Consider the following 57,671-nt stretch of genomic DNA (forward strand, 5'->3'; position numbering starts at 1 on the left):
TTGTAGAAAAAGGTCTAGCTACTATCACAAAAAATCTAGCTCGCCAAGTAGAAAAGGAAAAGATTACTGCAGAATTGCGAGATGCGACTTTATCAAGATTAACGCCATCAACTGATCTGCAAAATGCAGCAAATGTTGATTTAGTTATTGAAGCAGCTGTGGAAAATATGGAAATTAAGTCAAAGTTGTTTGCGGAGTTAGATCAAATTGCTCCAGAACATGCTATTTTAGCAACGAATACATCATCATTACCAATTACAGAGATTGCAGCTGTAACAAAGCGTCCAACTCAAGTGATTGGCATGCATTTTATGAATCCAGTTCCAGTTATGAAGTTGGTAGAGATTATTCGCGGGCTGGCAACTGCTGATGAAGTATATGTGGCGATTGAAGAAATGGCTAAATCATTAGGGAAGACTCCGGTGGAAGTAAATGATGCTCCTGGATTTATATCGAACCGTATTTTGCTGCCAATGATTAATGAAGCGATTTATGCCTTATATGAAGGAGTAGCGACAAAAGAAGCTATTGATGATGTCATGAAACTTGGGATGAATCATCCAATGGGGCCGTTAACGCTTGCTGATTTTATTGGCTTAGATACATGTCTATACATTATGGAAACATTGCACGAAGGTTTCGGTGATGATAAATATCGCCCATGTCCACTGCTGCGCAAATATGTAAAAGCAGGTTGGTATGGCAAGAAATCAGGACGTGGCTTTTACGAGTATAACTAAGTCTTGCATTTGATTTTCAGTGGGAGGAATATTCATGAAACTGCAATTTACGGAAGAGCAGCAAATGATGCGGAATATGGTCCGTGATTTTGCTAGAGAACATATTTCTCCATTTATAGCAAACATGGAAAATGGTGAATTTCCGCGCGAGGTTTTGTACAAAATGGGGGAGCTTGGTTTGATGGGTATTCCCATCCCGGAGAAATACGGCGGGGCTGAAATGGATTTCATGTCCTATATTATTGCGATTCATGAGATTTCAAAAGTAAGCCCAACAATCGGCGTTATTCTCTCTGTACATACGTCAGTTGGTACAAATCCAATTGTTTATTTTGGTACGGAAGAGCAAAAGCAACACTATGTACCGAAGCTTGCTTCAGGTGAATGGCTTGGCGCTTTTTGTTTAACCGAACCGAGTGCAGGCTCAGATGCTGCAAGTTTGAAAACGAAAGCGGTAAAGGAGGGGGATTTTTACCGCATTAATGGTTCGAAAGTGTTTATCACAAACGGCGGAGAGGCTGATGTATACATTGTTTTTGCTTCGACTGATCCGGCCAAGGGCAGCAAGGGGATTTCGGCCTTTATTGTGGAAAAAGGGACACCTGGTCTAGTCTTTGGTAAAGATGAACACAAGATGGGACTTCATGGTTCAAGAACGCTGCAACTATCGTTTGAGGATATGCGAATTCCTAAAGCGAATTTACTTGGTCAAGAAGGAGAAGGGTTCAAAATTGCCATGGCGAACCTTGATGTCGGGCGAATTGGGATTGCTGCTCAGGCGCTTGGGATTGCTGAAGGAGCCTATCAACACGCTGTGCAATATGCAAAAGAGCGCATTCAATTTGGAAAACCAATTGCTATGCAGCAGGGCATTGGCTTTAAGCTAGCTGATATGGCGACAGCAATCGAAGCATCTAGACTACTAATCTATCAAGCTGCATCTCTGCGCGCACAAGGGCTGCCATGCAGCAAGCAAGCTTCGATGGCAAAGCTGTTTGCTTCTAAAACAGCGGTGGAAGTGACAACTGAAGCTATTCAAGTGTTTGGTGGTTATGGATATACGAAAGAATATCCTGTGGAACGTTATTTCCGTGATGCAAAAGTAACAGAGATTTATGAAGGAACAAGTGAAATTCAACGAATAGTTATTAGTAAACATCTATAAAAAATCACATTTATTGGGGGAAAAGATTATGCAATTTAAATTAACAGAAGAACATGAAATGATTAGAAAAATGGTTCGCGATTTTGCGTTAAATGAAGTAGCTCCAACAGCAGCTGAGCGTGATGAAGAAGAGCGTTTTGATCGTGAAATTTTTGATAAAATGGCGGAGCTTGGTTTAACAGGTATTCCTTGGCCAGAACAGTACGGCGGTATCGGCAGCGATTATTTAGCATACTGTATTGCAATTGAAGAACTATCAAGAGTATGTGCTTCTACAGGTGTTACACTATCTGCACATACATCACTTGCAGGTTGGCCGATTTATAAATTTGGCTCTGAAGAACAAAAACAAAAATATTTACGTCCAATGGCGCAAGGTGAAAAAATTGGTGGGTACGGTTTAACAGAACCAGGTTCAGGTTCAGATGCAGGCGGCATGAGAACAACAGCTAAACTAGTTGGCGATGAATATATTTTAAATGGCTCTAAAATCTTTATCACAAATGGTGGTATTGCAGATACATATGTAGTGTTTGCACTAACAGATCCAGAATCTAAACAAAAAGGAACAAGTGCATTTATCGTTGAAAAAGACTTCCCAGGCTTCAGCGTAGGGAAAAAAGAACAAAAATTAGGTATTCGTTCGTCTCCAACAACAGAAATCATTTTTGAAGATTGTCGTGTACCAAAAGAAAACTTACTAGGGCAAGAAGGAGAAGGGTTCAAAATTGCGATGATGACACTTGATGGCGGTCGTAATGGAATTGCTGCTCAAGCAGTTGGAATCGCACAAGGAGCAATGGATGCTGCAACGGATTACGCGAAAGAGCGTGTTCAATTTGGAAAGCCAATTGCTCTTCAACAAGGAATTGGTTTCAAATTAGCAGAGATGGCAACAAACATTGAAGCAGCTAGACTATTAACATACCAAGCTGCATGGTTAGAATCTGAAGGTCTACCATACGGGAAAGAATCTGCGATGTCTAAACTGTTTGCAGGTGACACAGCAATGAAAGTAACAACAGAGGCTGTTCAAGTATTCGGCGGCTATGGTTATACAAAAGATTATCCAGTAGAGCGCTATATGCGTGATGCGAAAATCACTCAAATTTATGAAGGAACACAAGAAATTCAAAAGCTTGTTATCTCTAGAATGGTTACAAAATAAATAGAATAAGTGAGCAGTTATCCGGCTTTAAGCATAGCGCCGGGTAACTCCCTTTATAAAGGAGAGGGAGGATGGAGAAGAGAGAGGTTCATGCATCTGTTAAGGATGAGCAGCTTGTCGAGAAGCGGCGGAAGCAAATGATTAAGGGTGCTGTAACTCTTTTTCGCGAAAAGGGCTTCCATCGAACAACTACTCGAGAAATTGCTAAAGCGGCTGGGTTTAGTATTGGCACTCTTTATGAATATATTCGCTCAAAGGAAGATGTCCTATATCTCGTGTGCGATTATATTTATGAACAATTTCAAGAAAATTTACAAGAAGAATTTCATAAAAGTGACGGCACACTTGAAGGGTTAAAGCGATCGATTGCTTACTTCTATCAATCTATTGATGAAAGACAGGATGAAGTGCTTGTCATGTATCAAGAAGTGAAAGCACTGACAAAAGATGCTTTATCCTATGTATTAAAGAAGGAGCTCGAAATGGTCTCCATATTTGAGCAACTGATTCAACAATGTGTCGACAAAGGTGAAATTGAATTAAATGAAAAAGAAGTATATCTCATGGCTCATAACATTTTTGTACATGGGCAAATGTGGAGTTTTCGCAGATGGGCATTGAATAAAACGTACTCTTTAAAAGAGTATATTGAGCTTCAGACGGAATTAATGTTAAAAGGTATATCGAACAAGGAAAGTATCGAATCTAAAACATTTTAATGAGGGGGAGTCCCATGAGTGAGATAGAAGTATATAAACCAAAGCACCATATTCGTTTTGTTACAGCATCTAGTTTATTTGATGGTCATGATGCATCGATTAATATTATGAGACGTATTTTACAATCGAGCGGAGTAGAAGTTATTCATCTAGGTCATAACCGTTCTGTTGAGGAAGTAGTCAATGCGGCAATTCAAGAGGATGTACAAGGAATTGCGATGTCCTCTTACCAAGGCGGACATGTTGAGTATTTTAAATATATGTATGATTTGTTGAAGGAAAAGGGAGCATCGCATATTCGGATTTATGCGGGTGGCGGAGGCGTTATTATCCCTCGTGAAATTAAAGAACTGCATGACTATGGAATTGCAAGAATTTTTTCTCCTGATGATGGGCGAGATTACGGCCTTCAAGGGATGATTAATTTAATGCTTCAGGAATGTGATTATTCAACAGTTCAATCGTCATTGCAAAATCGTTTTGATCAGCTTTTGGCTGGCGATGTAAAAGCAGTTGCGCAATTTATTACCTTTGCTGAGAATAAGCTGGATGCGGTTTGCGAATCAGCGGCTACAACAGAAAGCCTCCTTGAACAAATTAAGACATCTGAGCAAGCGGTTCCAGTTCTCGGTATTACAGGAACAGGCGGTGCAGGAAAAAGCTCCTTAACAGATGAATTAATTCGTCGTTTCCTTAATGAAGTACCTGATCGACAAGTTGCTGTTCTTTCGGTTGACCCGACAAAGCAAAAAACAGGCGGGGCTTTACTTGGTGACCGAATTCGAATGAATGCCATTTTCTCAGATCGCGTTTATATGAGAAGTTTAGCTACGCGAAACTCCAGAACAGAGCTTTCCTTAGCTATTAAGGATGCCATTTCAGTTACAAAGGCAGCTGGCTTTGACTTAATCGTTGTAGAAACGAGCGGTATTGGTCAAGGTGATGCTGAAATTGCAGAGATTTGTGATGTAGCAATGTATGTGATGACGAGCGAATTTGGAGCCCCTTCACAGTTAGAGAAAATTGATATGATTGATTATGCTGATTTAATTGTTATTAACAAGTTCGAGCGCAAAGGTTCAGAGGATGCGCGCAACCAAGTTCGTAAGCAATATCAAAGAAGCCGTCAGGAGTTTGACCGTGATTTAGCTGATATGCCTGTCTATGGTACAATTGCCTCTCAATTTAATGATGAAGGAACAAATGCCTTATTCGCTGCATTAATTGAAAAATTAAATGAGAAAACAGGTGTACAATGGAGCACTCGCTTTACAAAGAAAGCGGAAGTTCATAAGCAAGACGTGATTATTCCAACAGATCGTCGTTACTATTTACGAGAAATTAGTGAAACGGTTCGTTCATATCATAATCAATCAGAAGAGCAAGCTAGAATTGCCCGAAAAGTATTCCAACTAGAAGGTGCAATAGCAGCTGTTCAAGACCGTGAGAACAATGAAGGGGTAATCGCAGCTCTTGAAGCATTAAAAGAAGAAGCGGTCTCTCAATTAACTAACGAATCTAGGAAAATTTTAGCGGGTTGGCAAGCGCTTAAAGAACAGTATGCAGGCGAGAAATTAATCACGAAGGTCCGTGATAAAGAAATTGTTACACAATTGCAAACGAAAAGTCTTTCAGGTCTGTCCATTCCAAAGGTTTCGCTTCCAAAGTATGAAGATTATGGTGAAATCTTGCGCTGGGTTTATCGTGAAAATGTACCAGGTGCTTTCCCTTATACGGCTGGGGTTTTCCCGTTCAAACGTGAAGGGGAAGATCCGAAGCGTCAATTTGCTGGAGAAGGGCCGCCTGAACGAACAAATCGCCGTTTCCATTACTTATCGAAGGATGATGATGCGAAGCGATTGAGTACGGCTTTTGACTCCGTGACTCTTTATGGCGAAGATCCAGATTATCGTCCGGATATCTTTGGGAAAATCGGGGAAAGCGGTGTTAACGTTTGTACGTTAGATGATATGAAAAAATTGTATGATGGCTTTGATCTTTGTCACCCGTCTACATCCGTGTCGATGACAATTAACGGGCCTGCACCAATTATTTTAGCGCTATACATGAATACAGCCATTCACCAACAAGTAGAGAAAAAGGAGCAAGAACTAGGTCGTAAGTTGACGGAGCAAGAATATGCAGAAGTAAAGGCATATACATTGCAAACGGTGCGTGGAACGGTTCAAGCGGATATTCTAAAAGAAGATCAAGGACAAAACACATGTATCTTCTCTACAGAGTTTGCATTGAAATTGATGGGTGATATTCAAGAGTACTTTATTAATAATAAAGTGAGAAATTACTACTCTGTATCCATTTCTGGGTATCATATTGCAGAAGCTGGAGCGAATCCAATTTCTCAGCTTGCATTCACGCTTGCGAACGGTTTGACATATGTCGAGTATTACTTGAGCAGAGGCATGAATATTGATGACTTTGCACCAAACTTATCGTTCTTCTTCTCTAACGGGCTTGATCCGGAGTATACAGTAATTGGGCGTGTGGCACGCCGAATTTGGGCAACGGTAATGCGCAATAAGTATGGAGCAAATGAACGAAGCCAAAAGCTGAAGTACCATGTTCAAACGTCTGGTCGCTCACTGCATGCTCAAGAAATTGACTTCAATGACATTCGAACGACTTTACAAGCGTTAATGGCTCTTCAAGACAACTGTAACTCATTGCATACAAATGCCTATGATGAAGCGATTACAACGCCAACGGAAGAATCCGTTAGACGTGCTATGGCTATTCAAATGATTATTACGAAAGAACATGGTCTTTCTAAAAATGAAAATCCGCTGCAAGGAGCATTTATTGTAGATGAATTAACGGACCTAGTGGAAGAGGCTGTTCTTCAGGAGTTCGATCGAATTAACGATCGTGGTGGTGTGCTAGGAGCAATGGAAACACAGTATCAACGTGGGAAAATTCAAGAAGAGTCAATGACCTATGAAATGAAAAAACATAGTGGAGAGTTACCAATCATTGGCGTTAATACGTATTTAAACCCAAATCCTCCTTCTCTTGAAGAAATTGACAGCATGGAGATTGCTCGAGCAACGTACGAAGAAAAAGAAGGTCAAATCTTAAACCTTCGAGCTTTCCAAGAAAGAAATCAACCTCTATACGATGAGGCAATCAACCGTCTAAAAGTAGCAGCGTTAAATGGAGAAAATCTTTTCGCAGAGCTTATGGAAACGGTTAAAGTTGCAAGCCTTGGCCAAATTACTCATGCTTTATATGAAGTTGGCGGAAAATATAGAAGAAATACGTAAAAGGGAAGAAGGTTGTCGAATATGTTCGACAACCTTCTTTATTGTTGATTCATCAATCCTGTCCATCACATGGTCTTAAGAAAAGGCGTGTGAAACCGCGGTTTCGTACGAAATGAGCCAAAAATCAACAGCGCTCTATAACAAAGTAAAGAAAAGAACAAGATGGTGTTTCACTATATATCATTTGTTTTGCAGCCTTTTCGATTATAATAGAGGATAAAATAGGGAATACCCCATTTGGGAGTTGAGAGATGTAATGAGACTGCTTATGATGATCATCGGCTGTGTGTTTACTTTGGTTGTTTGTATCACATTATATGAACATCAATTAGGAGCAATTGCCTTTCTAATTTTATCGATTATTTGTTTTGCAGCAGCTTATCGTCAAAGGAAAGTAAAGTAAGAGGAGTAAAATAGGGAAAAACTGTGAAAGTATTTAGATTGAACTAGCATAAACCTCTGCAATTTGTTTATAATGGTTTATATGTTTAGCTGGAGCTGTGCCTATCAAGTTCTAGTTAAATAGTTGATTAAAAGGCTAATTAATACTATTATTCAAAAGGCAACAATGTCATATAACAGAGCCTATCAAAAATAGAATGGTTAAGTGAAGCTGTTTAAATAGAGAAGGGAAGTGTGTCATTTGAGTTTACAACAATGCTCAAAAGAACAATTAGCAGAAATGTCGTTAATTGAATTAGCATACGATTTATTAGTAGAGAAAAATGAGCCAATCTTTTTTAATGATTTAGTGGCAGAAATGGCTGCATTAAAAGGTGTATCAAAAGAAGAACTTGCGGCTAAAATTGCTCAGTTCTATACAGATTTGAATGTAGATGGTCGCTTTACTTCACTTGGGGAGAATCGTTGGGGATTAAAAATCTGGTATCCAGTGGATCAAGTGGAAGAAGAAGTTGTACATACAGATAAACCGAAAAAGAAAAAGAAATCGAAGAAGGCTGCAGCTGCTGTGGTTGACGGTTTCGATGAATTGGATGATGAAGATTTAGAATTTGATGAAGATCTTGAGGATTTAGCAGAAGATCTTGATGATAGTGAAGATGACGATCTTCTTGATGATGATGATGATGACTTAGATGATGATCTTCTTGATGACGTAGACGAAGAAGAAGATTTGGATGAAGATTTATTAAAAGATGAAGAATTTGAGTTGGACGAAGAAGACGAAGAAGAGGAAGAAGAAGAATTATTTGAAGATGAGGAAGATAAAAAGTAAAATAATCGGACTTGACTTTTGATGACGAAATTTGTAGAATCATTTTTGGGCTCCTTAAAAAGGACACAATGATGAATGATATCGCTCCCTTACAATAGTAGGTGGAGCGTTTTTATTTTTGGGTGTATTTTTTATGAGACTTTCGTTTGTTATGCCTTTTCACTAAATGAAATAGGTTAAAAAATGAATGGCGCTATATAACACAGTGTAATTGTCTTGTACTGCTTGGCTTGTAATGGGCTGAGTAAGTTAGTATAGGTAAAACAAGAGCTGCTAGTATATGTACAGCTTTTAATCGGTAATGGACTACAGATGATGGAATGAACAATGACATCATTTTTTTATTTTTTCAAATGAATTTTTTAAAGAAGTAGAAACTAGGTAGGAAGCCGAGTGGAAGTTGTAGGATGAACAGAGGATGTGCGCGTTGCTGGGTAAGCATCTGAGCAGTAATTAAATCAACAGCATTGGTTGATAACTTTAAGAGGAGGACATATCATGACCAAATATATTTTTGTAACAGGTGGAGTAGTTTCTTCCCTAGGTAAAGGGATTACAGCTTCTTCTTTAGGGAGACTTTTAAAAAATAGAGGATTAAATGTAACTATTCAAAAATTTGATCCATACATTAACTTGGATCCAGGTACTATGAGTCCGTATCAGCACGGAGAAGTATTCGTAACAGATGATGGAGCAGAAACAGATTTAGACTTAGGCCACTATGAGCGTTTTATCGATATTAACCTAGGTAAACATAGTAACGTAACAACAGGTAAAATTTACTCAACTGTGTTGAAAAAGGAACGTCGCGGTGATTATTTAGGTGGAACAGTTCAAGTTATTCCACATATTACAAATGAAATTAAAGATCGTGTTTTCCGTTCTGGAAAAGAAACGAATGCTGATGTTGTTATTACAGAAATTGGAGGAACTGTAGGGGATATCGAGTCTCTTCCATTCCTAGAAGCGATCCGTCAAATTAAGAGTGATATTGGTCGTGATAATGTAATGTACATTCACTGTACGCTTGTTCCATATATCAAAGCAGCGGGTGAATTAAAAACAAAACCAACTCAGCATAGTGTAAAAGAACTTCGTAGTTTAGGTATTCAACCAAACATTATTGTTGTGCGTACCGAGCAACCTATTTCACAAGATATGAAAGATAAATTAGCGTTATTCTGTGATATTGACAAAGATTCTGTTATTGAATGTCAAGATGCAGATACGCTATACTCGATTCCACTTTCATTGCAAGAACAAAACATGGACCAAATCGTCTGTGACCATTTGAAATTAGATTGTGGTCAAGCGGATATGGAAGATTGGAAAGAGCTTGTAGCAAAAGTAACATCTCTTACAAAGAAAACAAAAATTGCTCTTGTTGGGAAATATGTTGAATTACAAGATGCTTACCTTTCTGTTGTAGAAGCATTAAAACATGCCGGCTATTCTTTCGATGCGGATATTGAAATCGATTGGATTAACTCTGAACATGTTACGAAAGAAAATGCGGCAGAATTGCTTCAAAGTGCAGATGGTATTCTTGTTCCAGGTGGCTTCGGTGACCGTGGAATTGAAGGGAAAATTGTGGCGATTGAATATGCACGTGTCAATAAAGTTCCGTTCCTTGGCATTTGCTTAGGTATGCAGCTAGCATCTATTGAGTATGCGCGCAACGTATTAAACTTACCGGATGCACATTCAGCGGAAATTAAGCCAGAGACAAAAAATCCAATTATCGACTTGCTTCCTGAACAAAAAGATGTGGAAGATTTAGGTGGAACGCTTCGTCTTGGATTATACCCATGTAAATTGACAGAAGGAACAAAAGCGTTTGAAGCATATAAAGAAGCTGTTGTTTACGAACGTCACCGTCATCGCTATGAATTCAATAATGAATATCGTCCACAGATGGAGAAAGCTGGTTTTGTCTTCTCTGGTACAAGCCCAGACGGACGTCTAGTAGAAATCGTAGAGTTGACAGATCATCCTTGGTTCGTAGCATCACAATTCCATCCAGAGTTTATTTCACGTCCAAATCGCCCGCAGCCGCTATTCCGTGACTTTGTTGGCACGGCATTACAACGCAGCGAAAACGCGTAAAAAAATAACAAGAGGCTGTCCAATTGGACAGCCTCTTTATCTGTTTGTTCTCAGGAGGAATTCCGTCAATTCACTGATACTCCTGTAAAATTTCCTCTATGGTGAATTTAATGCCATAGTAAGCGAATAAAGCGATTAATAAAGTAGGGTAGCCGACTCGATTGCCTAATTCATCTGGAATTAATCCTCGTTGTACGCGTAAATCAATATGCACATCAGCGAGTGTAGCGAGAGAATCGCCTTCTGCTTCAACAACGGTCGATACAGCAACAAAAGGGATGTCCGCTTGTTGTAATCGTTGTGCTAATCGAATGGCTTCCGGGTCGTTAGAGAATCGACTGAACAATAAGAAACGATCTTCAGAGCCGAGTGTTAGTGCTTCATCAAGATGATAGACCTTTGCTGCAGGTAAAGGTTCAACGCCACTTAAGGCCTCCCTCGTTACACCGTCCATTTCTTCAAATCCATATATATAAATGGATCCCTCACCGATAACGGCTTGAGCTAGGAGCCGAGCGGCATCTTCTATATTAAATTCTTCATGGTCCATCATTTTTTTAAATAACCCATTAATTTGAGTAGAAAATATTTTCAACATGGAGTATATAAGCTTCCTTTCATTTTTTCTTTTCATACTATCAGAAATTGCAGTTTTTCACGAATTGAATGATTTTGTCTGTACATTATGGAGAAAAAGGATAAAATAGTGATAAATGTTAATGTATATTACTAATGTGCTAATGCAGGAATTTTATTATTATTAGCGAATTATGAAGCGAGAGAATAGTTTGTACGAAAAATCAGGAGATAAAGAAGAGGTGGTAGTATGGCGGCGAAAATCTTAATTGTCGACGATCAATTTGGAATTAGGATTTTGTTAAATGAAGTTATGGTTCGAGAAGGGTATGAAACTTATCAAGCAGCAAACGGTGTACAGGCACTCGAAATCGTTCACCAACATGATCCTGATTTAGTTTTATTAGATATGAAAATTCCAGGTATGGATGGCATTGAAATTTTAAAACGAGTAAAGAAAATTAAACCTGAGATTCGAGTGATTATTATGACAGCTTATGGAGAACTCGATATGATTCAGGAAGCGAAAGAATTAGGAGCCATTACTCATTTTGCTAAACCATTTGATATTGATGATATAAGAAAAGCTGTCCGGGATTATTTACCAATTCAATCTAATTAATTCGACAATGTTCAATAAGTGTTTCCCATGAGGATGAAACGGTATATGGACATGCTTTTAGCTCTTTCTAACCATAACAACACGGCTGTCCTTATGAAAAAGAACAGCCGTGTTGCTATGAAAAGCAGTTTCTCACGTCTTTCAAGATGCCGGAGCGAGAATAAGCAATAATAAAATATAGCCTAAAAGTAAGTAAATAAACATGGGGTATTTGTTGCTGTTTTTTTCATGTATTGATATGCTAAAAGAGAAAAAACATGAACTCTAAGCGATTGACCAGAGTCATTTAAGGGTATAGCTAGAGATTGGATACATGTTGTAAAAAACACTTAGATTTTTATTTACATAGGAGGAACAAACATGCCTTTAGTTTCAATGAAAGAAATGTTGAACAAAGCACTTGCAGAAAAATATGCAGTGGGGCAATTCAACATTAATAATTTAGAATGGACACAAGCCATTTTAGCTGCGGCAGAAGAAGAAAAGTCCCCGGTTATTCTAGGAGTATCTGAGGGAGCTGCCCGCTACATGGGTGGATTTAAAACGACTGTAATGCTTGTTAAAGGTTTACTAGAAGATATGAATATTACAGTTCCTGTTGCGATTCATTTAGATCATGGATCAAGCTTTGAGAAGTGTAAAGAAGCAATCGATGCTGGTTTCACATCTGTCATGATTGATGCGTCTCATCATCCGATTGAAGAAAATATTAGTACAACAAAGCAAGTGGTGGAATATGCACATGCACGTAACGTATCTGTAGAAGCGGAAGTAGGAACAGTTGGCGGACAAGAAGATGACGTTGTGGCTGAAGGTGTTATTTATGCCGATCCAAAAGAGTGTGAACAATTAGTAAAAGAAACAAATGTAGACTGCTTTGCTCCAGCACTTGGGTCTGTTCACGGCCCTTATAAAGGTGAACCAAACCTTGGATATAAAGAAATGGAAGAGGTTCGTGATTTAACGAAAATTCCATTAGTGCTGCACGGTGGTACGGGCATTCCTACGAAAGATATCCAAAAAGCAATCTCACTTGGAACATCTAAGATCAATGTAAATACAGAAAATCAAATCGTCTTTACGAAAGTAGTTCGTGATATTTTGAATAAGGATGCAAAAGTATACGATCCTCGTAAATTTATCGGACCTGGACGTGAAGCGATTAAAGAAACTGTTATTGGAAAGATTCGTGAATTTGGTTCAAACGGAAAAGCGTAATCTTTTTTAATAACCTATCTTATGTCCTTTCATGCAGGAGTTACGTTCATTTAGCATGAAAGGACTTTGTTATCAATTACTTACTTATTGGAGGCTTACTCATGAAATTTTTTATTGATACAGCAAATATTGAAGAAATTCGTGAAGCACATGCTTTAGGGGTTTTAGCAGGTGTAACAACGAATCCATCACTAGTAGCAAAGGAAAAAGGCGTTTCGTTTCATGATCGTTTAAAAGAAATTACAAGCTTAGTGAAAGATTCTGTATCTGCAGAGGTTATTGCTCTTGATTTTGAAGGAATGATGAAGGAAGCAGAAGAGCTAACGGCCATCGCTCCAAATATCACGATTAAAGTGCCGATGACTCCAGATGGTTTAAAAACGGTAGCGGCTCTTTCGAAAAAAGGAGTTAAGACAAATGTTACGCTTATTTTCAGTGCCAACCAAGCGCTGTTAGCGGCTAGAGCAGGGGCTACTTATGTGTCACCATTCCTTGGTCGTTTAGATGATATCGGGCAAAATGGCTTACAACTCATTTCAGATATTGCAGATATTTTTGCTATTCATGATATTCAAACGGAAATTATCGCAGCATCTATTCGTCATCCAATGCATATTACAGAAGCTGCTTTAAAAGGTGCGCATATTGCAACAGTTCCTTATAAAGTTATTCTACAATTATTCAATCACCCATTAACCGACAAAGGGATTGAAGCATTTCTTAAGGACTGGAGCTCACGTACAGAACAATAAGAATCTTTCTCGCTAAGCCATGGTATTTTGTGCGATTTTTATATAATCGTATAGAAGTCATTTTGACGTAGTCGCTTAGTTTAGGAAATCGTATACGGGCAACTACGCTTCAGGTTACCTAAAAGCGAGCCAATCGACGAGTTTTCTTTTTATTTTTTCTTAATTTCTTACATGAATTTGCCATTTTTGTGCACACTAATAAAATGAAAAAATAAATTTGTCGATTTTTGCACATGTCAATTGGAAAAAATAACTATTTAAAATATCTTCTTCAGTGCTTAGCGTAGAAGGGAGTTTAATATGGAAAAATTAAAAATAGCTGGCGGTTATCCTTTGAAAGGAAGCATTCGTGTAAGCGGTGCTAAAAACAGCGCAGTTGCTCTAATACCTGCAACTATTTTAGCGGATTCTCCTGTGACGATTGAAGGGTTACCAGATATTTCGGATGTGCAAACATTACAAGCGTTAATGGAAGAAATCGGTGGACAAGTTCGTTTTGAAGATGGAGAAATGACGGTAGATCCTAGACAGATGGTTTCTATGCCATTACCAAACGGGCGTGTGAAAAAGCTTCGTGCCTCTTACTATTTAATGGGGGCTATGCTTGGGAAATTTAAAAAGGCTGTTATCGGTCTCCCTGGCGGCTGTCATTTAGGTCCTCGCCCAATCGATCAGCACATTAAGGGATTTGAAGCACTAGGGGCTAAAGTAACAAATGAACAAGGTGCCATTTATTTGCGAGCAGATGAATTACAAGGAGCTCGTATTTACCTTGATGTCGTAAGTGTTGGGGCTACGATTAATATTATGTTGGCTGCTGTTTTGGCAAAAGGAAGAACCGTGATTGAAAATGCAGCAAAAGAGCCGGAAATCATTGATGTTGCTACGTTACTAACGAACATGGGTGCCAAAATTAAAGGAGCGGGAACGGATATTATTCGCATTGACGGAGTAGAGCATCTGCATGGTTGCCGCCATACGATTATTCCAGACCGAATTGAAGCGGGGACGTTTATGATTTTGGCAGCAGCCGTAGGGGAAGGGATTTTAATCGATAATGTGATTCCGCAGCATCTCGAATCTGTTACAGCTAAACTTCGTGAAGCAGGTGTTCAGATTGAAGTGGCAGATGATCAAATGTTTGTTTCACGAGGAGAGGGATTGAAAGCTGTTGATATTAAGACGCTTGTATATCCTGGTTTTCCAACGGACTTACAGCAGCCATTTACCTCTTTATTAACGAGGGCTAACGGTTCAAGCATTGTCACAGATACGATTTATGGTGCTCGCTTTAAGCATATTGATGAACTTCGTCGAATGAATGGAAAGATTAAAGTCGAAGGAAGATCCGCGATTATTGACGGTTCTGTTCAGTTGCAAGGTGCGAAGGTCAAAGCGAGCGATTTACGAGCAGGTGCTGCTCTTGTTATTGCAGGTCTTATGGCCGAAGGGGTGACTGAAGTAACAGGACTTGAGCATATTGATCGTGGATATAGTCATTTAGTAGAGAAGCTTTCGGGACTTGGGGCGACTATTTGGCGTGAAAAAATGACGCAAGAAGAAGTAGAACAGCTAAAAAGCTGAATTCTTCTCTTATTGTGTTATCGTATATGATATAATGTGTTATACTATTGTTGGTATAGAAATATAAAAAGTCATATATGTTAGTGAACACTGAGGAGGAACCAGTAATGGAAAGAAGCTTATCAATGGAGCTTGTTCGCGTTACAGAAGCAGCAGCTTTATCTTCTGCACGTTGGATGGGACGCGGAAAGAAAAACGAAGCAGATGATGCTGCCACTACAGCAATGCGTGATGTATTTAATACGATTCCTATGCAAGGAACGGTCGTTATCGGAGAAGGTGAAATGGACGAAGCTCCTATGTTATATATCGGCGAGAAATTAGGGACGGGAATTGGCCCTTTAGTTGATATAGCTGTAGATCCTTTAGAAGGAACGAATATCGTTGCATCTGGTAGTTGGAATGCATTAGCCGTGCTAGCTGTCGCTGATCAAGGCAATCTTCTTCATGCTCCTGATATGTATATGGATAAAATCGCTGTTGGGCCGGAAGCGGTTGGGCAGATTGATATAAATGCATCTGTTTTGGATAACTTGAAAGCTGTTGCCAAAGCAAAAAATAAAGACATTCAAGATGTAGTAGCGACTGTTTTAAATCGCGATCGTCATGCTAAAATTATTCATGAACTGCGCGAAGCGGGAGCGCGGATTAAGCTCATTAATGATGGTGATGTAGCTGCGGCGATTAATACAGCTTTTGATCAAACAGGTGTCGATATTTTATTCGGTTCAGGCGGAGCTCCAGAAGGTGTTATTTCTGCCGTTGCATTAAAATGCTTAGGTGGAGAACTCCAAGGGAAATTACTTCCGCAGAGTGATGAAGAATTAATTCGTTGCGGGAAAATGGGCCTTGATGTAAATAAAGTTCTCCGTATGGAAGATCTTGTTCGCGGTGATGATGCTATTTTCGCAGCAACAGGGGTAACGGATGGAGAATTGTTACGCGGTGTTCAATTTAAAGGACATTACGGTTCAACTCATTCAGTTGTTATGCGTGCAAAATCAGGTACTGTTCGTTTTGTTGAAGGACGTCACAGCATTGCGATTAAACCAAACGGTTTTGTGGGATAATTGAATCATTAAAATATTTGCATGTTATTTATGAAAAAGCGGGCGATGATGATCGCTCGCTTTCCCTATAAAAATTTTTTAAGTTGAATATTTAATTTAAAGGAAGTACAATAAAACTTAATTTCCTATGATATAAAAAAATATTCTACCTTTAACTCCTAACTTCAAGAAGCCTTCCATTTATTTCTTCATTAAAGTGAGAGTGTATCATCCTTTCTAAAAGAGAAAAGCCGATTCAGGTACAAGATTGTGGTTTTTCTTTCTATCCATTAATCATTTCTTTTTTCAGTATGGGTGAAATATGTCTAATTAACTAAAGTGTGGTGTCAGAATGAATTTAACTATTTCTAATTTAGAAAACATGAAACTAAAAGATCTATATGAGCACGCACGTCAGTATAAAGTGTCTTATTACAGCAAGCTCTCGAAGAAGGAACTGATTTTTGCTATTTTGAAGGCTCAAGCTGAACAAGACGGACTGCTGTTTATGGAGGGTGTATTAGAAATTATTCCTTCAGAGGGATTTGGCTTCTTACGTCCGATTAATTATTCTCCTAGTTCGGAAGATATTTATATTTCTGCGTCGCAAATTCGTAGATTTGATTTACGTAATGGGGATAAAGTATCGGGAAAAGTACGTCCACCGAAGGAAAACGAGCGTTATTATGGGCTCTTGCACGTGGAGGCGGTTAATGGAGATAATCCGGAGTCCGCTAAAGAGCGTGTGCATTTCCCTGGCTTAACGCCGTTATATCCAAATCGTCAAATTAAGTTGGAAACGACTCCTAGAAACTTATCAACAAGAATTATGGATGTGTTAGCTCCTGTTGGATTTGGTCAACGTGGTTTAATTGTTGCCCCCCCAAAAGCAGGGAAAACGATGCTCATTAAAGAAATTGCTAATTCCATTACAACGAACCATCCTGATGCGGAATTGATTGTTTTACTTATTGATGAGCGTCCGGAAGAGGTAACGGATATTGAGCGTTCAGTAGCGGGCGATGTTGTAAGTTCAACGTTTGATGAAGTGCCTGAAAATCATATTAAAGTAGCTGAACTTGTGCTGGAACGTGCGATGCGTTTAGTGGAGCATAAACGCGATGTTATTATTTTAATGGATAGTATTACGCGTTTGGCTCGTGCCTATAACCTTGTGATTCCACCAAGTGGCCGTACATTGTCCGGAGGGATTGATCCAGCAGCTTTCCATCGACCAAAACGATTCTTTGGTGCTGCGCGTAATATTGAAGAGGGCGGCAGTCTAACGATTTTAGCTACGGCATTAGTCGATACAGGTTCGCGTATGGATGATGTTATTTATGAAGAATTTAAAGGGACAGGTAACATGGAGCTTCATCTAGATCGTTCATTGGCAGAAAGACGTATTTTCCCAGCGATTGATATTAGACGTTCTGGAACAAGGAAGGAAGAGCTTCTGATTCCGAAAGAACATTTAGACAAGCTGTGGGCTATCCGTAAAACGATGTCTGATTCGCCTGATTTTGCTGAGAAGTTCTTGCGTCGCTTAAGACAAACGAAGAGCAATGAAGAATTTTTTAGCAAGTTAGATGAAGAAATGAAAAAGGGAGTTGCGAGTGCAAAACGCTCTTAGTCGAGAGCATTCATGAAACTACTTGCACAACGCCCATAGACTTGTTATAATAGATTCATGTGTTTTTACAATAAATGTGTGGTTATTGCAATCACATCTTGGTTAATATAACTCTGTTTCGCAAGATTCAGGGCAGAAGGAGCTGAAAAGAATGAAAGCTGGAATCCATCCAAATTATAAAGCTGCAAAAGTTATTTGCTCTTGTGGTAACACATTTGAAACAGGTTCAGTAAAAGAAGAGATCCGAGTTGAGACTTGTTCTGAATGTCATCCATTCTACACTGGACGTCAAAAATTCGCTGAAGCTGGCGGACGTGTTGACCGTTTCAACAAAAAATACGGCCTTAAATCATAAGGTGAAGTTAAAAAACAGGCAAGTGCATTATCTTGCCTGTTTTTTTATGGCCTTAAACGGATAAATGAAAAGGGATTTTTGTATTTGGCTCGGTAAAATGGATAGAAAGCGAATAATTCGGTATGCTGTGAAGTAAGTGAGCAAGGAGGATTCGAATGGCACAATTATTTTTTAAATACGGGGCTATGAACAGCGGGAAGTCTATTGAAATTTTAAAAGTAGCGTACAATTATGAAGAACAAAATAAGCCGGTCTTAATGTTTACTTCTGGTATTGATACAAGGGATGAAGTAGGGCATGTTTCGAGTAGAATAGGACTAAAAAGAAAAGCGATTCCTATTTTTGATGAAACGAATATTGTTAATATCGTTAAAGAGCATGCTGAAAAGCCGTATTGTGTATTAGTAGATGAGGTGCAGTTCTTAAAAAAAGAGCATGTTCTGCAATTAACAGAAATCGTCGATGAGTTAGATATTCCTGTTATGGGATTTGGTCTTAAAAATGATTTCCAAAATGAGTTATTTGAAGGAAGTCGCTATTTATTGATATACGCTGATAAAATTGAAGAAATGAAAACCATATGCTGGTTCTGCCATAGAAAAGCTATTATGAATTTAAGAGTAGACGAACAAGGAAAACCGGTTTACGTAGGGGACCAAATACAAATTGGCGGGAATGATACCTATTATCCAGTTTGTAGGAAGTGTCATGCTAATCCACCGCTATAACTTTGAAAATAAGCGAGAAATAAAGAATATTCCACGATAAAGCTGATTTTTCCTGCGCTAAGGGAGATCAGCTTTTTATATATGGGAAGGACATGTTCTGGATGCTCGTTTCGTTTTTCAGGATTGTTTGCAGTTCATTTGAATCTCTTTGACGTTCATTATTTGCATATACTATAATGAAAGAAGTGTGATTACAAAGTCGAGTTCTTGGTGTATGGCAGAGAACATAATGAGGTGAATAAGCGTGTTTGATCGATTACAAGCAGTGGAAGATAGATATGAACGGTTAAATGAATTATTAAGTGATCCGGAAGTGATTAATGATTCGAAAAAACTTCGTGAATATTCGAAAGAGCAATCAGATATTCAAGAAACGGTTATGACATATAAAGAATATAAATCAGTAAAAGAACAAATCCAAGATGCGAAGGCGATGCTTGAAGAGAAGCTGGATGCAGATATGCGAGACATGGTAAAGGAAGAGCTTAGTGAGCTAGAGGAAGCAGAAGAACAGCTTCAAGGGAAATTGAAAATCTTGCTGATTCCAAAAGACCCAAATGATGATAAAAACGTTATTATGGAAATTCGCGGTGCAGCTGGTGGGGATGAGGCTGCTTTATTCGCTGGGAACTTATACCGCATGTACAGCCGTTATGCCGAAATGCAAGGTTGGAAAACGGAAGTCATTGAGACGAATGCAACAGGTTTAGGCGGCTTTAAGGAAATTATCTTTATGATTAATGGTCAAGGGGCATACTCGAAGCTGAAGTTTGAAAATGGCGCTCATCGAGTTCAACGTGTTCCTGAAACAGAGTCAGGCGGCCGTATTCATACGTCTACCGCAACAGTAGTCGTTTTACCTGAAACAGAAGAAGTAGAAATTGAAATTCATGATAAAGATATCCGTTTTGATACATATGCATCTTCTGGTGCAGGTGGTCAAAGCGTTAATACGACGATGTCAGCTGTTCGGTTAACCCACATTCCTACAGGCGTCGTTGTTACGTGTCAAGATGAAAAATCGCAGCATAAAAACAGAGAGAAAGCGATGAAAGTATTGCGTGCTCGTGTGTATGATAAGTTTCAAAGAGAAGCTCAAGCGGAATACGATCAAAATCGAAAGCTCGCGGTTGGTACCGGAGATCGTTCGGAACGTATTCGTACGTACAATTTCCCGCAAAATCGCGTAACCGACCATCGTATTGGTTTAACGATTCAAAAGTTAGATCAAATTATGGAAGGGAAACTAGATGAAGTGATTGACGCATTAATTTTAGAAGATCAATCTTCGAAATTGGAGCAAGCTAATGAGTAGTTCCGTGCGTAAAGTATACGAAGCCCTCAATTGGGCTTCTTCTTTTTTAAAGGAATACAGTCGTGATGCAAATGCTGGGGAGTTGTTATTGCAGCATATTTTACAAATGAGTCGCTCGCAGCTATTTGCAAGCTTGCGTGATGAATTATCGGGCGATGCATTCACTGCTTTTGAAAAAGCTGTCAAACAACATGCAGAAGGAATGCCGATTCAATATATTATAGGAAGCGAAGAGTTTTATGGACGAACGTTTTTGGTTAATGAAGAGGTACTCATTCCAAGGCCGGAAACAGAAGAGTTAGTGTATCATACGCTGCGCAAAATTCAATCGATGTTCCCTAAAGATAAAGAGGTACATGTAGTGGATGTAGGTACTGGCAGCGGAGCGATTGCCATTACCATGAAGCTTGAAGAACCGCGTCTACGAGTCACAGCAACGGATATCGCTAGTCCTTCCCTGCAAGTAGCGAAGCAGAATGCTCAAGCTTTAGAAGCGGATGTCCAGTTCGTTCAGGGAGATTTATTGCAGCCCTTTATAGAAGCAGGTCAAAAATTTGATGTGTTATTGTCCAACCCGCCTTATATTCCAGATGCTGATAGGATGGAGATGTCTGAAGTGGTGACGGAGCATGAACCGCATCGTGCGCTATTTGCAGGTGTGGATGGCCTCGATTTTTATCGACGGTTTATGGAAGAACTGCCGTCTGTAATGCGTATCCCTGGATTAATTGGCTTTGAGGTTGGTGCGGGTCAAGGCGAACGTGTAGCCGAGCTTTTACGCGGTGCGTTTAGCCAGGCTGAAGTATCGGTGGAATATGATATAAACGGAAAAGATCGTATGGTATTTGCGAGGCTGGTCTAGACTCCTTAGGCAGCCTTTTTTATCCTGCACTGTAAGACCCTGCTGACGTAAGTTTCATTTTATGAGAGAGCCTCTTTGAACTAAGCTGTCTACACAGCCGGTCTATATGAGGAAGTTTTTCAAGCCCCTTTCCCATCTCGCCATTTAGAAAATATATTAATTTACTAGTTTAAGATATGGAAAAATTGGTGAGACTGTGGGTACAAGGGGGCGAGAGGAATGAAGAAACGAAACTTAGCTATTATATATCTATTAATCTTAACAATAGGAACAATTATTAGTTTATATATACCGAAGCAGGAAACGGCACAAGCGGATACGATGGTTATTCCGGATGAGGCGATTCGTTTAAGAATACTAGCTAATAGTGATCGGGAAGCAGATCAGGCTGTTAAACGCTTAATTCGGGATGAAGTGAATAAAGATATTACAGAATGGGTGGCGGAATTAACGTCATTAGAGGAAGCAAGGAAAGTGATCACGTCACATTTAGATGATATTCAGGCAACGGCTGAGCGTGTAGTGGCTGAGGAAGGATTGAATCAATCGGTACAAGTAGATTTTGGCCAAGCAGAATTTCCAACAAAACTGTATGGTCAATATCTATATCCAGCAGGTGATTATGAGGCTGTTATTATTACATTAGGTGAAGGGGACGGAGCGAATTGGTGGTGCGTGTTATTTCCACCGTTATGTTTTCTTGATTTTTCAAATGGGACAGCAGTAAGTCAAACTCCATTTGAAGAGGAAGAAGTACCTGCTGAATCTGTGTCTGTGCAACCGACTGAGACAGAAAATAGTCAAGTGGAAGAAAATAAGACCGATGCCAATGTTGAGGAAATTGTTGAAGAGCAAGAAGAACAACAGCAAATCGCGCCAAAAACGGCTGCCGAAAGTCAACCTGTACACGATCAGGAAGAACCACAACAAGAAGAACCAGCACAAAAAGTGGTTACGGCTAATCAACCTGTATATGATGAGGAAGAACCACAACAAAAAGAACCGGCACAAAAAGTAGTGGCCGCCAGTCAATCTGTATATGATGGAGAAGAAGAGCCAAAAATCGTAGAAAAGTCGTTATTTGCAGAAATCTTTTCTAAAGTGTTTTAAGTGATTTATACACAAATTTATCCACAGTATATACACAGCTGTTAAAGTCACTGTGACATATTTATCCACAGTATATACACAGTTTGTGGATAATATTTGTATTATAGGGTGTATTCTTCTATACTTTCTAAGTGTATGAGCGGATAATTGTTGATAATTTATGTCGATATTTGTTGTTTTGATAACAATTTGAAGTAAGATGAAATGTGAAGATGAAATGAAGGTGTTAGTTGTGGAAACAAAGCTTTGGATAGTGGATAAAACTGTGGATAATACACAGCCTTATCCACAGATAATAGAAGCTGCTCATTTATTAACTAAAAATGAAGTAGTGGCCTTTCCGACAGAGACGGTATATGGATTGGGAGCAAATGCGAGAAGTGAAGAAGCTGTCAAAAAAGTGTTTGAGGCAAAAGGGCGCCCGAGTGATAATCCGTTAATTGTCCACATTGCATCTCAATCTCAGCTTGAAGAGATTGTCGTGGATATTCCGCCTGTTGCGAAACAATTAATGGCTGCATTTTGGCCGGGGCCTTTAACGCTTATTTTGAAGCAAAAGCCTGGAACACTAGCTGCAGCGGTTACAGCTGGACTAGATACAGTAGCTGTTCGTATGCCTGATCATGCTGTAGCTCATCAATTAATTGAGGCAAGTGGTCTTCCTATTGCTGCCCCAAGCGCTAATACATCTGGAAAGCCTAGTCCTACTTTAGCGAAACATGTTCAAGATGATTTATATGGTCGTATAGCCGGTATTGTGGATGGTGGTCCGACGGGAGTAGGCGTGGAATCGACGGTATTAGATTGTACAGAAGATATTCCAATCATTCTTCGTCCGGGTGGTGTGACGAAAGAACAATTAGAAACGATTATCGGGCAGGTAAAAGAAGACCGAGCGTTCGTAAAAAAAGACGAGGCTCCAAAGGCACCGGGGATGAAATATACTCACTATGCCCCAAAGGCACCACTTACATTAGTAAAAGGTGAGCGTGCTTTTATACAGCAATTGATTAATGAGAAACGAGCAGAGGGAATGAAAGTAGGTCTACTTGCGGCTAGCGAGCATCAAGCGTTGTATGAAGCAGACTATATTGTAGCTCCAGGATCTTTAGCAGAGTTATCCACAGTTGCGAGTGGTCTATATGATGCACTGCGGCAATTTGATGATGTACATGTGGATATTATTTATAGTGAAGTGTTCCCGCAGGCAGGCATTGGTCAAGCGATTATGAATCGTTTGTTTAAAGCGGCAGGGCAACAAGTTATTGAGCAATAATCGGTTTTATTTTAAAGTGAAGCGCCCATCATTAGCTGGGTGCTTCACTTTTTTATGGTTTCATTTTTAATTCTAACTTTTCTCCAGTGTACATAGCTTGTATAAGTACAAGCATATTCGAGGAGGAATCGTATGCAGCCTGTTATGAGTGAACTGATTACATTAATCATTATGGCATTTGCGTTAGGGATGGATGCCTTTTCTATAGGATTAGGTATGGGGATGTTTAAATTACGTCTAAAACAAATATTCAAGATTGGGCTGACAGTTGGGTTCTTTCATATCTGGATGCCCCTGTTAGGTATGATATGCGGTCGGTTTTTATCGGAACAATTTGGTACATTTGCTGCTTATGCGGGGGGGATACTGCTTATTCTTCTTGGAATTCAGATGTTGTTTTCGGGGATAAAAGGCGGGGAAAGTGCTACGCTTGCACCGGTCGGCAAAGGGTTGCTAGTATTTGCTTTAAGTGTGAGTTTAGATAGCTTTTCCGTTGGTCTAACACTCGGAATTTATGGAGCGAGGACCATTTTAGCACTTACATGCTTTGGTTTGGCGGCGATGATTTTAACATGGAGCGGGCTATTAATTGGAAGGAAGATTCAAGGTCTTTTAGGGTTATACAGTGAAATATTAGGTGGAAGTATTCTTTGTGCCTTCGGACTAAAATTGTTACTGTTTAACTAAAACGATGAATGAAAGTTGTAAAAAAGTTCATAAAAATTTAATAGTGCGTGAATTGTTTCTGCTCTTGATATACGTTACGATTAAAGGTGTAGGTAATTATCCCTATGAAACCAAGCTTTTGATGTAGTTGTCCCAATCGCTGATGCAATAGTAGAGCGATATACATAAAGAAACCTCATAAGCTCTGGGATTTTGAAGTTTGTTGAATAAAGGGTTATGTCGGAAATGTGAAATTACTGTAAAAATTACAGGGTAAATCTAGTTTTTTACAGTAATAATATGTTACATTTTAATAATAAGTAGGTCAAAAGTATCGATAACACTCATAGGGCTGTCATGTATAATTATAAAAATAAAGGAGGTCCAACAAAATGATTAAAATACTTTTCGTTTGTACAGGGAATACATGTAGAAGTCCTATGGCAGAAGCGATTTTAAAAGGCAAGAATATTCCGGGAGTTAAGGTGAAATCAGCAGGTGTATATGCAGCTGCAGGTCAAGGAGCCTCCGTATATGCCGAAAAAACATTACGTGAGCATAATATTATACATCATCATTCCTCTATGTCGTTGTCAGAAGAAGAATTGGAGTGGGCTACTCATATTCTTACGATGACAGAAGGACATAAATCCACCATTATTAATTCTTTCCCAAAAACTTTGGATAAGGTTTTCACTTTAAAAGAGTATGTAAATGACGATATAACCAATATGGATGTTATGGATCCCTATGGTGGTTCGCAAGATGTATATCGAGAAACATTTAGGGAGCTTGAGTCCTTAATTACTAAACTAATTAAGAAGTTAGGAGTATAGGCGCGTGTACAAGGGGGAAAAGCAATGGCAGAGAGAAAGCATTTTAAGTTCGGCTTACGAAAACAAATGGCCATTTTTATTACATTGGTAGCCTTAGTTACTTATACAACGTCAGGTTTGTTTATTTTTGTTCTACAACCATTATTTTTTCCAGAATGGAATTTAGTTGCTTTTATTATTATTACATTATCATTAGGGATTATTTGGTCAGGTATACTTGCCTTTTTTGCAGCAGGCGTGATTATCAATCCATTGCGCAAATTAGAGGCAGTAGCATTAGATGCGGCGAATGGAAATATTACAGAAGAAGTGGAATTAGCGAAGGCCGATGATGAAATTCGTTCTCTAGGTGTTGCTTTCAATCATATGCTGTTTAACTTAAGAGAAATGGTTCAAAGCATTGAGGAGAATTTTCAAGAAACGAATCGTAAAGTCATCCATATTTCAGAGGAAGCGAAGAAGGCTTCTCAGCAAGCGGAAACTATTGCAGCTACAATTGATGATATTTCAAAAGGTGCGGATACTTCAGCTGTCTCTATTATGAGTACGGCTCAGTCTATGGAAGATGTCACCATGATTGCACATCAAGTACAAAGTAAGGCGAAAGCATCCGTTGCTTCTTCAAGTGAAATGATGAATGAACTGATGAAGAGTAAAGAAGTGATTGCTTCCCTCGTACAAGGAATTGAGAGTTTAGCCGAAGAAAATCGAGCATCATTAAATTCGGTCAAGCGTTTAGAGGAAAATGCAAATAAGATTGGCCAAATTATCGAGCTTGTTGGCGATATTGCAGCACAGACGAATTTGCTTGCTTTAAATGCCTCCATTGAAGCTGCTCGTGCTGGAGAGCATGGGAGAGGCTTTGCGGTCGTAGCGGAGGAAGTTCGTTTATTAGCTGACGAAAGTGCGAAAGCGGTTCAGGGCATCACTGGCTTTATTCAAAATATTCAGCATGAAGTTCAAGTTGTTGTTAGACAAATTACAGAGCAAGTGGCAGCTGCCAATGAAGGTGCGCAAAAAGGGGCCGAAACCGATGTGGTCATTGCAGATATGACGAAAAAGGTTCACAATGTGGTAGCGGAAGTTCAAGACATTACTGAGCTTGTCGATCGTCAAATGGAGAGCATTGAGCATACGTCTCAGCAAACGGAGGAAGTGGCAGCTATTGCAGAAGAAACGTCAGCAGGAGCAGAGGAAGTAACGACAACTACACATGATCAAGCTTTAATTATGGAGAATGTAGATGGTTTAGCTTCAGATTTAAAAGAGCAAGCAGAGAAATTGAAGCAAACTATTACTCGATTTCGGATTTAATAGTTGAGCAAGAAATCATGATAAGATTTCTTGCTTTTCTTTATCTTTTTATACTTTTGTGACACAATACATATATCAAATATCTAGGGGGATAAGGATGAAAGTAGCAATTGCATCAGATCATGGAGGAATTAAAATCCGTGAAGAAATTAAACAATTAATGGATGAATTACAAATTCCATATGAAGATTTTGGCTGTGAATGTTCAACATCAGTGGACTATCCAGATTATGCACTGCCGGTTGCCGAGAAGGTAGCTCAAGGAGAATTTGACCGTGGTATTCTTATTTGCGGCACAGGGATTGGAATGAGTATTGCTGCGAATAAAGTAAAGGGTGTTCGCTGTGCGCTTGTGCATGATGTGTATAGTGCAAAACTAACACGTCAGCATAATGACAGCAATGTATTAGCTATGGGAGAGCGTGTTATTGGACCTGGATTAGCGCGTGAAATTGCACAAGCTTGGCTGACAAATGAATTTGAAGGCGGGCGCCATGCAAATCGTATCGGTAAGATTGCTGATTATGAAGGGAAATAATTAAGTAAGCATTTTTGAAAGGATGCGCATGTTAGATGATGGATGAGGCTTCTTTTTCAATAGAATTGAACAAGTGGAGAGAGCAACTTCGTACGATTTTAACAGAATTTCAAAACGCTGCTCATTTAAATGACAAGCATTTGTTTGTGATTGGATGCAGTACAAGTGAAGTCATCGGTAAGCGAATTGGCACAGAGGGAACACTTGCCGTAGCTGAAATGGTTTACAGTGAGTTGCAGGCCTTTCAACTACAAGCGGGGGTTGGGCTTGCGTTTCAATGTTGTGAACATTTGAACCGTGCGCTCGTTTTACCGCGTGAAATCGCTGAGCAGCGGGGATATGAAGAAGTATCTGTCGTTCCTGTTCGTAAAGCGGGCGGCTCCATGGCTACGTATGCTTATCAGCAGTTAAATAATCCTGTTGTTGTAGAGCATATTACAGCCGAAGCGGGTATCGATATTGGGGATACATTTATTGGAATGCATGTAAAACATGTTGCTGTTCCAATTCGAACATCGATCAAAGAGGTTGGACACGCTCATGTAACGCTCGCTAAAACGCGTCCGAAACTAATTGGCGGCGAAAGAGCGGTTTATACGAATGATGTCATGAATACTAGTTGTTAAATAAAGCTGAGGCAAGGGGTTGTAGCAGACAATCGTTTGCATCAGCTTTTTTCTGTTTTATTTTATCAGCTTTGTTAAACAATATTATTGACCATACGATTTTTGGCTCGTTTGTCTTTACGTAAATGAGCAGAAGTCAACAACGCCCCATTTTTATAATTCACGTTGTAAAATAACGGTATAAGGAAGGATTATAACGGTGGAAGATGGAAAAAACGAACGATTTTTTCTTGTTAAATTTAAATGTTCGCAAAAAAGAGACTATCGTTTCCAAAAAAGACGTGTTAAAATGGAGTAGAATTTTCGAAATAATTAAGCAGTAGGCTTTTTCATGCCTATTTTGAGGGCATGTTGTCCATAAATAAAAAAGCGAAGATACCCGCAACAATAACTTAGGAGGCTTTACGTAATGAGTATTTTAGAAAAACAAGATGAACAAGTGTTTAAGGCGATTCAACTTGAATTAGGTCGTCAAAGAAGTAAAATCGAGCTAATCGCTTCTGAGAACTTCGTAAGCGAAGCGGTAATGGAAGCACAAGGATCTGTATTAACAAATAAATATGCAGAAGGCTATCCTGGTAAACGTTATTATGGTGGCTGTGAGTATGTTGATATCGTGGAAGATTTAGCTCGCGACCGTGCGAAACAAATCTTTGGAGCGGAGTATGTAAACGTACAACCTCACTCTGGAGCACAAGCGAATATGGCGGTTTACTTTACAGTTCTTAAAACGGGAGATACAGTTCTTGGAATGAACCTTTCTCATGGTGGTCACTTAACGCACGGAAGCCATGTAAACTTCAGTGGTGTAAACTACAACTTTGTTGAGTATGGTGTAGATGAAAAAGATCACCGCATTGACTATAACGATGTATTAGAAAAAGCACGTGAACATAAACCAAAATTAATCGTAGCTGGTGCAAGTGCTTACCCACGTCAAATCGATTTCAAGCGTTTCCGTGAAATCGCGGATGAAGTAGGTGCGTACTTAATGGTTGATATGGCGCATATCGCAGGTCTTGTTGCAACAGGCTTACATCCAAGTCCAGTGCCGCATGCACATTTCGTAACAACAACAACGCACAAAACACTTCGTGGACCACGTGGTGGAATGATTCTTTGTAAAGAAGAGTTTGGTAAGCAAATTGATAAATCAGTTTTCCCTGGTATTCAAGGTGGTCCATTAATGCACGTTATCTCTGCGAAAGCTGTAGCATTTGGTGAAACACTTCAAGACGATTTTAAAGAGTACGGAAAACAAATTATTGCAAATGCAAAACGTCTTGGCGAAGGCTTGAAAAAAGAAGGCTTTACACTTGTTTCTGACGGAACAGATAACCACCTTCTTCTAGTAGATGTTCGTTCGGTTAACTTAACAGGTAAAGTAGCTGAGATTGTGTTGGATGAAGTAGGGGTTACGGTTAATAAAAATGCGATTCCATTTGATCCGGAAAAACCATTCGTTACAAGCGGAATTCGTATCGGTACAGCTGCGGTTACTTCTCGTGGCTTTGTAGAAGAAGATATGGACGAAATTGCGTCTATCATTGGTCTTGTATTGAAAAACCATGAAGATGAAGCGAAACTAGAAGAAGCAAGACAACGTGTAGCAGCTCTTTCTGGTAAATATCAATTATATCCATCACTTTAATCAAATAAGAGAGTGACGTAAAGGGACTAGCTTCCACAACATGATCATATCAACATGGTCTTGTGGAGGCTGGTCCTTTTTCTTTTTGAAAAATCAGACTTTTAAACCTTTATTGAAGATTGATAGGTTTTTCTGTACAATGAGTTGATGTGAATATTAGAAGTGAAAAACATACGTCCATATTTTATCAATATTTAATATTTGCTTAGTAAAATGTTAATAATGGAGTAGTAACATAAATGAAGGAGAGATGCAAAATGGGAAAAGTATATGTATTTGATCACCCGTTAATCCAACATAAATTAGCTTACATACGCGATGTAAATACAGGAACAAAGGAATTTCGCGAACTTGTTGATGAAGTAGCCTCTTTAATGGCTTTTGAAATTACAAGAGATATGCCGTTAGAAGAAGTAGAAATTCAAACACCTGTTAGTAAAGCAAAAGTAAAAATGCTTTCAGGAAAAAAATTAGGCATTGTTCCGATTTTGCGTGCAGGTATTGGAATGGTTGACGGGATTATTAAGCTCATTCCAGCTGCAAAAGTAGGTCATGTTGGTTTATACCGCGATCCACAAACATTAAAGCCGGTTGAATATTATGTGAAAATGCCAAGTGATTTAGAAGAAAGAGAATGCATCGTTGTAGACCCAATGCTTGCAACAGGCGGATCAGCGATTGAAGCCATTCATTCTATTAAAAAACGCGGTGCGGTCAATATTAAATTCATGTGCTTAATTGCAGCTCCAGAAGGCGTAGATGCACTGAAAGAAGCGCATCCAGATGTTGATATTTATATCGCAGGTCTTGATGAGAAATTAAATGACCATGGCTATATTGTACCGGGACTTGGTGATGCCGGAGATCGTTTGTTTGGTACAAAATAAGCTGAGCGAAGAAAGCGACTGTACATTTTAAACAGTTGTTATTTTGTTTGACTATATGAAAAATGGGGTGTTTGATGTGATAAAACCAATTAAGGTTATGACCATTTTTGGGACAAGGCCAGAGGCTATTAAAATGGCACCGCTTGTTCTTGAATTTCAAAAGCACCCAGAATTTTTTACACCAATTGTGGCGGTAACGGCCCAACATAGACAAATGCTCGACCAAGTGCTTGATTTATTTTCTATCCAGCCTGATTATGACTTAAATATTATGAAAGACCGTCAAACACTGGCGGATATTACAACAAAAGCGCTGTCTGGCTTAGACCGTGTGATGAAAGAAGCTGAGCCGGATATTGTCCTTGTACATGGAGATACGACGACGACATTTGCGGCAAGTCTTGCTGCCTACTATAACCAAATTATTATTGGTCACGTTGAAGCTGGTTTACGAACGTGGAATAAATACTCTCCATATCCTGAAGAGATGAATCGCCAGTTAACGGGTACGCTGGCTGATCTTCATTTCGCTCCAACGCTCCAAGCCGAACAAAATTTAGTTCAAGAACATAAAACGAACCATATTTTTGTTACAGGTAATACCGCAACCGATGCGTTAAAAACAACCGTTCAAGCTGCCTATTCTCATCCAGTTTTATCGGCACTTGGAGAGGATCGTCTCGTTTTATTAACGGCACATCGTCGTGAGAACTTAGGGGAGCCGATGCGAAATATTTTTCGTGCGGTAAAGCGGATTGTGATGGAGCAAGAAGATGTTCAAGTCGTATACCCGGTTCATCTGAATCCAGCTGTTCGGGAATTGGCGGAGGAGATACTAGGTAATGATCCGCGCATTCATTTAATTGAACCATTAGATGTGTTAGATTTTCATAACTTTGCAGCAAGAGCGTATTTGATTTTGACAGACTCGGGCGGTATACAAGAAGAAGCCCCTTCACTTGGGGTACCGGTGCTTGTTTTGCGAGATACGACAGAGCGTCCAGAGGGGATTGCGGCTGGTACGTTACGCTTAGCTGGAACGGATGAGGAAACGGTTTATAAACTAACGCATGAATTGCTGACGAATCGTGATGAGCATGACAAGATGTCAAAAGCTTCGAATCCATATGGAGATGGACATGCTTCAGAGCGGATAGCAAAAGCCATTCGTTATTATTTTAAACAAATTGATATGCCGCCAAATCGATTTGAATCTGAGAAAGAGGTTGTCTAGCTTTAGACAGCTTCTTTTTTATGTGTATTATTTGGAAGTATCTTGATGAAATCTCGCTAATTATGAAGGAAATCCCGCCAAATTCTTCATAATCCCGCCAACTTTCTACGTATACTCTCTCTTTGTTGTGAAATTATAACCCTAAAGGGGGGAGGCGACTGCATGTGAAAAGGCTGATTTGGTTAATAAGCTTCTTGTTAGTTTTGGGAAGTAGTAGTGGATTTGCGGCGATTCATGTACCGCCATTACCAAAGGTTTCAGAATTAACACGTACAACAGCGGTTGTAATTCTTAAGGACACGATGAAGAAAGAGCAAATTGAGCAGGTGTTAAAAAAATATCCCTCACTAAAGCTAAGAACTATATATAAACATGCGATTACAGGCTTTTCTGTATCAGGGGAAAAGCGTGATGTAGCCAAATTACAACAAGAATCGTTTATTCAAGCGGTAACGGAAATAGCAGTTTATCATGCTGCGTTAGATGAGAGTGTCCCCTTTATTGGAGGCGACCAAGTAAGAGGGGTATATGATTCAAGGAAACAACGAATAACAGGAAAAGGAATTAAAGTGGGGGTTATTGATACAGGGATTGATTATACGCATCCGGACTTAAAGCATGCTTATAAAGGAGGCAAAGATCTTGTCGACCATGATAATGACCCAATGGAAACGAGGGGAAACCCTGAGTTGGCAACTATTCATGGGACACATGTTGCTGGAATTATTGCAGCAAACGGAAAGGTGAAAGGAGTTGCCCCTGAAGCTGAAATTTATGCTTACCGTGCTTTAGGACCAGGAGGATCGGGGGATACAGAGCAAGTGTTGTTAGCGATTGATGCCGCTATTGAAGATGGGGTCGATGTGTTAAATTTGTCACTTGGCAATGAAGTGAATGGTCCGGATTTACCAATATCTTTGGCTCTGAATAAAGCCGTAGATCAAGGTATTGTTGCGGTTACTTCAAACGGCAATTCAGGCCCAGCCGTTTGGACAGTCGGTTCTCCGGGAACATCAGAAAAGGCGATATCTGTTGGAGCCTCTACACCACCGATGAAAGTTCCATACCTTATATATGGGCTCGGAACAGAGAAACAAGAAGTAAGTCTGCTGCCTGTACAAGGGGCAAAAGAGTGGTCTATCGCTTCCTCAGAAAACATAGTAGATGGTGGACTTGGCGAACGAAAAGAATTAAAAGGTGTTCAAGGGAAAATTGTTCTTATTCAACGAGGGAAATTAAGTTTTTTGGATAAAGTGAAAAATGCAAAAAAAGCAGGAGCTAAGGCTGTCATTATTTTTAATAATACAAAAGGGTCTTTTACAGCTGGGTTAGGGAAAGATGTCAACTTTCCTGCAGCAACGATTCCAAAAAAGGATGGAGAGCGCATCAAAAGGATGATTTCTAATAAAGAAGGCCAGACCGTCCGCTTTGTTTATCGAAAGGAACAAGATAGACTAGCTGATTTTAGCTCAAGGGGGCCAGTGACCGTAAGCTGGGATATTAAACCTGATATTCTCGCTCCAGGTGTCGGGATTTATAGTACGATTCCTAATGGATATACGGAACTTGCTGGAACAAGTATGTCAGCTCCCCATGTTGCTGGAGCTTGTGCTCTATTGCTGCAAGCTCACCCTAATTGGACACCAAACCAAATTAAATCAGCTTTGATGACAACAGCCAAGCCTTTAAAGAATAAGAGTCGAGACTGGTATCATACGTTTGAACAAGGGGCAGGCCGGTTGCAGATTGCGGAAGCTCTTAAGGCAGATACTTTGTTGTATCCGAGTTCTCTTTCGTTTGGGATGTATACACGAAAAGAAGGGATTGACGAACATCAAGAAGAAATTGTGGTAGAAAATACGGGGCCTGCAGAGCAGCATTATTCGTTTCGTATGCCGTTAAAAGAACCAGGTATTACTTGGGATTTGCCAACGATCTTTACCGTTCAGCCGGGTGAAAAGAAAAAGTTGATGGTTGGATTACAAATAAACCCATCTGAAATGAAGAAAGGGGTCTATGACGGATATCTTATTTTAATGGAAGGAACTAGGAAAATCAACTTGCCATTCTTGTATGTAAAAGAAGAACCGGATTACCCTAGAATTATGGGATTTGAATTTGGTCAAGGAGATAAAATAGGCACGTATCGCTATGAAATGTATTTACCTCGTGGAGCAGATGAATTTGGCATTGCCCTGTATGATGCAGATAGCTTAGCCTTTGTTGGGTTTATGGACTGGAAAAAAACGGTCCCGCCAGGACTTATTAAACGAGAAGTAAAAGGAAAGAAACTACCGCCATCTGGGATATATAAAGCAATTATTTTTGCCAAAAGAGGCACAAGGGAAGATCGAATTGAAACGATGATACACATCGATTAAAAAGGTTGTCAAGTCAAAATTCGACAAAAGATGTGAACAATTCGTTAAAACTTACGAATCTGTGACAAATTTCACTAACCACTCATTGACATTGATTCTAGCCTATTGTATGCTAACTAAGGATATGAAATGAGAGGGTTTTCAAGTGCGAAAAATGTCGTTTGAATACCACTTTCTTCCTTGATTTATCCATCACCAAATTCAACCACGAGGATGCGATTATGAGTCAGAACAAGCGCCACCCATTTAAGGCCATGGCATTGATTTCAGTGATTCTTTCACAATTAGTCGGTCCAATCTTGATAGGTATTTTCTTTGGAAAATGGCTTGATAGCACATTTAATACCGAACCGCTGCTTTTAGTGGTAGGCCTTCTAATAGGACTTGCTACCGGCATTATTGCAATGCTCAGCACAGTTCGACAATATTTCTAGGGAGATTATATGACAACATGCCAGAATTAGATACTATGTTCATTAGGCAACGAAAGTACATTTTGTATTTATTGAGTATTTACATACTAGGAGCAGCATTTACTCCGTATGATACAATTTTCCAAGGACTTATGCTTGGAACAACGTGTAGCCTAATTAATTTCTGGTCAATGGTCAAAAAAAACAGAAAATTCACTGAGGCAGCAGCAGCAGGCAGAAAGATGAAGTCCCTTGGCAGCGTGACAAGAATGTCAGTAGGAGCCCTAGCTGCGGTGATCGCTTTACAGTATCCTGACAAGTTTCAAATAGCAAGTGTGGTTATGGGATTAATGACAGCCTATTTTGTCATTATGATAGATTATTTTATACAAATTTTACGTCGCTAGTAAAGAAGAGAGGTGAATACTGTTGAATCATGAAGCTCCTTTGTGGGAACTTATGGATACCGGGATATATTTTAATTTGGCCAACGTCCTTATGATTACTGTCGCAAGTCTTATAGTCTTTATTATCGCTGTAGCGGCAACTCGTCAACTTGCGATGAAGCCAACGGGAATCCAAAACTTCATTGAGTGGGTTATGGATTTTGTTAAAAATATCATCAACAGCAATATGGATTGGCGTACAGGTGGTCGTTTCCTTATGTTAGGGATGACATTAATCATGTACATCTTTGTATCCAATATGTTGGGGTTACCGTTTGCGGTTGTAGTCGGGCATGAATTATGGTGGAAATCACCTACAGCCGATCCAGCGATTACGTTAACATTAGCCGTAATGGTAATGGGATTAACTCATTATTATGGTATTAAAATGCGAGGCGGAAAAGCTTACGCGAAAACTTATGTTCAGCCAATGGGATTCTTATTCCCGTTAAAAGTAATTGAAGAGTTCTCTAACACGTTAACGTTAGGTCTGCGTCTTTACGGGAATATCTATGCGGGTGAGTTGCTATTAAGCTTACTTGTAGGATTAGGAACAAGTAGTGTGTTTGGTGCACTTGGTGCTGTTTTACCAATGTTAGCTTGGCAAGGATTCAGTGTCTTTGTCGGTTCCATTCAAGCGTTTATCTTCACTATGTTAACGATGGTTTATCTTTCTCATAAAGTAAGTGACGACCATTAATTATAAACTTTGTTCAATATTTGAACATTCTATTTAAAAACTAATAAACATTTTCAAGGAGGAAATTTATCATGACAGGTTCTTTAGGTCTTATCGCTGCTGCAATCGCAGTTGGTTTAGGTGCATTAGGTGCTGGTATTGGTAACGGTCTTATCGTTGGTCGTACAATCGAAGGGATGGCTCGTCAGCCAGAAGCTCGTGGTATGCTTCAAACTACAATGTTCGTTGGGGTTGCGTTAGTTGAGGCCCTTCCAATCATCGCGGTAGTTATCGCATTCATCGTTATGGGTCAATAAGATAATTTTAAGAAGTTTAATAATGGCGAAGAGCATTCCAGGAGAACCTTCGCCATTGCTTTATGTTAACTTGAAACTTTTCTAGAATGTTATTGTGAAATAGAAACTTAAAGCTTCAATAGTGAATCTCATGAAGGGAGTGAATCGAGCGTGTTAACAAGCAATTTTGTACTTGGTGCAGCAGCAGCGCACTTTAATGGTGGAGATATCATTTATCAGCTTGTCGTGTTTATTGTTTTGTTAGCTTTGCTTAAAAAGTTTGCGTGGGGTCCTTTAATGGGCATCATGAAAGAACGTGAACAGCATGTTGCTAATGAAATCGAAGCAGCAGAAGCTAGCAGAAAAGAAGCGCTTCAATATTTAGAAGAGCAACGTGAAATCGTGAAGCAATCACGCACGGAAGCAACTCAACTGATCGAAAACGCGAAGAAACAAGGCGAGGCACAACGCGAAGATATTATTAATCAAGCTCGTGCAGAAGCTGAGCGTGTGAAAGAATCAGCAAAACGTGAAATCGTACAAGAGAAGGAAAAAGCAGTTGCAGCGTTACGTGAGCAAGTGGCATCCTTATCTGTTATGATTGCGTCGAAAGTGATTGAAAAAGAACTTTCAGTAGCGGATCAAGAGAAATTAATTAATGAATACATTCAAGAGGTAGGAGAAGAGCGATGAGCGATTTAGCAGTAGCCAAACGTTATGCTGTAGCTCTTTTCCAAATTGCGAAAGAGCAAAATCTTCTTGACCAAATTGAAGAAGAGCTTCGCACCGTTAAAGAAGTATTCTCAAATGATACGGACTTATTAGGCTTTTTAACGCATCCAAAATTAACAAGTGATGCAAAAAGAGACATTATCTCTAGTGCTTTTTCTAGTCTGTCAACATATGTTCAAAACACATTAAAGCTAATGGTTGAGCGTCATCGTTCTGATATGATTGCGCCAATGGCAGATGAGTTTGTTGAATTAGCAAATGAAGAAAAATCAGTAGCGGATGCAACTGTATATACAGTACGCCCACTAACTGAAGCAGAAACAGAAGCGGTTTCAACTTCATTCGCAAAGAAAATCGGTAAGAAAACTTTACGTATTACGAACATTACAGATAGCAATCTGTTAGGCGGAATCAAGCTGCAAATTGGCAACCGTATTTATGACGGTTCAGTGAGCGGAAAGCTTGATCGTTTAAGCAAACAACTATTAGGTTAGTATTCACAAGATAGGGGTGAAATTCATGAGCATCAAAGCTGAAGAAATCAGTGCACTGATTAAAAAACAGATTGAAAATTATCAATCTGAAATTAAAGTGAGCGATGTTGGTACGGTAATCTCTGTTGGTGACGGTATCGCACGTGTTCACGGTTTAGATAATGCGATGGCGGGAGAGCTTCTTGAATTTTCAAATGGTACAATGGGTCTAGCGCAAAACCTTGAGGAAAATAACGTAGGTATCGTTATTCTTGGACCATTCAGAGACATTCAAGAGGGCAGCGAAGTACGTCGTACAGGTAAAATCATGGAAGTACCAGTTGGGGAAGAATTAATTGGTCGTGTTGTAAACCCACTTGGACAACCATTAGATGGTCTTGGCCCAATTAATACAACAAAAACTCGTCCAATTGAGAGCCTTGCAACAGGTGTTATGGATCGTAAATCTGTTCATGAGCCACTACAAACAGGAATTAAAGCGATCGATGCTCTTGTACCAATCGGACGCGGACAACGTGAGTTAATCATCGGGGACCGTCAAACAGGTAAAACATCTGTCGCAATCGATACAATCCTTAACCAAGCAGACCAAGATATGATCTGTATCTATGTTGCTATTGGTCAAAAAGAATCAACAGTTCGTGGAACAGTTGAAACTTTACGTAAAAATGGTGCATTAGATTACACAATCGTTGTATCTGCATCTGCATCACAACCATCTCCAATGTTATACTTAGCTCCTTATGCTGGTGTATCAATGGCTGAGGAATTCATGTTCAGCGGTAAGCACGTTTTAATCGTATATGATGATCTTTCTAAACAAGCATCTGCATACCGTGAACTTTCCCTACTACTTCGTCGTCCTCCAGGTCGTGAAGCATTCCCAGGGGATGTATTCTACTTGCACTCACGCCTACTTGAGCGTGCTGCGAAATTGAACGATACATTAGGTGCTGGTTCAATCACAGCTCTTCCATTTGTTGAAACACAAGCAGGCGATATCTCTGCTTACATTCCAACAAACGTAATCTCCATCACAGATGGACAAATCTTCTTACAATCTGATTTGTTCTTCTCAGGTGTACGTCCTGCGATTAACGCTGGTCTTTCTGTATCACGTGTTGGTGGTTCAGCTCAAATCAAAGCAATGAAAAAAGTTGCTGGTACATTACGTCTTGACTTGGCTGCTTTCCGTGAGTTGGAAGCATTCGCTCAATTCGGTTCAGATCTTGATAAAGCGACAAAAGCGAAACTAGATCGCGGTGTTCGTACAGTTGAGGTTCTGAAACAAGACTTGAACAAGCCAATTAAAGTAGAGAAGCAAGTTATGATTCTTTTCGCTTTAACAAAAGGTCACTTAGATGATATTCCAGTAGCAGACATTCGTCGCTTTGAAGAAGAGTACTATGTATTCTTGGATAAAAATCATCCTGAATTATTAGATCATATTCGCACGACAAAAGGTCTTCCTGAAGATGCTGATATCGTAGCTGCGATTAACGAATTCAAAAAATCATTCGTAATCTCTGAATAATGAACTTTAAATAATTGAAAAGGGTGGTGAGAATCAATGGCCTCTTTGCGCGATATAAAGACTCGAATTAATTCGACTAAAAAGACAAGTCAAATTACGAAGGCGATGCAAATGGTATCTGCTTCGAAAATGAACCGTGCTGAAGCAAATGCAAAAGCATTTGTACCATACATGGAGAAAATTCAAGAAGTAGTAGCTAGTATCGCAAGCGGTAGTAATAATTCGTCGCACCCAATGTTAGTATCCCGTCCTGTAAAGAAAACTGGTTACCTTGTTATTACATCGGACCGTGGATTGGCAGGGGCATACAACAGTAGTGTGCTACGTCATGTGTATAAAACCATTCAAGAACGTCATACATCGAGTAATGAGTATGTCATTATCGCAATTGGAAGAATGGGTCGCGATTTCTTCGTCAACCGTGGTATCAATGTAGAGCTTGAAGTAACGGGAGTACCGGATCAGCCAAGTTTTGCTGATATCAACTCTTTAACGAAATCAACAGTGAATTTATACTTAAATGAACTGTGTGATGAGCTGTACATGTATTACAACCATTATGTCAGCCCAATCCAACAGGATGTAACGGAGAAGAAAGTTCTTCCGTTATCTGACATTAATTCTTCTGGCGGCAAATTGACTTCTTATGAGTTTGAACCGGATGAGGAAGCAATTCTTAAAGTATTACTGCCTCAATACGCGGAAAGCTTAATTTATGGTGCGTTGTTAGATGGTAAAGCAAGTGAGCACTCTGCACGTATGACAGCTATGAAAAATGCAACTGATAATGCGAAAGAGTTAATCTCAGCATTAGACTTGCAATATAACCGTGCTCGTCAAGCAGCAATTACGCAAGAAATTACGGAAATTGTTGGCGGAGCCGCTGCTTTAGAATAGAACATTTAGAAGGGACGGGTAGCTTCCGACGATTTGCTGCTCGTTCCATAATCTTGAATAGTCGTCACAGTAACGATAGGAGGGAAAACGATGAATTTAGGACGCGTTACCCAAATTATGGGTCCAGTTGTTGACGTTAAATTTGAAGATGGTCAACTTCCTAAGATCTATAACGCTTTAAGAATCGAAAAAACAGCGTCTGGCGAAGGTTTAACTCTTGAAGTAGCCCTTCAACTAGGTGATAATACTGTGCGTACAGTCGCAATGGCTTCTACTGACGGTCTAACTCGCGGTCAAGAAGTTGTAGATACAGGAGCCCCAATTTCTGTACCTGTAGGTGAAGTGACTCTAGGACGTGTATTCAACGTACTTGGAGAAGAAATTGACCTTGCAGAAGCAATCCCTGCTGATGCTCGTCGTGATCCAATTCACAGACAAGCTCCAGCATTTGATAAATTAACAACACAAGTTGAAATTCTTGAAACAGGTATTAAAGTAGTAGACCTTCTTGCTCCATATATCAAAGGTGGTAAAATCGGTCTATTCGGTGGTGCCGGTGTAGGTAAAACCGTACTAATCCAAGAATTAATCAACAATATCGCACAAGAACACGGCGGTATCTCTGTATTCGCCGGTGTTGGTGAGCGTACTCGTGAAGGAAATGACCTTTTCCACGAGATGAGCGATTCTGGCGTTATTAAGAAAACAGCGATGGTATTCGGTCAAATGAATGAGCCGCCTGGTGCACGTATGCGTGTTGCTTTATCTGGTCTAACAATGGCTGAATATTTCCGTGATGAACAAGGACAAGACGTTCTTTTCTTTATCGATAACATCTTCCGTTTCACACAAGCAGGTTCTGAGGTTTCAGCCCTTTTAGGTCGTATGCCTTCTGCGGTAGGTTACCAACCAACACTTGCTACTGAAATGGGTCAATTACAAGAACGTATTACATCTACTAGCGTTGGTTCTGTTACATCAATCCAAGCGATTTATGTACCAGCCGATGACTATACGGATCCAGCTCCAGCGACTACTTTTGCTCACTTGGATGCGACAACAAACCTTGAACGTAAATTATCTGAGATGGGTATTTACCCTGCGGTTGATCCATTAGCATCTTCTTCTCGCGCTCTTAGCCCTGAAGTTGTAGGTGCTGAGCACTATGAAGTTGCTCGTCGAGTTCAATCTACTCTACAAAAATATAGAGAACTTCAAGATATCATTGCGATCTTAGGTATGGATGAATTAAGCGAGGAAGACAAACTAACAGTTGCTCGTGCTCGTAGAATTCAATTCTTCTTATCGCAAAACTTCCACGTGGCTGAGCAGTTCACTGGACAAAAAGGTTCATACGTACCTGTTAAAGAAACAGTTAAAGGATTCAAAGAAATCCTTGAAGGTAAGTATGATGACCTTCCAGAAGATGCTTTCCGCTTAGTAGGAAGAATCGAAGAAGTTGTTGAACAAGCTAAAAAAATGGCTTAATTAAAGGGACCAAGGAGGGAATGAAATGAAGACAATTAAAGTCAGTGTAGTAACTCCCGATGGCCCAGTATATGATGCAGAAGTTGAAATGGTAAGTACAAAGGCAAAAAGCGGCGAGCTTGGAGTCATGGCTGGCCACGTTCCGATGGTCGCGCCTCTTGATATCGCAGCTGTACGTCTAAAAAAGGAGAATGGCACTGAGTATGTTGCCGTTAACGGTGGCTTCTTAGAAGTTCGTCCAGATGTCGTAACCATTTTAGCTCAATCTGCTGAAAGAGCTGAAACTATCGACGTTGCCCGCGCACAAGCTGCTAAAGCACGGGCTGAAAAAAGATTAGCAGACAATCAAGGAGCGATTGATGTGGAAAGAGCTGAATTAGCTTTAAAACGCGCAATTAATCGAATCCAGATTTCTGAAATGAAATAACAACTACCAAAGTACCTAGCTTTCTTTTATAAGAGGGTTAGGTGCTTTTTATTTTTCCCCTATATTATGTGAATGTGTTCTTTTATAGGTTAGGAATCTCATCAATTTCTGTCGAATACTGTCCATTTAGTTCTCCAATTGAATGTATACGCTTACATCCCTATTTCCTCAAGTCTTTTACTCATATCCCCTCTTTCTTGTGCATAATAATGAACCATAGCAAAATAGACAAGCCGATACTTTTTTTAAAAAGGAGCCCAACATGGATTCTCAATGGTATCTTTATCAAAATAATTATGTGATGGTGTTTGTTTTCCTTTGCCTTGGGATTTTATTACCCGTAATCGCTCTTTTTCTTGGTAAGCTGCTTCGACCACATAAACCGACTGAAGCAAAATATACAACTTATGAAAGTGGAGTCGAACCATTTCATGATTCTTGGGTTCAGTTTCATGTACGGTATTATTTATTTGGCTTACTATTTGTCATTTTTGATGTAGAAACAGTTTTTCTTTATCCATGGGCCGTTGCCTATGAAAAATTAGGAATCTTTGCTTTAGTAGAAATGCTCATTTTTGTGATGATGCTGCTCATTGGACTACTCTATGCTTGGAAGAAGAGGGTGTTGACATGGAAATGAATGTGCCAGGTGTTACGGATGCTGAATTACATGAGCTTCGCCAAAGTGTTTTTTTATCTACGCTTGAACAGCTTAAAGGCTGGGCAAGAAGCAACTCCTTGTGGCCGATGACGTTTGGGTTAGCGTGCTGTGCTATTGAAATGATGGGTGTTGGTTCATCGCACTATGATCTGGATCGCTTCGGTTCTTTCTTTCGTACCTCGCCTCGTCAATCAGATGTCATGATTGTGTCAGGGACGGTAACGAAAAAAATGGCTCCCATTTTAAGAAGGTTGTATGATCAAATGCCTGAGCCGAAATGGGTCATTGCGATGGGCTCCTGTGCAACAGCTGGCGGACCTTATGTATATTCCTACTCCGTCGTCAAAGGCGTCGATCAAATTGTTCCGGTGGATGTGTACATTCCAGGTTGCCCACCGAATCCAGCAGCACTCATTTATGGTATCCATAAGCTAAAAGAAAAGATTCGCTATGAAGCCAAAACGGGGAAGCGAGTGATGTAAATGGATGAGAACGAACTAACCCGATTAAAAAAAGAAGCTGCAGAAAAAGCGAAAGCAGCAGCTATCAAAAGAAGGCAAGAGAAAGAAAGGCAAGCATCAGAAAGCGGGCAGGATTTAGAACTGGCTAAGAAGAAAGCCGCTGCCGCCGCCAAAGCGAAGGCTGCCGCTGCTGCAAAGGCTAAAGCAAAAGCCGCTTCAACTGAGACAAAAGAAGAAGAAGCAAGTGTTGAACCATCACCGAATGAGCCGTTTCTTCAACACTATATACAGGTGATTGAAAGACAGGTAGGTGCAGATTCATTTGAAGAATACTATATTAATAGATTATCAAAAGACGTGCCAACCATTTTAGCCAAACCACACACCTATATGGATATCGCACAAGTGTTGAAACAGCACTTACACTTTGACTTTCTAGCTGAACTACATGGAACGGATTTCGAAACACATATGGAAGTGTATGTTTATTTATGCTCTTTACAGAATGGACAGTCTGTCGTTTTAAAGGTAAAGCTTGATCGAGACAATCCAATCATTTCATCGTTAGTTCCATTATGGAAAGGAGCTGATTGGCCAGAATGTGAGACATACGATTTACTCGGAATTCAATTTAGCGGGCATCCGAATTTAAAACGAATTCTCCTTGGTGAAGACTGGATTGGGTACCCGCTTCGAAAAGATTACAAGCCGCATGATGAGGAGGTGTAGTCGCATGTTACGTACAGAGGAAATGCTTCTGAATGTAGGTCCGCAGCACCCTAGTACGCATGGCGTGTTTCGACTTGTGATTAAAATTGAAGGAGAAATCATTAAAGAAGCAACACCTGTCATTGGTTATCTTCATCGCGGTACGGAAAAACTCGCAGAGAATTTACAATATACGCAAATTATTCCTTATACCGATCGTATGGATTATTTAGCAGCCATGACTAATAATTATGTACTGTGTCATGCAGTGGAAACGATGGCGAGCATTACAGTGCCAGACCGTGCCGAATACTTACGAGTCATCACCATGGAACTTGGGCGAATCGCCAGTCATCTTGTATGGTGGGGAACGTATTTATTAGATTTAGGGGCAACAAGTCCTTTTTTATACGCATTCCGTGAACGAGAAATGATTATTAATCTATTAAATGAACTATGCGGTGCCAGACTTACCTTCAACTATATGCGCGTCGGCGGGGTGAAATGGGATGCACCGGACGGGTGGATCGAGAAAGTTGAGGAGTTTATTCCATATATGAGAGAGCAGCTTCAAGGGTATCATCAACTTGTAACTGGCAATGAAATTTTTCTAAATCGAGTGAAAGGAGTCGGTACGTATACGCGAGAAGAGGCAATTGCTTATTCTTTAAGCGGTGCTAACTTACGGTGTACAGGAGTGAAAAGGGACTTACGTAAAGATGAACCGTATTCGATTTATGATCGCTTTTCCTTTGAGGTTCCTACACGTGAAGCGGGTGATGCGTGGTCACGCTATGAGTGTCGCATGGAAGAAATAGAAGAATCACTGAAAATCCTAGAGCAAGCGGTTGCTCAATTTCCGAGTGACGGTCCTATTTTAGCTAAAGTTCCGAAAATCATTAAACCACCAAAGGGAGAAGCCTTTATCAGAATTGAATCGCCGCGTGGTGAAATTGGCTGTTATATTGCGAGCGATGGGAAAAAGGAGCCCTATCGGCTTAAATTTCGTCGCCCTTCCTTTTATAATTTGCAAATTCTCTCGAAGTTGCTGGAAGGAGAAAATATGGCGAATTTAATTGCTATTTTAGGCGCGATTGATATTGTGCTCGGGGAGGTCGATGGATAATGATGCAAGAGTTGCTGCAATCAGCTCCAAGCTGGACGAATCTTGGCATCTTCTTCGGTTTAGCGGTCCTCTTTTTGTTTGTTGTACTAGGGTTTGTCACGTTTGCGATTTTATCGGAGCGGAAGATTATGGGGTTTATGCAGATGCGGATTGGACCTAATCAGGTTGGGGGAAGCTGGGGGCTTTTGCAGACAGTATCCGATGTGCTAAAGCTGCTGTTAAAGGAAGATACGATTCCGAAGAAAGCCGACCGGCCGCTTTATATATTAGCTCCTGTCCTTGCCTTTGCTCCTGCTTTTATGGTGCTGGCGACGCTCCCGTTTACGAATCAATTTCAGTTTGCAGATATCGGTGTAGGTCTTCTTTATTATATAGCGATTTCAGGGATTACGACCATCGGGGTTGTAACAGCAGGATGGGCTTCTAACAATAAGTATTCATTAATGGGCGGAATGCGTGCGGCTGCTCAAATGATTTCTTATGAAATTCCTCTTGTAATGTCGCTTGTAGGCGTGGTGCTGTTAGCAGGCAGTTTGAATTTAAGAGAAATCGTAGCGGCTCAGGAAGATATTTGGTTTATCTTTTTACAACCAGTCGGATTTATTGTGTTCTTTATCGCAGCGATTGCTGAATTAAATCGTGTCCCATTTGATCTTCCAGAAGCAGAGTCAGAACTTGTGGCAGGATTTCATGTAGAATATTCCGGTTTCCGCTGGGCATTTTTTATGCTAGCGGAATATGTGTATATGTTTGCGATGGCAACTTTAACAACGCTGCTCTTTTTAGGCGGGTGGCATTCACTTCCGTTTTTAGACTTTATTCCAGGCGCTGTTTCATTTGCGCTAAAATTTAGCGTTGTTATTTATGTCCTCATTTGGATTCGAGTTTCTTTTCCGCGTCTACGTGCAGACCAGCTTATGGAATTCGCTTGGAAGGTATTATTACCGATTGCTTTAGCGAATATCTTCTTAACGGCTCTTTTGAAAGAGTTATTTTAAAAAAGTGAAGGGAGGTCCCGCTCATGTTCGGATTAGCAAAAGGATTAGCGTATACATTAAAAAACTTATCGCGGAAAAAAGTGACCTATTCATATCCTGATGAACCATTGCCGCTTCCTGATCGGTTTCGTGGCATCCAAAAGTTTTATCCAGACAAATGCATCGTCTGCAATATGTGTGTAAACATTTGTCCAACGGATTGCATTCAATTAACAGGTGTGAAAAATCCAGATCCTACGAAGAAGGGAAAAGTGATTTCCACCTATGATATTAACTTTGAAATTTGCATTTTATGTGATCTTTGCACAGAGGTCTGTCCAACTGAAGCGATTGTGATGACAAATAAATTTGAGTTAGCGGAATATAGCCGGGATGAACTATTTAAAGACTTACAATGGCTTGATGAAAATGACCAGCATGTTCGAAAGGAGAATAAAGTATGAGTGTTTCCGGTGAAATGCTCGCTTTTCTGGGGTTAGCCTTTGTTGCTGTTTTAGGAGGCATTTTACTGATTCAGCTAACGAAAGTCGTTCATATGGTCCTTGCGCTTGTGTTTACTTTTGTCAGTATTGCGGGGATTTACTTGTTGTTATCAGCTGAGTTTGTGGCCGTTGTTCAAATTTTACTGTATTCAGGAGCGATTACGATTGTGATGCTGTTTGGGATTATGCTCACAAACAATCAAAAGCAGGAGGAAGAAAAGGGAAACGGGTGGCGTAAAATTCTTTTGCTGCTTGGGATTCTCGGCTTTGCCTTTGCTGTGTATATCGGGATTTATAACTTAGATATCCCTGTTCAACCGACAACGTTACATGAAGCAAATACAGAGCAGATTGGGATTGCGTTATTTTCAAAGTTTATGATTCCATTTGAGCTGATGTCGGTGTTGCTGCTCGTTGCTTTAGTAGGAGCGATTGTATTAGCCAAAAAAGATGATGAGGGGGCATAAGTGATGACATCAGTCCCGTTGTCTGCGTATCTTGTTTTAGCGCTTATTTTATTTTGTATTGGGTTATACGGTGCCTTAACGAAGAGAAATACGGTTATTGTACTCATTTCGATTGAGCTGATGTTAAATGCCGTTAATATTAATCTCGTTGCTTTTAGTAAATTTGGAATGACGCCAGCCATTACAGGGCAAGTCTTTTCTTTATTTACGATGACCATTGCAGCAGCAGAGGCAGCGGTGGGCCTAGCGATTTTAATGGCATTGTATCGTAATCGTAAAACGGTTCATATCGACGAAATGAATACGATGAAGCATTAATCGTATCCGTGTCAAACAAGCCTGTTGAAAAAGGAGTTGGATAGTCATGGTCGACAATGCTTGGCTGATACCGCTTTTTCCGCTCGCCTCATTTTTCCTATTGCTTCTATTTGGCAAGCGTTTGGGCTCGCGAAGTGCAGAGGTTGGCAGTCTACTTACGTTTGTGTCCTTTATATGTGCAGCTGTTGTTTTCACTAAGAGTTTACACGATTCAAGCTATAAACAAACGTTCAATTGGCTGACAGTTGGAGATACGCAGATTACAGTTGGTTTTGAACTGAACCCATTGAATGTTCTCATGCTCGTACTTGTTTCGTTTATTAGTTTTCTCGTTCATATGTATTCAAAAGGGTATATGAACGGAGAAAAACGAATCTCCACTTTTTATGCTTACTTAGGGCTTTTCACGTTTGCGATGCTAGCTCTTGTTATGTCTCCTAATTTGCTTCAATTATATGTTTTTTGGGAGCTTGTTGGTTTAGGCTCGTTCTTGTTAATCGGCTTTTATTTTCATAAACAAGAAGCCAAACGAGCGGCGAAAAAGGCCTTTATTATGACAAGAATTGGGGATATGGGCCTCCTCATTGGGATGATTCTTTTATTCTGGCAAACACGCAGCTTTGAATATAGCGCTATTTTTCAAGCGGTGAAAGCGGGAGACATATCGCAATCATTACTCACGTTTATTGCGATTATGATCTTTGTCGGTGCGGTCGGTAAGTCTGGACAATTTCCTTTACACACCTGGCTTCCGGATGCGATGGAAGGGCCCACTCCTGTATCTGCCCTTATTCATGCAGCAACAATGGTTGCAGCGGGTGTGTATTTAGTCGCTGCCATGTATCCTTTATTTCAAGCCAGTGAAATAGCCCTCTTAGTCGTAGCGGTGACAGGTGGTCTGACCGCTTTGTTTGCCGCAAGCATCGCGGTTTTCCAAACAGATGTGAAGCGGATTCTTGCTTATTCAACGATGAGTCAGCTTGGGTTTATGTTTCTTGCACTTGGTACGGCAGGGTATGTTGCGGCGGTCTTTCATTTAGTAACACATGCTTTTTTTAAAGCCCTCCTTTTTCTTGCAGCTGGAAGTGTCATTCATGCTGTGCATACACAAAATATCGAGAAAATGGGCGGGCTTTGGAAGAAGTTGCGATGGACAGGACCTTTATTCTTAATCGGGACGTTGGCCATTTCAGGAGTCCCGCTATTATCAGGGTTTTTTAGTAAAGAGGAAATTCTTCTTTCTGTTTGGGAGAACGGGAATTATTTCTTATTTACGCTGGCGCTCCTTACTTCGCTTTTAACAGCCTTTTATATGTTTCGTTTATTTTTTTCCATCTTTGGCGGGGAAGAGAGGACACCCCTCCATGCTGTGAAGGAATCACCTATGATCATGTGGCTGCCAATGACCATTCTCGCCGTTTTTTCGATTGGCATTGGCTATGTTCAAACACCGTGGTTCGGCACATTTCTTGGAGATTGGCTGACAAATGCAAACAGTCATCATGAATCCTCGCTTTGGCTCATGCTTATTGCGACCATTGTTTCGGGAATCGGTATAGGGATTGCTTATATGCTGCACCGAAGAGGCAGCTTGCTTACAGGAGGTAAGTCGATTGCCTATCGAATAGTTGTCAATAAATATTATATCGATGAATTGTATGAACGAACCATAATTGTATCAACAAAAGCCATTAGCCGTAGTTTTTTTTATATAGAACGATATGTAATAGATGGTTTTCTATTGGTTGTGATCCGGATTACTCGTATTTTTGCGAAGAAGGCAACAAAGCTGCAATCGGGACAAGTACAGCAGTATGGCGCAATTGCCTTTCTTAGCTTAGCTGTCTTAGTGGTCGTATATTTGGTTGCAGGGGGGTACTTGCGATGAATGACTATTTGCTTCCCTTATTAGTATTCTCACCAGTCATCGGGATGATTATGATTTGGTTGATGCCAAAAACAGAGGAAAAAACACTAAAGCAATTTGGGTGGATTGGTACATTAATGCCGCTGTTGATCTCATTATTTCTTTATCAACAATGGCTGACGGGTGTTTCACTATCTTCTTATCAGATTAAATGGAAGTGGATTCAGTTTGGTAATTTAGCGATGTATGATGACACCTTGTATACAGTTGATTTTGAATTAAGCCTTGATGGATTTAGCCTGGTGTTTATCCTATTAACAACGGTTTTGTCGATGCTTGCAGCACTGGCTTCCTTTTATATTAAAACAGAATGGAAAGGCTACTTTTTGTTGTTCTTGCTGCTCGAAATCGGGATGTTAGGTGTGTTTATGGCAGATAATTTACTTTTATTCTTCCTCTTCTTTGAAGTGACATTTGTTTCTCTTTTCTTCTTAATCGGAAGATGGGGGTATCTAAATAAGGAGAAGGCGGCCTATCATTTTCTCGTCTATAACGGCATTGGCTCTGTCTTATTGTTATTTGTAATTGCAACGTTATTTGTTCGAGTAGGAACAACGAATATTGATGCGTTAACGCATATTTTAAATGTGGGTGATGTAGCGCTATTAGCACCGATCTCTCCTTTCTTGACGGACGTGCTTTGTATCCTGCTCTTTATCGCTTTTGCAATTAAATTGCCGGTCTTTCCGTTTCATAGTTGGATGGTTCGTGTACATCGTGAAGCAGCGCCGCCTGTTGTCATGCTTCATGCAGGCGTACTGTTGAAAATTGGGGCTTACGGCATGATTCGTTTTGGCCTTGGAATCTTTCCAGAACAGGTGGAAAAGCTCGCGCTGCTGTTTATGATTGTCGGGGTTATCAGCTTTTTATATGGAGCGTTTTTGGCGCTCATTCAAACGGATTTAAAGCTTGTTTGGGCGTATTCCTCCGTATCACATATGGGCATTGTTTTATTCGGGTTTGGAACGCTTAATGACGCAGGTCTTCAAGGTGCTGTTTTTCAAGTCGTCTCTCATGGTGCGATTGCCGCGCTTCTGTTTTTCTTAATTGCGCTATTATATGAGCGGACAGGAACAACAGAATTGAATGAACTGGGAGGCTTGGCTGCACATATGCCTATTTTCTCAGGTGTGCTTCTGACGGCAGGGCTAGCGGCGCTTGGTTTACCTGGGATGTCAGGATTTATTAGTGAATTTATGGCCTTTTTGGGGCTCTTTAAAGAACAAATGCTGTTAGCCATCATCGCTGTAATCGGGCTTATTTTAACAGCAGCTTATACGCTGAGAGCGGTTTTAAAAATAACGTTTGGAAAAAAGACATACTCCGTGACTTGGAGGGATGTGCAGGGCATCGAGTATGTGCCCATTATCATTTTGTTTACGGTTATTGTAGCGATTGGGGTTTATCCGATGTGGCTTGGTCAACTAGTGCAAGAGGATATTACGACATGGCTGTTAAGGATCGGAGGATGATGAAATGGATATGAAAACCGTGCTCTCATATGAATGGGGCGCCATGATGCCAGAATTTATAATCCTTGGGACAGCGATTCTTTTATCCTTATTTGACTTATTTGCACCGAAGCGATTCAACCGGAGGCCGCTCGCTTGGTTTGCGCTAATAGGCATTGCGCTTGCTTTCGTATCACTTATCAGTTTGCTGCCGTTAGCAGAAACGAGTATTTTAGCAGATACATTTCGTCTGGATTCTTTTGCAAAGGCCAGTAAGCTTCTTTTATTAATAGGAGCAGGTCTTGTGATTGTATTGGCGGCAAGTCATTCAGCTAATGATGGTTTACGAGACTATCAAGGAGAGTTTTATTATTTATTTTTAGCTGCTTTACTTGGTGCTATGATGATGACATCGAGCGGTGACTTAATTACGTTAGTTGTTGGGTTAGAGTTGCTGTCTATTTCTTCTTATATATTGGCAGGGATGAAGAAGAAAAATCTGAAGTCTAATGAAGCGGCATTAAAATATGTAGTGATGGGCGGCATTTCAACAGCGATTACATTGTTTGGCATGAGTTATTTATATGGATTAACCGGTTCGACGAATTTAGGAGAGATGAGTGAAACGATGGCGAGAGTAAGTGATAGCCAAGTGCTCTATTTACTCGGTCTAGCTTTCTTTATGGTTCTTGTCGGGTTGTCCTTTAAGCTGGCAACAGCACCGTTTCATATGTGGGCACCAGATGTGTATGAAGGCGCCCCTACGCCAGTAACAGCATTTTTAAGTGTGATTTCTAAAATAGCGGGCTTTGTCATTTTGTTACGCTTGTTATTATCGCTCTTCCTTACAGCATCGGGTGACACGCTCGGAACGGTGACGTTTTTAGAGCAAAATCGCGTGTTTATTGCCGTTTTAGCTGGGGCGACGATGATTATTGGGAATGTATTAGCGTTAAGGCAGCAAAATGTGAAGAGATTACTGGCTTATTCAGGCATCGCTCATGCAGGCTACTTGTTAGTAGCAGTAGCCACATTAGGGGGCGGCTACTTTTTATTAGATACGGTTTGGTTTTACTTTCTTGCCTATTTATTGATGAATATCGGAGCCTTTGCTGTGTTTCAATGGTTAGCAGATGCAAATGGTTCGGAACAAAGGCTTATTTTTGCAGGATTAGCGAAACGGTCTCCCGCAGCAGCGGTCGCTATGACCATTTTTCTTCTTTCATTAGCAGGCATTCCAGGAACGGCAGGGTTTATTGGAAAGTTTCATATTTTTCTAGGGGCGCTGTTAGGAAGTACGCCAACGGATTATATTCTAGCTAGCATTCTATTAGCGACGACGATTCTTTCCTATGTGTATTATTTTAGTTTACTCGTTCAAATCTTTTTTCGCCCAGCTGCAACAAAAGAAGCGGTGCGGTTCCCTGTTAGCTTGATGATTGTACTTCTTGTTTGTGTAGTGGGTACAATGATTTTTGGACTTGCTCCAAATATGGCATTAGATTTTCTTCATCAACATTTTGGTGACTTTACGGACTTTATCTCCATGGAGTAATCGAATGATATAGAAGAAGGGGCTTGCACGTGTAGAAGGCAAGCCTTTTTATCCTGTCGAAAAATATTTTTGCGTAATTGAGATGATTAATTCCAAATTAAAGGGTGTTTTGTGATAGAATGAACATTGTATGTATATAGGAGGGTTTATATGTTTTCAGCAATTGGCCAACAAGCCTTACTCAGTATGATTGTACATCTATGTTTTATTGCAGTAACTTGGTGGGCTTTGCAAGCGTTAAACTTTCAGAAGCTTTTACGATCGAACGCGGTCTTACAAGCGAGAGTATTATATATTTTATTAACGATTGCGATTGGATCAGTTGTGAGTAATTTCTTCCTTGATTACCTAGTTTTTGCGAAACAGCTGCCATATATATTCAATCAGTAAGCAACATGTACTGTGTATAACTATCTATTTCTAGTTACTTAACGAGCATGTCATCAATTGGCGAAAAAAATGGAGTATGAACTCCCTTCCACTGGCAAGAATGATAGGAGGGAGGGGATTTAACATGTATAAATGGAACAATAAAATGTTAACATACATATTATTTAGCAGCCTGTTGGTGATGGTGTGGGGGAACAGTACAACTGTGGCGAAGGATCAATTAGATATTGTTACAATCGCTGAACATCTAGAAAAAGAAGAGAATGTAAGCATAGAAGAGTGGTCTGTATTTGCGAGAGAAGTAAATAACGAGATTGCTACAAAAGAAGAGTTTGAGAGAAAAGTGCATACTTTAAAACAAAAGTATCCGGACTTTCAATGGAGCTTTTTCGATGAGGGTGATGCTTGGAAGGCAGAAGCAACATTCAGCCACGGATCTCATCTGACAGAATCAATCAGAATGGTTACAACAAAGGAACATGCGAACATCGTTACCTATATCATATATGAAGTAAAGGGGTACAAATGGGACAAAGGATATCCCCATTTCTTAATTACAACCCTTGAACACAGGATGAATGGCATATTTATGGATACTCCTTCAGTTTTTGCTTGTATGGAAGGGTATATCAGTGATAATATGAATTCGGCTTTACCTGCACAAATGGAAAAATTGTTACAAAGATTTAATGCAAGCGAAATAGAGGGTGTAGAGGATGAGAACTTTGTTTCTACTTCTGCTCATTCTACCTTATTTACACAAAGTTTAAAGAATACTAAAATCAATATGCAACTTGGTTTACGGACAGATGGATTGGGCGCAAGGACAAGTTTTGTTATTGGCACACCCATCATTACGTTTGAATATTAATATAGAGAAAATGGACGCGGAGGGGAATACTTTTGGAAAAAATCATTGTCCGCGGCGGAAAACGGCTTAGCGGAACAGTTAAAGTAGAAGGGGCTAAGAACGCTGTTTTGCCGGTGCTCGCTGCAACCTTATTAGCAAGCGATGGAAAAAGTATCATTCATGATGTTCCAACGCTCTCCGATGTATATACAATTAACGAAGTTTTGCGCAACTTGAATGCAGAGGTTGCCTTTCACAATAATCAAGTAACTGTAGATGCATCAAAGGAGCTTTTAGAAGAAGCGCCATTTGAATATGTACGTAAAATGCGCGCGTCTGTATTAGTAATGGGTTCACTACTTGCAAGAACTGGCCGGGCTCGTGTAGCATTGCCTGGCGGCTGTGCGATTGGTTCACGTCCAATTGATCAGCATTTAAAAGGCTTTGAAGCAATGGGAGCAAAGGTGAAGGTCGGGAACGGCTTCATTGATGCGGAAGTAGAAGGCGGATTAAAAGGTGCAAGAGTTTACCTTGACTTTCCAAGTGTAGGTGCTACAGAAAATATTATGATGGCTGCTACATTGGCTGAAGGTACAACAATTTTAGAAAACGTTGCAAAGGAACCGGAAATTGTTGATTTAGCGAACCTTTTGAATAAAATGGGAGCTAAGGTCAAAGGAGCTGGAACGGCAACGATAAAAATTGAAGGTGTCAAGAAATTATATGGTGCCGAGCATACGATTATTCCTGATCGTATTGAGGCAGGTACATTTATGACAGCGGCTGCGATTACAGGTGGAAACGTACTTGTTAAAGGAGCCGTTCCTGAACATCTAACTTCTTTGATTGCAAAGATGGTAGAAATGGGTGTTGAGATTACGGAAGAAGAGGACGGCTTACGTGTAATTGGGCCAGAAAAGTTAAAAGCTGTCGATATTAAAACGATGCCGCATCCAGGTTTTCCAACAGATATGCAATCACAAATGATGGCCTTGCTTCTTCGTGCAGAAGGAACAGGGATGATTACAGAAACAGTGTTCGAAAACCGTTTTATGCATGTAGAAGAATTCCGTAGAATGAATGCAAACATCAAGATTGAAGGGCGTTCTGTTATTACAAATGGTCCATCTGATTTACAAGGTGCTGAAGTAGCAGCAACTGATTTACGAGCGGCTGCAGCGTTAATTTTAACAGGTCTTGTTGCAGATGGCATTACACGTGTAACAGAATTGAAGCATTTAGATCGAGGCTATGTGAATTTCCATGGCAAGTTAGCTGCACTCGGAGCTGAAATCGAACGTGTGACAGAGGTAACGCCAACGGAAACGGTTGCTTTGGATATTAATGCGTAATAGATAGAGAGACTGCGATGAATCGCAGTCTTTTTTCTGTTTTTCGATAAGGAATCCCGCCAAATCCTCTGATAATCCCGCTAAATTTGCAAAAAATCCCGCCAATTTTCGAGATAATCCCGCCAAATTCGTGAAAAATCATGCCAATTGATTATTTTAGTTCTACTTGCTTGTCCACTTCCATACATTTATGAGGAGAGTAGAAAATGTGTAGGGAGGCCAAGGAACTTTGAAAGCACTTAAACCGATGTTCATGCTAGTAGTCGTTGTAATCGTCGTGATCATCCTCCTTCCAGCTATGCTTGTGCTTCCGTTTTCCAATGATACAACGTTTGGGAAATTAACGGAAAATATTGAACAAAAGGCAACGAATGAACAAAGTAAGGAGAAGATGAAAGAGCCGGCTGTCGAAGTAGCTGTGCTTCGAACAACGTCTAAGCAAGTTCAAAAACTACCGCTTGAATCGTATTTAATTGGTGTCGTTGCAGCTGAAATGCCCGTTCACTTTGAAAAAGAAGCGTTGAAAGCTCAAGCATTAACAGCTAGAACGTATATTGTCAACCAGCTTATTCAAGGAGACCGAACAGGGTTACCAGCTAATGCAGATGTAAGTGACGGTGAAAACCACCAGGTATATAAAAGCGATCAAGAGCTAAAAGAGTTATGGGGCTCTCAGTATAAACAGAACCTTCAAAAGATAAAGGGAGCTGTGCAGGAGACAGCGGGGCAGATTTTAACATATGATGGTGATCCTATTACAGCTACTTTTTTTTCCACGAGTAACGGATATACGGAAAACTCTGAAGAATATTGGAAAGCTGCTTATCCTTATTTAAAAAGTGTTTCAAGCCCTTGGGATACAGAGTCTCCGAAATTTTATAACAAAGTCGCGATGACAGTGGCAGATTTTGAACAAAAATTAGGTGTGAATGTTCCGAGTGGGACAGAAGTTGGAACGGTTGTTGAACGGACAGCAGGGAAAAGAGTAGGAGTTGTAAGAATTAACGGAAAAGAATTAACAGGGAAGCAAATTCGGGAAAAACTACATTTAATGTCCTCTGATTTTAGCTGGGAACGTCAAGGTAATCAAATTATCATTACGACAAAAGGGTATGGCCACGGAGTAGGAATGAGCCAATATGGAGCGAACGGCATGGCTCAGGAGGGAAAAAGCTATAAAGACATCGTAAAGTATTATTATAAAGGTATTACGATTCAGTCATCAAACAAGTGGGTGAATACGCTAACAGTAAAAAAATAAGAGCTGGGATTCCAGCTCTTATTTTTTGTCGGTTAATTTTTCAATAATTGTTAAGAAGCCTCGCTTACGCTTGAAATAGTGATATTGAACGTGGAAATAAGCAGCAAGCACTCCGATGATATCTTTAACGACATCAATCAGTGTAGCAGAACGCGCTGGCACAAATGATTGATGGATTTCATCAACAATTCCATACAGGCTAGCGGCAATCGCAGCCAGGAGGCTCAAACTAGCTGTTAGCTTGTGGTTGGCAGCAAAAGCGGCCACAAACAGCATATACAAAATGGCAAAGGCCACTAAGTGAAGTGCTTCTTTTACGAAGCGATCTGTTGCCGATGAAGGCAACTCAATAAACGTATCATCCGGCATGCTCGACATGACCCAAATGGCAATCATATAAAGGAGCGGTAATAGCGTCAACGTAACGCGAAAAGCTTTCTGCATCTACAAAACATCCTTTGTTATCTATACTATTAGTCATTTTAACAGGAAATACAGCAGAGTGGAATGAACAAGCGAGATTATCTCAGCAAATGTCGTCATAATTTTACCATTTCAAATTTCTTTGCATAAAAGGAATACCTTTGTCACAAAATAAATCTAAAAATATTTTTCAGGATATGTATATTATTTTAGCAATCTGTTCAGAATGATTGCTGAGGTGATAATTATGAGAGAGGAAGAAAAGAAATCTACTTCCAAATTCCGACGTATTCTGAAAAAACGTTGGGCGTTACCAGCAATCTACATTTCAAGTGCAGCTCTTATCCTAGCCTTGGTATTTATCGTTCAAAATAGCTTCAACAACTCAGCTAGTCCTGATAAGGTAGAGGATTCAGCACAATCAGGTGAAAATTACGATGAGCCTGCAGTTGAAGTAAACAGCAGTCTTGAATCGATTCAAATGCCAGTGAAAGATGTTGCGAGTACTGTCGTAAAGAAGCCATTCTATGATGTGAATGCTGATGAAAAAGCACAGGAAGAAGCATTGGTTTCTTATGATAACCGCTATGAGCCAAACAAAGGAATTGATATCGCACAAAAAGATGGAAAAGCCTTTGATGTAGTAGCTGCTTTAAGTGGCGTCGTAACAAAAGTGCAAGAAGATGCTTTATTAGGAAATGTCATTGAAGTAGAGCATGAAGATGGTGTTGTAACACGTTATCAAGCTGTTACAGACATTCAAGTTGCGGTTGGAGATCAAGTGAAGCAAGGACAAGCAATTGCTACTGCAGGAAAAAGTCAAATCAATGAAGACGCAGGTACACATGTTCACTTTGAAATCCGCAAAGATAAAGTTGCAGTAAATCCAAGTGATTATGAAGGCAAGCAAGCTTCTTCTATTCAAACAGAATCCGTATCTTCAGATGATGAAGAAGTAGAGGCAGAACCAAAAGAAGATACAAAAGAAGAGCCAAGTCAAGAAGAGAACAGCAATTCAAACGAAGCAGACGAACAACCAGTACAATAAAAGCATTCGTCAACCCATGTTATGATGCGACAACTGAACAATTTGGTGCAGGAAACCCGTCCACAGGCGGGTTTCTTTTGCTATAGACAAAATGAAAAACTCGACGATAAATTAAAAATTTCGATAGAAGATAAACAGCTATTTATTTAAAAAGCCCAATATCGCCAATTTTTTGAAAAAAACACTTGTCCTATGGTATATATCCTTACCCAAGCTAATACACTGTTAGAAACCGTACAAAGAGAGTGTTTGAGGTGAGGACTCGTCTATTATAATTGAAGGAAAATGTTAGCACCATTAGATTCGACAAACGAATCTCATTTCACACTTCTCACATCCAACTTGGGGAGGTCGAGTGGTGTGCACGATTACATCAAAGAAAGAACTATCAAGATAGGAAAGTATATCGTGGAAACAAGGAAAACAGTGCGTGTCATTGCAAAAGAGTTTGGTGTATCCAAAAGTACCGTTCACAAAGATTTAACCGAAAGACTTCCAGAAATCAATCCTGAATTGGCTAATGAAGTGAAGGATATATTGGATTATCATAAATCCATTCGTCACCTTAGAGGAGGCGAAGCAACCAAGCTCAAATATAAGCGCTCTGAGAGAGAGGAAGAAATTGTGAAGTAATAACCGAAGCCACTTACAAATGTTGTAGGTGGTTTTTTTTAGGTATTTTAGGTAGGAATATGGTACCTTATAAAGGTCGTGATTTTTAACTAGACATGAAAACAATCGGTACGTTTTGATGTTTAGTTTGTCGTGAAAAGATAAGAGTCGCCTATGTATTTCTTACTGTAAGAGACATAATTCGACAGGATTTCTGTTTTGACTCTTACTTGTCATAAGACAATATGATAAAATATAAAATTAGGATAGTTTCGGTTTCATGTGAGGATAATCAAGGAGGATATAAACAAATGTTTGCTAGAGATATTGGGATTGATCTTGGAACAGCAAATGTTCTAATACATGTTAAAGGCAAAGGAATCGTTTTAAATGAGCCGTCTGTTGTGGCCATTGATAAAAATACAAATCGTGTGTTGGCTGTCGGTGAAGAAGCAAGAAAAATGGTCGGACGTACACCTGGAAATATTATGGCTATTCGTCCGTTAAAAGATGGAGTAATTGCAGATTTTGATGTTACAGAAGCGA

59 protein-coding genes (2 of these 59 cut by a window edge) are annotated in these 57,671 nt (G+C 40.0%); 57 read left to right on the top strand and 2 right to left on the bottom strand.

Going from position 1 to position 57,671, the window contains the following annotated elements; translation table 11 throughout:
• The 8 genes from ACE199_RS12995 to ACE199_RS13030 form a co-directional block, all read left to right on the top strand.
• Positions 1 to 740 carry the 3' portion of a 3-hydroxybutyryl-CoA dehydrogenase gene (locus ACE199_RS12995; RefSeq protein WP_375350149.1) on the top strand. Its footprint begins 112 nt before the window's first position, so the window shows 740 of its 852 coding nt (coding positions 113–852); its start codon lies off the left edge, out of view; it ends in the stop codon at positions 738 to 740.
• A gap of 34 nt (positions 741 to 774) precedes the next feature.
• Positions 775 to 1,905 carry an acyl-CoA dehydrogenase gene (locus ACE199_RS13000; protein WP_375350150.1) on the top strand — a complete coding sequence of 377 codons (1,131 nt, stop codon included), beginning with the start codon at positions 775 to 777 and terminating at the stop codon, positions 1,903 to 1,905.
• A 28-nt stretch (positions 1,906 to 1,933) separates the two neighbouring features.
• Entirely contained in the window at positions 1,934 to 3,073 is a 1,140-nt protein-coding gene (locus ACE199_RS13005) for an acyl-CoA dehydrogenase (RefSeq protein ID WP_127762230.1), read from the top strand.
• Positions 3,074 to 3,144: 71 nt separating this feature from the next.
• Positions 3,145 to 3,792, top strand: coding sequence for a TetR/AcrR family transcriptional regulator (locus tag ACE199_RS13010; protein ID WP_127762229.1), 648 nt, complete (start codon positions 3,145 to 3,147; stop codon positions 3,790 to 3,792).
• Between the two features lie 14 nt (positions 3,793 to 3,806).
• Complete coding sequence (icmF, locus tag ACE199_RS13015) at positions 3,807 to 7,073, top strand: fused isobutyryl-CoA mutase/GTPase IcmF (protein WP_375350152.1); 3,267 nt, start codon at positions 3,807 to 3,809, stop codon at positions 7,071 to 7,073.
• A gap of 256 nt (positions 7,074 to 7,329) precedes the next feature.
• The gene (locus ACE199_RS13020; protein ID WP_164853317.1) at positions 7,330 to 7,476 is read left to right on the top strand and encodes a hypothetical protein; all 147 of its coding nucleotides are present in this window, start codon (positions 7,330 to 7,332) and stop codon (positions 7,474 to 7,476) included.
• Positions 7,477 to 7,716: 240 nt separating this feature from the next.
• Positions 7,717 to 8,310 (top strand): DNA-directed RNA polymerase subunit delta, encoded by a 594-nt coding sequence (rpoE, locus tag ACE199_RS13025; protein ID WP_375350153.1) that lies wholly within the window; start codon positions 7,717 to 7,719, stop codon positions 8,308 to 8,310.
• A gap of 498 nt (positions 8,311 to 8,808) precedes the next feature.
• Positions 8,809 to 10,416, top strand: coding sequence for a CTP synthase (locus ACE199_RS13030; protein ID WP_127762226.1), 1,608 nt, complete (start codon positions 8,809 to 8,811; stop codon positions 10,414 to 10,416).
• A gap of 70 nt (positions 10,417 to 10,486) precedes the next feature.
• Here ACE199_RS13030 and ACE199_RS13035 read toward each other — a convergent pair whose 3' ends face one another.
• A complete protein-coding gene (locus ACE199_RS13035; RefSeq protein ID WP_375350154.1) occupies positions 10,487 to 11,014 on the bottom strand; it encodes a DUF2529 domain-containing protein in 528 nt (175 codons plus the stop codon).
• 228 nt (positions 11,015 to 11,242) lie between these two features.
• Between ACE199_RS13035 and ACE199_RS13040 the strand changes: the two genes are divergently transcribed.
• The 46 genes from ACE199_RS13040 to spoIID all read left to right on the top strand — a co-directional run bounded on the left by ACE199_RS13040 (position 11,243) and on the right by spoIID (position 55,042).
• Positions 11,243 to 11,614: a response regulator gene (locus tag ACE199_RS13040; RefSeq protein WP_375350156.1), complete on the top strand. Its 372-nt coding sequence runs from the start codon at positions 11,243 to 11,245 to the stop codon at positions 11,612 to 11,614.
• A gap of 360 nt (positions 11,615 to 11,974) precedes the next feature.
• The gene (locus tag ACE199_RS13045; protein WP_127762224.1) at positions 11,975 to 12,832 is read left to right on the top strand and encodes a class II fructose-bisphosphate aldolase; all 858 of its coding nucleotides are present in this window, start codon (positions 11,975 to 11,977) and stop codon (positions 12,830 to 12,832) included.
• Positions 12,833 to 12,933: 101 nt separating this feature from the next.
• A complete protein-coding gene (fsa, locus tag ACE199_RS13050; protein WP_375350158.1) occupies positions 12,934 to 13,584 on the top strand; it encodes a fructose-6-phosphate aldolase in 651 nt (216 codons plus the stop codon).
• A 300-nt stretch (positions 13,585 to 13,884) separates the two neighbouring features.
• Positions 13,885 to 15,168 (top strand): UDP-N-acetylglucosamine 1-carboxyvinyltransferase, encoded by a 1,284-nt coding sequence (locus ACE199_RS13055; protein ID WP_375350159.1) that lies wholly within the window; start codon positions 13,885 to 13,887, stop codon positions 15,166 to 15,168.
• A 107-nt stretch (positions 15,169 to 15,275) separates the two neighbouring features.
• The gene (gene glpX / locus ACE199_RS13060; RefSeq protein ID WP_252287570.1) at positions 15,276 to 16,238 is read left to right on the top strand and encodes a class II fructose-bisphosphatase; all 963 of its coding nucleotides are present in this window, start codon (positions 15,276 to 15,278) and stop codon (positions 16,236 to 16,238) included.
• 331 nt (positions 16,239 to 16,569) lie between these two features.
• Positions 16,570 to 17,850 (top strand): transcription termination factor Rho, encoded by a 1,281-nt coding sequence (rho, locus tag ACE199_RS13065; protein ID WP_119115803.1) that lies wholly within the window; start codon positions 16,570 to 16,572, stop codon positions 17,848 to 17,850.
• Between the two features lie 151 nt (positions 17,851 to 18,001).
• Positions 18,002 to 18,205, top strand: coding sequence for a 50S ribosomal protein L31 (rpmE, locus tag ACE199_RS13070; protein ID WP_127762220.1), 204 nt, complete (start codon positions 18,002 to 18,004; stop codon positions 18,203 to 18,205).
• A gap of 155 nt (positions 18,206 to 18,360) precedes the next feature.
• The gene (locus ACE199_RS13075; protein ID WP_252292080.1) at positions 18,361 to 18,933 is read left to right on the top strand and encodes a thymidine kinase; all 573 of its coding nucleotides are present in this window, start codon (positions 18,361 to 18,363) and stop codon (positions 18,931 to 18,933) included.
• Positions 18,934 to 19,177: 244 nt separating this feature from the next.
• A complete protein-coding gene (prfA, locus tag ACE199_RS13080; RefSeq protein WP_127762218.1) occupies positions 19,178 to 20,248 on the top strand; it encodes a peptide chain release factor 1 in 1,071 nt (356 codons plus the stop codon).
• Positions 20,241 to 21,110: a peptide chain release factor N(5)-glutamine methyltransferase gene (gene prmC, locus ACE199_RS13085; RefSeq protein WP_375350160.1), complete on the top strand. Its 870-nt coding sequence runs from the start codon at positions 20,241 to 20,243 to the stop codon at positions 21,108 to 21,110. Before prfA ends, prmC begins: the two co-directional genes overlap by 8 nt.
• Positions 21,111 to 21,329: 219 nt before the next feature.
• The gene (gene spoIIR / locus ACE199_RS13090) at positions 21,330 to 22,220 is read left to right on the top strand and encodes a stage II sporulation protein R (RefSeq protein ID WP_375350161.1); all 891 of its coding nucleotides are present in this window, start codon (positions 21,330 to 21,332) and stop codon (positions 22,218 to 22,220) included.
• 232 nt (positions 22,221 to 22,452) lie between these two features.
• Positions 22,453 to 23,496 carry an L-threonylcarbamoyladenylate synthase gene (locus tag ACE199_RS13095; protein ID WP_375350162.1) on the top strand — a complete coding sequence of 348 codons (1,044 nt, stop codon included), beginning with the start codon at positions 22,453 to 22,455 and terminating at the stop codon, positions 23,494 to 23,496.
• A 132-nt stretch (positions 23,497 to 23,628) separates the two neighbouring features.
• Positions 23,629 to 24,183, top strand: a complete 555-nt coding sequence (locus ACE199_RS13100) for a manganese efflux pump MntP (protein WP_375350163.1) — start codon at positions 23,629 to 23,631, stop codon at positions 24,181 to 24,183.
• Between the two features lie 371 nt (positions 24,184 to 24,554).
• Positions 24,555 to 24,998, top strand: coding sequence for a low molecular weight protein arginine phosphatase (locus ACE199_RS13105; RefSeq protein ID WP_375350164.1), 444 nt, complete (start codon positions 24,555 to 24,557; stop codon positions 24,996 to 24,998).
• A gap of 24 nt (positions 24,999 to 25,022) precedes the next feature.
• Positions 25,023 to 26,312 carry a methyl-accepting chemotaxis protein gene (locus tag ACE199_RS13110; RefSeq protein WP_375350165.1) on the top strand — a complete coding sequence of 430 codons (1,290 nt, stop codon included), beginning with the start codon at positions 25,023 to 25,025 and terminating at the stop codon, positions 26,310 to 26,312.
• 97 nt (positions 26,313 to 26,409) lie between these two features.
• Positions 26,410 to 26,850 carry a ribose 5-phosphate isomerase B gene (gene rpiB, locus ACE199_RS13115; protein WP_127762211.1) on the top strand — a complete coding sequence of 147 codons (441 nt, stop codon included), beginning with the start codon at positions 26,410 to 26,412 and terminating at the stop codon, positions 26,848 to 26,850.
• Between the two features lie 38 nt (positions 26,851 to 26,888).
• Positions 26,889 to 27,476 (top strand): TIGR01440 family protein, encoded by a 588-nt coding sequence (locus ACE199_RS13120; RefSeq protein ID WP_375350205.1) that lies wholly within the window; start codon positions 26,889 to 26,891, stop codon positions 27,474 to 27,476.
• A 409-nt stretch (positions 27,477 to 27,885) separates the two neighbouring features.
• A complete protein-coding gene (glyA, locus tag ACE199_RS13125) occupies positions 27,886 to 29,127 on the top strand; it encodes a serine hydroxymethyltransferase (protein ID WP_375350166.1) in 1,242 nt (413 codons plus the stop codon).
• Positions 29,128 to 29,384: 257 nt separating this feature from the next.
• Entirely contained in the window at positions 29,385 to 30,014 is a 630-nt protein-coding gene (upp, locus tag ACE199_RS13130; protein ID WP_119115792.1) for a uracil phosphoribosyltransferase, read from the top strand.
• Positions 30,015 to 30,111: 97 nt separating this feature from the next.
• Positions 30,112 to 31,248, top strand: coding sequence for a non-hydrolyzing UDP-N-acetylglucosamine 2-epimerase (gene wecB / locus ACE199_RS13135; RefSeq protein WP_375350206.1), 1,137 nt, complete (start codon positions 30,112 to 30,114; stop codon positions 31,246 to 31,248).
• A gap of 164 nt (positions 31,249 to 31,412) precedes the next feature.
• Positions 31,413 to 33,629: a S8 family serine peptidase gene (locus ACE199_RS13140; protein ID WP_375350167.1), complete on the top strand. Its 2,217-nt coding sequence runs from the start codon at positions 31,413 to 31,415 to the stop codon at positions 33,627 to 33,629.
• A gap of 221 nt (positions 33,630 to 33,850) precedes the next feature.
• Complete coding sequence (locus ACE199_RS13145) at positions 33,851 to 34,063, top strand: AtpZ/AtpI family protein (RefSeq protein ID WP_127762208.1); 213 nt, start codon at positions 33,851 to 33,853, stop codon at positions 34,061 to 34,063.
• Between the two features lie 17 nt (positions 34,064 to 34,080).
• On the top strand, positions 34,081 to 34,449 hold the full coding sequence (locus ACE199_RS13150) for an ATP synthase subunit I (protein WP_375350168.1): 369 nt from the start codon (positions 34,081 to 34,083) through the stop codon (positions 34,447 to 34,449).
• 22 nt (positions 34,450 to 34,471) lie between these two features.
• Positions 34,472 to 35,188, top strand: coding sequence for a F0F1 ATP synthase subunit A (gene atpB / locus ACE199_RS13155; RefSeq protein WP_127762206.1), 717 nt, complete (start codon positions 34,472 to 34,474; stop codon positions 35,186 to 35,188).
• A 71-nt stretch (positions 35,189 to 35,259) separates the two neighbouring features.
• The gene (atpE, locus tag ACE199_RS13160) at positions 35,260 to 35,484 is read left to right on the top strand and encodes a F0F1 ATP synthase subunit C (protein ID WP_119115786.1); all 225 of its coding nucleotides are present in this window, start codon (positions 35,260 to 35,262) and stop codon (positions 35,482 to 35,484) included.
• Positions 35,485 to 35,634: 150 nt separating this feature from the next.
• Positions 35,635 to 36,156, top strand: a complete 522-nt coding sequence (gene atpF / locus ACE199_RS13165) for a F0F1 ATP synthase subunit B (protein ID WP_375350169.1) — start codon at positions 35,635 to 35,637, stop codon at positions 36,154 to 36,156.
• Positions 36,153 to 36,689, top strand: coding sequence for a F0F1 ATP synthase subunit delta (locus ACE199_RS13170; protein ID WP_127762204.1), 537 nt, complete (start codon positions 36,153 to 36,155; stop codon positions 36,687 to 36,689). Before atpF ends, ACE199_RS13170 begins: the two co-directional genes overlap by 4 nt.
• Positions 36,690 to 36,714: 25 nt before the next feature.
• Complete coding sequence (gene atpA, locus ACE199_RS13175) at positions 36,715 to 38,223, top strand: F0F1 ATP synthase subunit alpha (RefSeq protein WP_252287539.1); 1,509 nt, start codon at positions 36,715 to 36,717, stop codon at positions 38,221 to 38,223.
• A 36-nt stretch (positions 38,224 to 38,259) separates the two neighbouring features.
• A complete protein-coding gene (locus ACE199_RS13180; protein WP_252282844.1) occupies positions 38,260 to 39,120 on the top strand; it encodes a F0F1 ATP synthase subunit gamma in 861 nt (286 codons plus the stop codon).
• A gap of 90 nt (positions 39,121 to 39,210) precedes the next feature.
• Entirely contained in the window at positions 39,211 to 40,608 is a 1,398-nt protein-coding gene (atpD, locus tag ACE199_RS13185; protein WP_375350170.1) for a F0F1 ATP synthase subunit beta, read from the top strand.
• A 25-nt stretch (positions 40,609 to 40,633) separates the two neighbouring features.
• Positions 40,634 to 41,035, top strand: a complete 402-nt coding sequence (locus ACE199_RS13190; RefSeq protein ID WP_119115780.1) for a F0F1 ATP synthase subunit epsilon — start codon at positions 40,634 to 40,636, stop codon at positions 41,033 to 41,035.
• A 262-nt stretch (positions 41,036 to 41,297) separates the two neighbouring features.
• Positions 41,298 to 41,675, top strand: a complete 378-nt coding sequence (locus tag ACE199_RS13195; RefSeq protein ID WP_127762200.1) for an NADH-quinone oxidoreductase subunit A — start codon at positions 41,298 to 41,300, stop codon at positions 41,673 to 41,675.
• Positions 41,666 to 42,178, top strand: a complete 513-nt coding sequence (locus ACE199_RS13200) for a NuoB/complex I 20 kDa subunit family protein (protein ID WP_119115778.1) — start codon at positions 41,666 to 41,668, stop codon at positions 42,176 to 42,178. The genes ACE199_RS13195 and ACE199_RS13200 overlap by 10 nt, the downstream gene beginning before the upstream one ends.
• Positions 42,179 to 42,886 carry an NADH-quinone oxidoreductase subunit C gene (locus ACE199_RS13205; protein ID WP_375350171.1) on the top strand — a complete coding sequence of 236 codons (708 nt, stop codon included), beginning with the start codon at positions 42,179 to 42,181 and terminating at the stop codon, positions 42,884 to 42,886.
• Positions 42,887 to 42,890: 4 nt separating this feature from the next.
• Positions 42,891 to 43,991 (top strand): NADH-quinone oxidoreductase subunit D, encoded by a 1,101-nt coding sequence (locus tag ACE199_RS13210; RefSeq protein ID WP_375350172.1) that lies wholly within the window; start codon positions 42,891 to 42,893, stop codon positions 43,989 to 43,991.
• Positions 43,991 to 44,989: an NADH-quinone oxidoreductase subunit NuoH gene (gene nuoH / locus ACE199_RS13215; RefSeq protein ID WP_375350173.1), complete on the top strand. Its 999-nt coding sequence runs from the start codon at positions 43,991 to 43,993 to the stop codon at positions 44,987 to 44,989. Before ACE199_RS13210 ends, nuoH begins: the two co-directional genes overlap by 1 nt.
• A gap of 23 nt (positions 44,990 to 45,012) precedes the next feature.
• Positions 45,013 to 45,432, top strand: coding sequence for an NADH-quinone oxidoreductase subunit NuoI (gene nuoI / locus ACE199_RS13220; protein ID WP_119115774.1), 420 nt, complete (start codon positions 45,013 to 45,015; stop codon positions 45,430 to 45,432).
• On the top strand, positions 45,429 to 45,938 hold the full coding sequence (locus ACE199_RS13225; protein ID WP_127762196.1) for an NADH-quinone oxidoreductase subunit J: 510 nt from the start codon (positions 45,429 to 45,431) through the stop codon (positions 45,936 to 45,938). The genes nuoI and ACE199_RS13225 overlap by 4 nt, the downstream gene beginning before the upstream one ends.
• Positions 45,939 to 45,941: 3 nt before the next feature.
• Positions 45,942 to 46,256 (top strand): NADH-quinone oxidoreductase subunit NuoK, encoded by a 315-nt coding sequence (gene nuoK / locus ACE199_RS13230; RefSeq protein ID WP_119115772.1) that lies wholly within the window; start codon positions 45,942 to 45,944, stop codon positions 46,254 to 46,256.
• A 46-nt stretch (positions 46,257 to 46,302) separates the two neighbouring features.
• Complete coding sequence (nuoL, locus tag ACE199_RS13235; protein ID WP_375350174.1) at positions 46,303 to 48,144, top strand: NADH-quinone oxidoreductase subunit L; 1,842 nt, start codon at positions 46,303 to 46,305, stop codon at positions 48,142 to 48,144.
• On the top strand, positions 48,141 to 49,655 hold the full coding sequence (locus ACE199_RS13240) for a complex I subunit 4 family protein (RefSeq protein WP_375350175.1): 1,515 nt from the start codon (positions 48,141 to 48,143) through the stop codon (positions 49,653 to 49,655). Before nuoL ends, ACE199_RS13240 begins: the two co-directional genes overlap by 4 nt.
• A 4-nt stretch (positions 49,656 to 49,659) precedes the next feature.
• On the top strand, positions 49,660 to 51,189 hold the full coding sequence (gene nuoN, locus ACE199_RS13245; protein ID WP_375350176.1) for an NADH-quinone oxidoreductase subunit NuoN: 1,530 nt from the start codon (positions 49,660 to 49,662) through the stop codon (positions 51,187 to 51,189).
• Between the two features lie 150 nt (positions 51,190 to 51,339).
• A complete protein-coding gene (locus ACE199_RS13250) occupies positions 51,340 to 51,579 on the top strand; it encodes a DUF1146 family protein (RefSeq protein WP_119115768.1) in 240 nt (79 codons plus the stop codon).
• A 124-nt stretch (positions 51,580 to 51,703) separates the two neighbouring features.
• A complete protein-coding gene (locus tag ACE199_RS13255; protein ID WP_375350177.1) occupies positions 51,704 to 52,450 on the top strand; it encodes a YwmB family TATA-box binding protein in 747 nt (248 codons plus the stop codon).
• Between the two features lie 32 nt (positions 52,451 to 52,482).
• The gene (gene murA, locus ACE199_RS13260; protein WP_375350178.1) at positions 52,483 to 53,781 is read left to right on the top strand and encodes a UDP-N-acetylglucosamine 1-carboxyvinyltransferase; all 1,299 of its coding nucleotides are present in this window, start codon (positions 52,483 to 52,485) and stop codon (positions 53,779 to 53,781) included.
• A gap of 229 nt (positions 53,782 to 54,010) precedes the next feature.
• Positions 54,011 to 55,042, top strand: coding sequence for a stage II sporulation protein D (gene spoIID, locus ACE199_RS13265; RefSeq protein ID WP_375350179.1), 1,032 nt, complete (start codon positions 54,011 to 54,013; stop codon positions 55,040 to 55,042).
• 18 nt (positions 55,043 to 55,060) lie between these two features.
• Here spoIID and ACE199_RS13270 read toward each other — a convergent pair whose 3' ends face one another.
• On the bottom strand, positions 55,061 to 55,486 hold the full coding sequence (locus ACE199_RS13270; RefSeq protein WP_252292045.1) for a VanZ family protein: 426 nt from the start codon (positions 55,484 to 55,486) through the stop codon (positions 55,061 to 55,063).
• A 226-nt stretch (positions 55,487 to 55,712) separates the two neighbouring features.
• Between ACE199_RS13270 and spoIIQ the strand changes: the two genes are divergently transcribed.
• The 3 genes from spoIIQ to mreB all read left to right on the top strand — a co-directional run.
• On the top strand, positions 55,713 to 56,513 hold the full coding sequence (gene spoIIQ, locus ACE199_RS13275) for a stage II sporulation protein SpoIIQ (protein ID WP_252292043.1): 801 nt from the start codon (positions 55,713 to 55,715) through the stop codon (positions 56,511 to 56,513).
• 360 nt (positions 56,514 to 56,873) lie between these two features.
• Positions 56,874 to 57,146, top strand: coding sequence for a sporulation transcriptional regulator SpoIIID (spoIIID, locus tag ACE199_RS13280; protein ID WP_119115763.1), 273 nt, complete (start codon positions 56,874 to 56,876; stop codon positions 57,144 to 57,146).
• A 290-nt stretch (positions 57,147 to 57,436) separates the two neighbouring features.
• A protein-coding gene (mreB, locus tag ACE199_RS13285; protein WP_375350180.1) for a rod shape-determining protein crosses the window boundary here: on the top strand, positions 57,437 to 57,671 show its 5' end (the start). The gene runs 767 nt beyond the window's last position; 235 of the gene's 1,002 nt are visible here — the first part of the coding sequence; its start codon is at positions 57,437 to 57,439; its stop codon lies off the right edge, out of view.

This window comes from Peribacillus sp. Hz7, assembly GCF_042136355.1.
In the GTDB taxonomy this organism is placed as follows: domain Bacteria; phylum Bacillota; class Bacilli; order Bacillales; family DSM-1321; genus Peribacillus; species Peribacillus asahii_A.

Excerpts from the sequence above, each read along its gene's own strand:
- nuoH (WP_375350173.1), top strand. The coding sequence starts at position 43,991 with ATGATGCAAGAGTTGCTGCAATCAGCTCCAAGCTGGACGAATCTTGGC.
- ACE199_RS13225 (WP_127762196.1), top strand. The coding sequence starts at position 45,429 with ATGAGTGTTTCCGGTGAAATGCTCGCTTTTCTGGGGTTAGCCTTTGTT.
- ACE199_RS13055 (WP_375350159.1), top strand. The coding sequence starts at position 13,885 with ATGGAAAAATTAAAAATAGCTGGCGGTTATCCTTTGAAAGGAAGCATT.
- ACE199_RS13255 (WP_375350177.1), top strand. The coding sequence starts at position 51,704 with ATGTATAAATGGAACAATAAAATGTTAACATACATATTATTTAGCAGC.
- ACE199_RS13180 (WP_252282844.1), top strand. The coding sequence starts at position 38,260 with ATGGCCTCTTTGCGCGATATAAAGACTCGAATTAATTCGACTAAAAAG.
- ACE199_RS13030 (WP_127762226.1), top strand. The coding sequence starts at position 8,809 with ATGACCAAATATATTTTTGTAACAGGTGGAGTAGTTTCTTCCCTAGGT.
- rho (WP_119115803.1), top strand. The coding sequence starts at position 16,570 with ATGAATTTAACTATTTCTAATTTAGAAAACATGAAACTAAAAGATCTA.
- ACE199_RS13205 (WP_375350171.1), top strand. The coding sequence starts at position 42,179 with ATGGATGAGAACGAACTAACCCGATTAAAAAAAGAAGCTGCAGAAAAA.
- ACE199_RS13075 (WP_252292080.1), top strand. The coding sequence starts at position 18,361 with ATGGCACAATTATTTTTTAAATACGGGGCTATGAACAGCGGGAAGTCT.
- ACE199_RS13010 (WP_127762229.1), top strand. The coding sequence starts at position 3,145 with ATGGAGAAGAGAGAGGTTCATGCATCTGTTAAGGATGAGCAGCTTGTC.
- rpmE (WP_127762220.1), top strand. The coding sequence starts at position 18,002 with ATGAAAGCTGGAATCCATCCAAATTATAAAGCTGCAAAAGTTATTTGC.
- ACE199_RS13120 (WP_375350205.1), top strand. The coding sequence starts at position 26,889 with ATGGATGAGGCTTCTTTTTCAATAGAATTGAACAAGTGGAGAGAGCAA.
- spoIIR (WP_375350161.1), top strand. The coding sequence starts at position 21,330 with ATGAAGAAACGAAACTTAGCTATTATATATCTATTAATCTTAACAATA.
- glyA (WP_375350166.1), top strand. The coding sequence starts at position 27,886 with ATGAGTATTTTAGAAAAACAAGATGAACAAGTGTTTAAGGCGATTCAA.
- rpiB (WP_127762211.1), top strand. The coding sequence starts at position 26,410 with ATGAAAGTAGCAATTGCATCAGATCATGGAGGAATTAAAATCCGTGAA.
- ACE199_RS13105 (WP_375350164.1), top strand. The coding sequence starts at position 24,555 with ATGATTAAAATACTTTTCGTTTGTACAGGGAATACATGTAGAAGTCCT.
- atpD (WP_375350170.1), top strand. The coding sequence starts at position 39,211 with ATGAATTTAGGACGCGTTACCCAAATTATGGGTCCAGTTGTTGACGTT.
- nuoI (WP_119115774.1), top strand. The coding sequence starts at position 45,013 with ATGTTCGGATTAGCAAAAGGATTAGCGTATACATTAAAAAACTTATCG.
- ACE199_RS13035 (WP_375350154.1), bottom strand. The coding sequence starts at position 11,014 with ATGTTGAAAATATTTTCTACTCAAATTAATGGGTTATTTAAAAAAATG.
- fsa (WP_375350158.1), top strand. The coding sequence starts at position 12,934 with ATGAAATTTTTTATTGATACAGCAAATATTGAAGAAATTCGTGAAGCA.
- ACE199_RS13170 (WP_127762204.1), top strand. The coding sequence starts at position 36,153 with ATGAGCGATTTAGCAGTAGCCAAACGTTATGCTGTAGCTCTTTTCCAA.
- spoIIQ (WP_252292043.1), top strand. The coding sequence starts at position 55,713 with ATGAGAGAGGAAGAAAAGAAATCTACTTCCAAATTCCGACGTATTCTG.
- ACE199_RS13005 (WP_127762230.1), top strand. The coding sequence starts at position 1,934 with ATGCAATTTAAATTAACAGAAGAACATGAAATGATTAGAAAAATGGTT.
- ACE199_RS13020 (WP_164853317.1), top strand. The coding sequence starts at position 7,330 with ATGAGACTGCTTATGATGATCATCGGCTGTGTGTTTACTTTGGTTGTT.
- upp (WP_119115792.1), top strand. The coding sequence starts at position 29,385 with ATGGGAAAAGTATATGTATTTGATCACCCGTTAATCCAACATAAATTA.
- nuoL (WP_375350174.1), top strand. The coding sequence starts at position 46,303 with ATGGTCGACAATGCTTGGCTGATACCGCTTTTTCCGCTCGCCTCATTT.
- ACE199_RS13240 (WP_375350175.1), top strand. The coding sequence starts at position 48,141 with ATGAATGACTATTTGCTTCCCTTATTAGTATTCTCACCAGTCATCGGG.
- atpE (WP_119115786.1), top strand. The coding sequence starts at position 35,260 with ATGACAGGTTCTTTAGGTCTTATCGCTGCTGCAATCGCAGTTGGTTTA.
- ACE199_RS13110 (WP_375350165.1), top strand. The coding sequence starts at position 25,023 with ATGGCAGAGAGAAAGCATTTTAAGTTCGGCTTACGAAAACAAATGGCC.
- prmC (WP_375350160.1), top strand. The coding sequence starts at position 20,241 with ATGAGTAGTTCCGTGCGTAAAGTATACGAAGCCCTCAATTGGGCTTCT.
- ACE199_RS13250 (WP_119115768.1), top strand. The coding sequence starts at position 51,340 with ATGTTTTCAGCAATTGGCCAACAAGCCTTACTCAGTATGATTGTACAT.
- ACE199_RS13195 (WP_127762200.1), top strand. The coding sequence starts at position 41,298 with ATGGATTCTCAATGGTATCTTTATCAAAATAATTATGTGATGGTGTTT.
- wecB (WP_375350206.1), top strand. The coding sequence starts at position 30,112 with ATGACCATTTTTGGGACAAGGCCAGAGGCTATTAAAATGGCACCGCTT.
- ACE199_RS13145 (WP_127762208.1), top strand. The coding sequence starts at position 33,851 with ATGAGTCAGAACAAGCGCCACCCATTTAAGGCCATGGCATTGATTTCA.
- ACE199_RS13190 (WP_119115780.1), top strand. The coding sequence starts at position 40,634 with ATGAAGACAATTAAAGTCAGTGTAGTAACTCCCGATGGCCCAGTATAT.
- atpA (WP_252287539.1), top strand. The coding sequence starts at position 36,715 with ATGAGCATCAAAGCTGAAGAAATCAGTGCACTGATTAAAAAACAGATT.
- ACE199_RS13040 (WP_375350156.1), top strand. The coding sequence starts at position 11,243 with ATGGCGGCGAAAATCTTAATTGTCGACGATCAATTTGGAATTAGGATT.
- ACE199_RS13200 (WP_119115778.1), top strand. The coding sequence starts at position 41,666 with ATGGAAATGAATGTGCCAGGTGTTACGGATGCTGAATTACATGAGCTT.
- glpX (WP_252287570.1), top strand. The coding sequence starts at position 15,276 with ATGGAAAGAAGCTTATCAATGGAGCTTGTTCGCGTTACAGAAGCAGCA.
- ACE199_RS13150 (WP_375350168.1), top strand. The coding sequence starts at position 34,081 with ATGCCAGAATTAGATACTATGTTCATTAGGCAACGAAAGTACATTTTG.
- nuoK (WP_119115772.1), top strand. The coding sequence starts at position 45,942 with ATGACATCAGTCCCGTTGTCTGCGTATCTTGTTTTAGCGCTTATTTTA.
- ACE199_RS13270 (WP_252292045.1), bottom strand. The coding sequence starts at position 55,486 with ATGCAGAAAGCTTTTCGCGTTACGTTGACGCTATTACCGCTCCTTTAT.
- ACE199_RS13100 (WP_375350163.1), top strand. The coding sequence starts at position 23,629 with ATGCAGCCTGTTATGAGTGAACTGATTACATTAATCATTATGGCATTT.
- nuoN (WP_375350176.1), top strand. The coding sequence starts at position 49,660 with ATGGATATGAAAACCGTGCTCTCATATGAATGGGGCGCCATGATGCCA.
- ACE199_RS13045 (WP_127762224.1), top strand. The coding sequence starts at position 11,975 with ATGCCTTTAGTTTCAATGAAAGAAATGTTGAACAAAGCACTTGCAGAA.
- icmF (WP_375350152.1), top strand. The coding sequence starts at position 3,807 with ATGAGTGAGATAGAAGTATATAAACCAAAGCACCATATTCGTTTTGTT.
- ACE199_RS13000 (WP_375350150.1), top strand. The coding sequence starts at position 775 with ATGAAACTGCAATTTACGGAAGAGCAGCAAATGATGCGGAATATGGTC.
- ACE199_RS13210 (WP_375350172.1), top strand. The coding sequence starts at position 42,891 with ATGTTACGTACAGAGGAAATGCTTCTGAATGTAGGTCCGCAGCACCCT.